This is a genomic window from Aeromonas veronii bv. veronii (assembly GCF_000820225.1).
Lineage (GTDB): Bacteria > Pseudomonadota > Gammaproteobacteria > Enterobacterales > Aeromonadaceae > Aeromonas > Aeromonas veronii.
Window position 1 is genome coordinate 1 of sequence record NZ_CDDK01000046.1, and the last position, 57,471, is coordinate 57,471.

At 56.0% G+C, this 57,471-nt stretch carries 54 protein-coding genes and 1 tRNA gene (1 of these 55 only partly in view); 34 read left to right on the plus strand and 21 right to left on the minus strand.

The annotated features are described in order from the left end of the window. The 3 genes from BN1139_RS19475 to BN1139_RS19485 all read left to right on the plus strand — a co-directional run. Nucleotides 1-703: O-antigen ligase family protein (locus BN1139_RS19475; protein WP_041980873.1), on the plus strand; the 703-nt coding region annotated here is incomplete at its 5' end. Next, entirely contained in the window at nt 700-1,971 is a 1,272-nt protein-coding gene (locus BN1139_RS19480; protein ID WP_005351443.1) for a glycosyltransferase family 4 protein, read from the plus strand. The genes BN1139_RS19475 and BN1139_RS19480, both read left to right, overlap by 4 nt. Before the next feature lie 12 nt (nt 1,972-1,983). Further along, nucleotides 1,984-3,120, plus strand: coding sequence for a glycosyltransferase family 4 protein (locus tag BN1139_RS19485; protein ID WP_005351446.1), 1,137 nt, complete (start codon nt 1,984-1,986; stop codon nt 3,118-3,120). 44 nt (nt 3,121-3,164) lie between these two features. Here the strand turns inward: BN1139_RS19485 and BN1139_RS19490 are convergent, their stop codons facing one another. After that, nucleotides 3,165-4,211: a GGDEF domain-containing protein gene (locus BN1139_RS19490; RefSeq protein ID WP_005351448.1), complete on the minus strand. Its 1,047-nt coding sequence runs from the start codon at nt 4,209-4,211 to the stop codon at nt 3,165-3,167. Between the two features lie 1,263 nt (nt 4,212-5,474). Between BN1139_RS19490 and hybO the strand changes: the two genes are divergently transcribed. The 11 genes from hybO (at nt 5,475) to BN1139_RS19545 (ending at nt 16,565) form a co-directional block, all read left to right on the plus strand. Continuing rightward, nucleotides 5,475-6,608, plus strand: coding sequence for a hydrogenase 2 small subunit (hybO, locus tag BN1139_RS19495; RefSeq protein WP_005351450.1), 1,134 nt, complete (start codon nt 5,475-5,477; stop codon nt 6,606-6,608). 2 nt (nt 6,609-6,610) lie between these two features. Next, the gene (gene hybA / locus BN1139_RS19500; protein WP_005351456.1) at nt 6,611-7,657 is read left to right on the plus strand and encodes a hydrogenase 2 operon protein HybA; all 1,047 of its coding nucleotides are present in this window, start codon (nt 6,611-6,613) and stop codon (nt 7,655-7,657) included. Then, nucleotides 7,650-8,837 carry a Ni/Fe-hydrogenase cytochrome b subunit gene (hybB, locus tag BN1139_RS19505; protein ID WP_005351459.1) on the plus strand — a complete coding sequence of 396 codons (1,188 nt, stop codon included), beginning with the start codon at nt 7,650-7,652 and terminating at the stop codon, nt 8,835-8,837. Before hybA ends, hybB begins: the two co-directional genes overlap by 8 nt. Then, nucleotides 8,834-10,537: a hydrogenase 2 large subunit gene (gene hybC / locus BN1139_RS19510; RefSeq protein ID WP_005351461.1), complete on the plus strand. Its 1,704-nt coding sequence runs from the start codon at nt 8,834-8,836 to the stop codon at nt 10,535-10,537. Before hybB ends, hybC begins: the two co-directional genes overlap by 4 nt. Beyond that, nucleotides 10,537-11,067, plus strand: coding sequence for a HyaD/HybD family hydrogenase maturation endopeptidase (locus tag BN1139_RS19515; protein WP_005351464.1), 531 nt, complete (start codon nt 10,537-10,539; stop codon nt 11,065-11,067). The genes hybC and BN1139_RS19515 overlap by 1 nt, the downstream gene beginning before the upstream one ends. Further along, the gene (gene hybE / locus BN1139_RS19520; RefSeq protein ID WP_005351468.1) at nt 11,049-11,588 is read left to right on the plus strand and encodes a hydrogenase-2 assembly chaperone; all 540 of its coding nucleotides are present in this window, start codon (nt 11,049-11,051) and stop codon (nt 11,586-11,588) included. The genes BN1139_RS19515 and hybE overlap by 19 nt, the downstream gene beginning before the upstream one ends. A gap of 131 nt (nt 11,589-11,719) precedes the next feature. Beyond that, entirely contained in the window at nt 11,720-13,342 is a 1,623-nt protein-coding gene (locus BN1139_RS19525) for an ABC transporter substrate-binding protein (protein WP_005351471.1), read from the plus strand. Then, nucleotides 13,327-14,337, plus strand: a complete 1,011-nt coding sequence (locus BN1139_RS19530; RefSeq protein ID WP_005351475.1) for an ABC transporter permease — start codon at nt 13,327-13,329, stop codon at nt 14,335-14,337. The genes BN1139_RS19525 and BN1139_RS19530 overlap by 16 nt, the downstream gene beginning before the upstream one ends. Then, nucleotides 14,327-15,142, plus strand: coding sequence for an ABC transporter permease (locus BN1139_RS19535; protein WP_005351479.1), 816 nt, complete (start codon nt 14,327-14,329; stop codon nt 15,140-15,142). Before BN1139_RS19530 ends, BN1139_RS19535 begins: the two co-directional genes overlap by 11 nt. Continuing rightward, on the plus strand, nt 15,136-15,924 hold the full coding sequence (locus tag BN1139_RS19540) for an ATP-binding cassette domain-containing protein (protein ID WP_005351482.1): 789 nt from the start codon (nt 15,136-15,138) through the stop codon (nt 15,922-15,924). Before BN1139_RS19535 ends, BN1139_RS19540 begins: the two co-directional genes overlap by 7 nt. Then, nucleotides 15,924-16,565 (plus strand): ATP-binding cassette domain-containing protein, encoded by a 642-nt coding sequence (locus BN1139_RS19545; RefSeq protein ID WP_005351486.1) that lies wholly within the window; start codon nt 15,924-15,926, stop codon nt 16,563-16,565. The genes BN1139_RS19540 and BN1139_RS19545 overlap by 1 nt, the downstream gene beginning before the upstream one ends. 351 nt (nt 16,566-16,916) lie before the next feature. On the opposite strand, the gene hypB is transcribed toward BN1139_RS19545, so the two are convergent. Beyond that, nucleotides 16,917-17,747: a hydrogenase nickel incorporation protein HypB gene (gene hypB / locus BN1139_RS19550; protein ID WP_198283670.1), complete on the minus strand. Its 831-nt coding sequence runs from the start codon at nt 17,745-17,747 to the stop codon at nt 16,917-16,919. Between hypB and BN1139_RS21830 the strand changes: the two genes are divergently transcribed. Then, nucleotides 17,628-18,008: a hypothetical protein gene (locus BN1139_RS21830; RefSeq protein ID WP_232297608.1), complete on the plus strand. Its 381-nt coding sequence runs from the start codon at nt 17,628-17,630 to the stop codon at nt 18,006-18,008. The genes hypB and BN1139_RS21830 overlap by 120 nt on opposite strands. Here BN1139_RS21830 and hypA read toward each other — a convergent pair. From hypA to BN1139_RS19625, 16 genes are all read right to left on the minus strand, one after another. Then, on the minus strand, nt 17,986-18,327 hold the full coding sequence (gene hypA, locus BN1139_RS19555; RefSeq protein ID WP_005351492.1) for a hydrogenase maturation nickel metallochaperone HypA: 342 nt from the start codon (nt 18,325-18,327) through the stop codon (nt 17,986-17,988). The two genes, BN1139_RS21830 and hypA, sit on opposite strands and share 23 nt — an antisense overlap. 69 nt (nt 18,328-18,396) lie before the next feature. Continuing rightward, nucleotides 18,397-19,401, minus strand: coding sequence for a hydrogenase expression/formation protein HypE (hypE, locus tag BN1139_RS19560; RefSeq protein WP_005351494.1), 1,005 nt, complete (start codon nt 19,399-19,401; stop codon nt 18,397-18,399). Beyond that, a complete protein-coding gene (gene hypD / locus BN1139_RS19565) occupies nt 19,398-20,516 on the minus strand; it encodes a hydrogenase formation protein HypD (protein ID WP_005351495.1) in 1,119 nt (372 codons plus the stop codon). Before hypD ends, hypE begins: the two co-directional genes overlap by 4 nt. Beyond that, nucleotides 20,510-20,761, minus strand: coding sequence for a HypC/HybG/HupF family hydrogenase formation chaperone (locus BN1139_RS19570; protein WP_005351497.1), 252 nt, complete (start codon nt 20,759-20,761; stop codon nt 20,510-20,512). The genes hypD and BN1139_RS19570 overlap by 7 nt, the downstream gene beginning before the upstream one ends. A gap of 5 nt (nt 20,762-20,766) precedes the next feature. After that, entirely contained in the window at nt 20,767-23,193 is a 2,427-nt protein-coding gene (hypF, locus tag BN1139_RS19575) for a carbamoyltransferase HypF (RefSeq protein WP_005351501.1), read from the minus strand. Next, nucleotides 23,190-25,073 carry a selenocysteine-specific translation elongation factor gene (gene selB, locus BN1139_RS19580; RefSeq protein WP_005351503.1) on the minus strand — a complete coding sequence of 628 codons (1,884 nt, stop codon included), beginning with the start codon at nt 25,071-25,073 and terminating at the stop codon, nt 23,190-23,192. The genes hypF and selB overlap by 4 nt, the downstream gene beginning before the upstream one ends. A 4-nt stretch (nt 25,074-25,077) precedes the next feature. Then, nucleotides 25,078-26,556, minus strand: a complete 1,479-nt coding sequence (gene selA / locus BN1139_RS19585; protein WP_005351506.1) for an L-seryl-tRNA(Sec) selenium transferase — start codon at nt 26,554-26,556, stop codon at nt 25,078-25,080. Between the two features lie 314 nt (nt 26,557-26,870). Then, a tRNA-Sec gene (locus BN1139_RS21505) sits at nt 26,871-26,962 on the minus strand. A gap of 213 nt (nt 26,963-27,175) precedes the next feature. Beyond that, the gene (gene hycI, locus BN1139_RS19590) at nt 27,176-27,667 is read right to left on the minus strand and encodes a hydrogenase maturation peptidase HycI (RefSeq protein WP_005351508.1); all 492 of its coding nucleotides are present in this window, start codon (nt 27,665-27,667) and stop codon (nt 27,176-27,178) included. Then, nucleotides 27,667-28,080 (minus strand): formate hydrogenlyase maturation HycH family protein, encoded by a 414-nt coding sequence (locus BN1139_RS19595; RefSeq protein WP_005351509.1) that lies wholly within the window; start codon nt 28,078-28,080, stop codon nt 27,667-27,669. The genes hycI and BN1139_RS19595 overlap by 1 nt, the downstream gene beginning before the upstream one ends. After that, a complete protein-coding gene (locus BN1139_RS19600; RefSeq protein ID WP_005351511.1) occupies nt 28,073-28,888 on the minus strand; it encodes an NADH-quinone oxidoreductase subunit B family protein in 816 nt (271 codons plus the stop codon). Before BN1139_RS19600 ends, BN1139_RS19595 begins: the two co-directional genes overlap by 8 nt. Beyond that, nucleotides 28,888-29,445 (minus strand): formate hydrogenlyase complex iron-sulfur subunit, encoded by a 558-nt coding sequence (locus tag BN1139_RS19605; RefSeq protein WP_005351513.1) that lies wholly within the window; start codon nt 29,443-29,445, stop codon nt 28,888-28,890. Before BN1139_RS19605 ends, BN1139_RS19600 begins: the two co-directional genes overlap by 1 nt. A gap of 9 nt (nt 29,446-29,454) precedes the next feature. Next, entirely contained in the window at nt 29,455-31,173 is a 1,719-nt protein-coding gene (locus tag BN1139_RS19610; RefSeq protein WP_005351516.1) for a hydrogenase large subunit, read from the minus strand. An 80-nt stretch (nt 31,174-31,253) separates the two neighbouring features. After that, the gene (locus BN1139_RS19615) at nt 31,254-32,207 is read right to left on the minus strand and encodes a respiratory chain complex I subunit 1 family protein (protein ID WP_005351519.1); all 954 of its coding nucleotides are present in this window, start codon (nt 32,205-32,207) and stop codon (nt 31,254-31,256) included. A 1-nt stretch (nt 32,208) separates the two neighbouring features. Continuing rightward, complete coding sequence (gene hyfB / locus BN1139_RS19620; RefSeq protein WP_005351523.1) at nt 32,209-34,080, minus strand: hydrogenase 4 subunit B; 1,872 nt, start codon at nt 34,078-34,080, stop codon at nt 32,209-32,211. Then, a complete protein-coding gene (locus tag BN1139_RS19625) occupies nt 34,080-34,745 on the minus strand; it encodes a 4Fe-4S dicluster domain-containing protein (RefSeq protein ID WP_005351526.1) in 666 nt (221 codons plus the stop codon). Before BN1139_RS19625 ends, hyfB begins: the two co-directional genes overlap by 1 nt. A gap of 579 nt (nt 34,746-35,324) precedes the next feature. Here BN1139_RS19625 and BN1139_RS19630 point away from each other — a divergent pair. The 15 genes from BN1139_RS19630 (at nt 35,325) to BN1139_RS21200 (ending at nt 47,892) form a co-directional block, all read left to right on the plus strand. Then, a complete protein-coding gene (locus BN1139_RS19630) occupies nt 35,325-36,071 on the plus strand; it encodes a GntR family transcriptional regulator (RefSeq protein WP_005351529.1) in 747 nt (248 codons plus the stop codon). Continuing rightward, nucleotides 36,046-36,480, plus strand: coding sequence for a PTS sugar transporter subunit IIA (locus BN1139_RS21185; RefSeq protein ID WP_074045201.1), 435 nt, complete (start codon nt 36,046-36,048; stop codon nt 36,478-36,480). Before BN1139_RS19630 ends, BN1139_RS21185 begins: the two co-directional genes overlap by 26 nt. Nucleotide 36,481: 1 nt before the next feature. Beyond that, nucleotides 36,482-37,267 carry a PTS mannose/fructose/sorbose/N-acetylgalactosamine transporter subunit IIC gene (locus tag BN1139_RS19635; RefSeq protein ID WP_005351531.1) on the plus strand — a complete coding sequence of 262 codons (786 nt, stop codon included), beginning with the start codon at nt 36,482-36,484 and terminating at the stop codon, nt 37,265-37,267. Continuing rightward, complete coding sequence (locus tag BN1139_RS19640; protein WP_005345236.1) at nt 37,260-38,036, plus strand: PTS system mannose/fructose/sorbose family transporter subunit IID; 777 nt, start codon at nt 37,260-37,262, stop codon at nt 38,034-38,036. Before BN1139_RS19635 ends, BN1139_RS19640 begins: the two co-directional genes overlap by 8 nt. Nucleotides 38,037-38,054: 18 nt before the next feature. Beyond that, nucleotides 38,055-38,552 (plus strand): PTS sugar transporter subunit IIB, encoded by a 498-nt coding sequence (locus BN1139_RS19645; protein ID WP_005351534.1) that lies wholly within the window; start codon nt 38,055-38,057, stop codon nt 38,550-38,552. After that, nucleotides 38,549-39,265, plus strand: coding sequence for a sugar isomerase domain-containing protein (locus BN1139_RS19650; protein ID WP_005351536.1), 717 nt, complete (start codon nt 38,549-38,551; stop codon nt 39,263-39,265). The genes BN1139_RS19645 and BN1139_RS19650 overlap by 4 nt, the downstream gene beginning before the upstream one ends. 11 nt (nt 39,266-39,276) lie before the next feature. Continuing rightward, nucleotides 39,277-40,434 carry a glycoside hydrolase family 88 protein gene (locus BN1139_RS19655; protein WP_005351538.1) on the plus strand — a complete coding sequence of 386 codons (1,158 nt, stop codon included), beginning with the start codon at nt 39,277-39,279 and terminating at the stop codon, nt 40,432-40,434. Continuing rightward, a complete protein-coding gene (locus BN1139_RS21190; RefSeq protein WP_005351540.1) occupies nt 40,434-41,180 on the plus strand; it encodes an SIS domain-containing protein in 747 nt (248 codons plus the stop codon). The genes BN1139_RS19655 and BN1139_RS21190 overlap by 1 nt, the downstream gene beginning before the upstream one ends. A 24-nt stretch (nt 41,181-41,204) precedes the next feature. Beyond that, nucleotides 41,205-42,599, plus strand: coding sequence for an OprD family outer membrane porin (locus tag BN1139_RS19660; RefSeq protein ID WP_005351544.1), 1,395 nt, complete (start codon nt 41,205-41,207; stop codon nt 42,597-42,599). A gap of 120 nt (nt 42,600-42,719) precedes the next feature. After that, nucleotides 42,720-43,556 (plus strand): 5-dehydro-4-deoxy-D-glucuronate isomerase, encoded by an 837-nt coding sequence (gene kduI / locus BN1139_RS19665; protein WP_005351546.1) that lies wholly within the window; start codon nt 42,720-42,722, stop codon nt 43,554-43,556. 91 nt (nt 43,557-43,647) lie between these two features. Further along, the gene (gene kduD / locus BN1139_RS19670; RefSeq protein ID WP_005351548.1) at nt 43,648-44,409 is read left to right on the plus strand and encodes a 2-dehydro-3-deoxy-D-gluconate 5-dehydrogenase KduD; all 762 of its coding nucleotides are present in this window, start codon (nt 43,648-43,650) and stop codon (nt 44,407-44,409) included. A gap of 52 nt (nt 44,410-44,461) precedes the next feature. Then, complete coding sequence (locus tag BN1139_RS21195) at nt 44,462-44,989, plus strand: YgjV family protein (RefSeq protein WP_013723795.1); 528 nt, start codon at nt 44,462-44,464, stop codon at nt 44,987-44,989. Next, nucleotides 44,979-45,944 carry a sugar kinase gene (locus tag BN1139_RS19680; RefSeq protein ID WP_005351550.1) on the plus strand — a complete coding sequence of 322 codons (966 nt, stop codon included), beginning with the start codon at nt 44,979-44,981 and terminating at the stop codon, nt 45,942-45,944. The genes BN1139_RS21195 and BN1139_RS19680 overlap by 11 nt, the downstream gene beginning before the upstream one ends. A 14-nt stretch (nt 45,945-45,958) precedes the next feature. After that, a complete protein-coding gene (locus BN1139_RS19685; RefSeq protein ID WP_005351553.1) occupies nt 45,959-46,588 on the plus strand; it encodes a bifunctional 4-hydroxy-2-oxoglutarate aldolase/2-dehydro-3-deoxy-phosphogluconate aldolase in 630 nt (209 codons plus the stop codon). A 110-nt stretch (nt 46,589-46,698) separates the two neighbouring features. Continuing rightward, nucleotides 46,699-47,892, plus strand: a complete 1,194-nt coding sequence (locus BN1139_RS21200) for an alginate lyase family protein (RefSeq protein ID WP_005351564.1) — start codon at nt 46,699-46,701, stop codon at nt 47,890-47,892. Between the two features lie 223 nt (nt 47,893-48,115). Here the strand turns inward: BN1139_RS21200 and kup are convergent, their stop codons facing one another. The 3 genes from kup to BN1139_RS21205 all read right to left on the minus strand — a co-directional run bounded on the left by kup (nt 48,116) and on the right by BN1139_RS21205 (nt 52,269). Continuing rightward, the gene (kup, locus tag BN1139_RS19690) at nt 48,116-49,984 is read right to left on the minus strand and encodes a low affinity potassium transporter Kup (protein WP_013723794.1); all 1,869 of its coding nucleotides are present in this window, start codon (nt 49,982-49,984) and stop codon (nt 48,116-48,118) included. A gap of 530 nt (nt 49,985-50,514) precedes the next feature. Next, nucleotides 50,515-50,937, minus strand: a complete 423-nt coding sequence (locus BN1139_RS19695; RefSeq protein WP_005351569.1) for a GNAT family N-acetyltransferase — start codon at nt 50,935-50,937, stop codon at nt 50,515-50,517. 117 nt (nt 50,938-51,054) lie between these two features. Continuing rightward, nucleotides 51,055-52,269, minus strand: coding sequence for a hypothetical protein (locus BN1139_RS21205; protein ID WP_005351571.1), 1,215 nt, complete (start codon nt 52,267-52,269; stop codon nt 51,055-51,057). Nucleotides 52,270-52,950: 681 nt separating this feature from the next. On the opposite strand from BN1139_RS21205, the gene BN1139_RS19700 reads away from it, so the two are divergent. The 4 genes from BN1139_RS19700 to BN1139_RS19720 form a co-directional block, all read left to right on the plus strand. Further along, nucleotides 52,951-53,550, plus strand: a complete 600-nt coding sequence (locus tag BN1139_RS19700; RefSeq protein WP_005351580.1) for a 4Fe-4S dicluster domain-containing protein — start codon at nt 52,951-52,953, stop codon at nt 53,548-53,550. Between the two features lie 46 nt (nt 53,551-53,596). Further along, entirely contained in the window at nt 53,597-55,741 is a 2,145-nt protein-coding gene (fdhF, locus tag BN1139_RS19710; protein ID WP_080559467.1) for a formate dehydrogenase subunit alpha, read from the plus strand. Between the two features lie 96 nt (nt 55,742-55,837). Continuing rightward, nucleotides 55,838-56,236 (plus strand): hypothetical protein, encoded by a 399-nt coding sequence (locus tag BN1139_RS19715; protein ID WP_005351584.1) that lies wholly within the window; start codon nt 55,838-55,840, stop codon nt 56,234-56,236. Between the two features lie 428 nt (nt 56,237-56,664). Beyond that, a protein-coding gene (locus BN1139_RS19720; protein ID WP_005351586.1) for a sigma 54-interacting transcriptional regulator crosses the window boundary here: on the plus strand, nt 56,665-57,471 show its beginning. It continues 1,326 nt past the right edge of the window; the window shows 807 of its 2,133 coding nt (coding positions 1-807); its start codon is at nt 56,665-56,667; its stop codon lies off the right edge, out of view.

The following is a 57,471-nucleotide window of genomic DNA, read 5'->3' on the forward strand; positions in this document are numbered from 1 at the left end:
CGGCTTTGCGCTGACTGCCGCCGCCATTATCGCCACTCAGAGCCGCGGCGGCTTGCTTGGCGTGTGTGCGGTCAGCGGCCTGTTTGCCTGGCAGCGGGTGAAGTCGAAAACCCTGTTGATTTCGCTGGGGATGGTCGCGCTGGTGGTGCTGTTTGCAGCCGCCGGGATCAGCGACCGGGCATCTGGCGGCGCCGCCGAGAGCGGGGTCGATGCCTCGGCCATGGGGCGGATCTACGCCTGGCAAGCGGCCTGGGGCATGGCGTTGGGCCATCCGCTGGTGGGGGTGGGCTTGTCCAATTTCTATTACAACTACTTCTTCTACAGCCCCCATTGGGATGGACTGAATCATGCGGTGCACTCCACCTGGTTCGGGGTGCTGGCTGAAACCGGCTTTGTCGGGCTGGCGCTGTTTATCGGCATGGTTGCGGTGACCCTGCGCAGTTGCTGGCGTTGCCAGCTTGCTGGCATGCCTCCTGCAGTGATCACGGCGATGCAGGGGGTGATGGCCAGCATGGTTGGGTTTGTGATTTCGGGATCCTTCCTGACCCAGGGCTTTACCTGGCCCATCTATCTGGAATTGGCGCTGGCCGTCGCCGCCATCAAGTACGTGCAGCAGGCGGCCACAGAGGTGAAGGCCACCGCTGAGGATCATCAGGAGGCAACCCGGTTGCCGGCAGTGCCACCCAAGGGAGCAAGAGGATGAACGCAACCCCTGTTTTGCTGGTTCACTACGGAGAGGACTGGATCCGCGGCAGCGAACGCTGCCTGCTGGATCTGCTGGCCCACCTCGATCGCAGCCGGTTTACGCCGTTGCTCTGGTGCAATAGCCCGACGCTGGCGGCAGAGGCGACCACCCTCGGGGTCGAAACCATGGTCGAGCCGTTCAGCCTGCTGCTGGGATGGCAGGCGCCCCGCTTTGATCTTGCTGCCCATCGGCGCCTCTCCCGGCGAGCCAGAGAGCTCATCACCGAACGGCAGATTGGGCTGGTACATGCCAACAGCGCGGCCCCTTGTCAGTGGCTGGTGGGGGTCTGTCGGGCGTTGCAGGTACCGCTGGTGTGCCACCTCCATGCCCGTTATCAGCCCAGAGACAGATTCAGCCTGCGGGTCCATCAGGCAAACGTGCTGATCGGGGTGAGCGAGCCGGTGTTGACCGGTTGGCGCCAGGATGGCTGCACGGCCGATCGGTTGATCCGGGTTCCCAACGGGGTGGATGCCGCTCGTCTGAATGCGGGGGCTCACTGGCCGGTCGTCGGCATGCTGGGCTTGCCCCCGGGGGATATGATCATCGCCACCGTCGGCTCCCTGATCAAACGCAAGGGGATTGATCTGCTGATCCGCTCGCTGGCTGCCCTGATGGCATCGGGGGAGGAGGCTCAGTTGCTGATCATTGGCAGCGGCCCGGAGCGGGAAGCATTGATGGCGTTGGCTGTCGAACTCGGGGTGGCCGAGCGCGTCCACTTTTTGGGCGAGCGGCCGGACAGTGCCGCGATCTTGCGGGGCGGGGTGGATCTGCTGGTCTCTGGAGCCCGTGAGGAGGTGTTTGGTCTGACGTTGGCGGAGGCGGGCATGTTGGGGCTCCCGGTCAGTGCCTATCGGGTGGGCGGCATCCCTGAAGTAGTGGAGGAGGGGGTGACCGGTTTGCTGGCAACCCCGGGGGATTGGGCCGAGATGGCTGATCACTGGCGGCAATTGAGCAATCCGCAGCGCCGATGTGAAATGGGGCGGGCCGCTCAGTTGCGTGCCGCACAGTTGTTCACGGTGGCGCGCTATGTCGACGGGGTCACGGCGGTGTGGGACGCCGCGCGGGCTGGTCGTTGGCACTCAACGGCCCCCGCGCCCTATCGCACACTCATTCATTGGGCGGGGCAACGACTCCTTGCCAGAGGGTGCAATATGCTGGCGAGTGGGATGGCTAAAGTGGCGCAAAAAGTGCAACTGGGGTTTGGCCGCCGCAAGGTGCCAGAGTAAGGGAGCAGCAAGATGAGCATGCAAACTGAGCCGGTGTTTGGAAAGATCATCGTCGTGGATCCCATCCCGTTTCGCGGTGGCTCCAAGATTGCGACCGAAGTGCTGCTCGATGAGTTGGCCAAGCGGATGCCCGGGCTCACATGCCATGTGCTGACCCAGGATCCCGACTCCTGGTCCCGTTGCCAGCATCATCCTCTTTGGCTGCCCCACATATTGAAGGGGCGGGAGTCCGGCATCGGTTATCTGCTCAAACAGGGGTGGCAGACCCTGCTGATCCTCTGGCTGATGTTGCGTTTGGGGGAGGTGAAGTGCCTGGTGGCGGCGTCCGGGCCGGGGGTGGATCTCTGCTGTTACTGGGCGGCCCGCTGGTTGCGGTGCCGGGTGGTTCAGCTGATCCATGGCCCTGTGGGGTGCTCGGGGCTCTCTGCCAGAGCCTTGCAACGGGCGAGTTTTGTGTTTTATCTCGAATCAACCCGCAGCTCCCTGGGGGCGTTGCTGGCCCGGCTTGGCGAGACCGAGTTCCCGTCACACTGGCAGCCATTTACCAACGGTTTGAGCGAGATTGATTGGCCCAAAGCGACCCTGGGGGGGCCTCGTATTTTGTGGGCGGCTTCGTTGCTGCGCTGGAAGGGGCTGGAGACCATGCTGGCCGCCCATCAGATGATCCCTGATGCTCGCCCCGAGCTGATGGTGTGCTATCTGCAACCCAAGGGCACGCTGCAGCCCTGCAGCCAGCCTCAGCCACAGTTGCCAGACACGCACTGGTATGCCAACCCCGCCAATCTTGACGAGATCCGATCTCGATGCGGCATTTTTGTCTCCACCAGTCACCAGGAGCCGTTTGGTCTCTCCATTCTGGAGGCCATGGCGGCAGGATTATGCGTAGTGATCCCGGCCGATGGCGCCTGGTGGGATCGACATCTCACCGATGACGTGAATTGCCGCAAATATCAGCCAAACGATCCCGGCGATCTGGCGCGGGTGCTGGCCAGCCTCAATGCCATGCCCGACGTGGTCAAGCGACTTGGCCATCATGCCCGCCTGCATGCCATGGTCCATTACAACGCGGCAGATACCTATCAAAGCACACTGGATCAGTGGGAAGGTATGTTGCGATGGGATGCGTTGAGCCTTGCCGTGCATGGTTAGCGCGCAGTGGTTCCCCACGGGGAGGATGGTCACGCATGAGGGACTTATGGGCAGACTGGTTGCGGGAGGCTGGGTGACTCTGCCAGTCTGATGCAGTTACGGCCGGATGATTTGGCGGTGTAGAGCGCAGCATCAGCCAGTTTTACCAGTTCAGACGGCTGCCAGTGACTCGATGGTCTGAGGCAGGCAACACCCATGCTAACTGTCAACAGACCGGTGGCATTTTGTGCGTGTGGCTGCGCGAGTGCAAAAATCAGCCGCTGGATATGTTGGGCAATTTCATAGGCGGATTGACGCTCGACATGTGGCAACAGGATGACAAATTCCTCTCCGCCGTAGCGGGCCACCAACTCCCCCGAGCGGCGCCCGGATTGCGCCAGGGTATGGGCCAGCAATCGAAGGCACTCGTCACCGGCAACGTGGCCATAGAGGTCGTTGAACTGCTTGAAATGATCGATGTCGAGCATGATGAGCGCAATCGGCATCTCTGTCTGAATGCAGCGCTCCCAGGCCTGGTTCAATGAGTTGTCGAACAGACGACGGTTGCCGATATTGGTTAGCCCGTCGGTATTGCTGAGCGCTTCCAGTTTCCGGTTCGCTTCCGCCAGCTCCTTGGTTCTGAGCTCGATAATGAGTTCCAGCTCATGTTGGCGCTCCTCCAGACTGGTCATCGGGTAAATTTCGCTTTCCCGAGCCGCACTGTAAGGGATGGAGATACTGCTGTGAGCAATTTTCCACGCCATGGCTTCGTGTCGAAAAATCAGCACCAGTCTGGCGGTTCTGCGGGAGAGGATAGGTTCTGATTTCGGTAGATGGATATGGAAGAAGGCGGTGACCGCCACCACATCGGCGGCCAGATCTTGCAGGGTCACGGCGAGTATTTCCAGGCGGATCCTGCCCGGGATCTGGGCAAAATCGCGGCGGGTTATCCGGATCCACTCATCTTTATCGGTAACCAGAACATCACTGCTGCCGGCAAAACCACTGAAATTGTCGCTAAACCGCGTGGTGAGCCGATCATCCCGTGATGAATACATCTCGATGTACTCATCAAACAGTGAGCGGATCAACTGTTCCCGTTCAGTGGTCATTGCACTGGGTCCATGTGAAGTGGTCATGTTTTTCAAACGTTCGATTGAACTATAGTCAATTATGTCATTTTAATTGGCTATCTATCTTGATTTTTCTCGTTTTTTTGTTCAATTCCCGCACTTGGCAAGTGTCCCTAGGGCCAGCCAGAAACAAGGCTCCATGGCGTGGTTATCAGAGGCAGTCAGGGGGGGAGGCTTCTCTCTGAAACTGCAGCCGCTTCGGGCTGCATTTCACGAGCTGAGCTGGGCTGTCAACGAGTTCGAGTTCGATCAGGCAAGGTAGTTGCTGGAGCCAGTGCTCGACTGATGATTAACACACATATCGTTTGTCATGTTTATCGTCATCCCAACTCATTTTTTGGGGTTGCCATTGAACAAGAATAATTATCATCCTTATCGATGGGGATGGATATTTACGCTCTAGTTAATTAAGCAGGGTGACGTGAAGGTAAATAGTGTGAAGGTGGGCGGTAACATCTGTAACTGGATGAGAGAATGCATCGCGAGTTAAATATGATGTCTATGTTGCAGACAGTCTTCCACCTTGCCTTTTCTCTTACCATTAATTTGAATGCAGATTCACGATGATGCGTAAACATATCCGTGAGTGCGATATTTTATCCACCAGCATCCAAGACAATAAAGAGTGGGGGGGAGCGTATTGATATGCATGCCTCGGCGGCATCTTTTCATTAAACGGTGTTAAACGGCAGGGAGGCTAAGCGGGGTTGTGCTGTGTGGGCTCGCAGTAGAACGTGTCGCACTGAAGCGCAGGTAAAATGCAAACTGAAACCAAGCGACATGCAGGTAAATCGTGCCGTGCAGGCCGTGCTTGCTACCGGTGGCAGCTGGCCGTTAGACCGTTCTGGTGTGGAGAGGCAAGTCAGGAGGTTGTCCCGTGGATGACTGTATGGAATATGCAATGGAATGAGTAAAGATATATTCAATGGATCATTTATTGGTGGGCATCAGTATTGTGAAATGAGCGGTATAGCCAAGATTTCAATCATGTTAATTTGGCTCACAGTGAAAGAGAGGATATGCGGTGATTAATTATTTAATATCCAATTAAGTTCATAAAATTTACGGGGATGCTAAATATCTCTTTGGGGGTAATTAATTTCATTTGTGATGTGGCTCGCTATGAAAATAGGGGTAAGCCGGTCGAAATTGATAGAGATCAATACTGCAGGGTGGGTGAGTCCTTAGCATTTCCGCTATTAAGCATTTATCAAACAAGTGCTCACTACGGGAATAAGTAGAATGGTCGAGGATAATTTTTTATCGGCTCATGGGATTAATCGCCGTGATTTTATGAAATTGTGTGCCGGGATGGCCGCAACCCTGGGATTAAGTCAGCATGCCGTCGCCAAGATGGCCACCGCGCTCACCAGCCCCGAGCGGCCGCCGGTGATCTGGATTGGGGCGCAGGAGTGCACCGGCTGTACCGAGTCACTGCTGCGGGCCACGCACCCCACCATCGAGAACCTGATCCTCAATACCATTTCGCTGGAGTACCACGAGGTACTCTCGGCTGCCTTTGGTCATCAGGCGGAAGAGAACAAGCACAACGCCATCAAGCGCTATAAAGGCAAGTATGTGCTGGTGGTGGATGGCTCCATTCCGCTCAAAGATGGTGGAGTCTACTGCATGGTGGCCGGTGAGCCCATCGTCGACCATATTCGCCGTGCTGCCGCCGATGCGGCTGCGGTCATCGCCATCGGCTCCTGCGCTGCCTGGGGCGGTGTGCCTGCCAGCGGCGGCAACCCGACCGGTGCCGTTAGTCTGGAAGAGGCCCTCGGCAATATCAGCACACCCATCATCAATATCCCGGGCTGCCCGCCCAATCCCCACAACTTCCTCACCACGGTTGCCTACTACATCACCTACGGCAAGCTGCCGGCGCTGGATAGCAAGAAGCGTCCGTTGTTTGCCTATGAGCGGCTGATCCACGAGAACTGCGAGCGTCGTCCGCACTTCGACGCAGGGCGTTTTGCCAAGGAGTTTGGTGATGAGGGTCACCGTCAGGGTTGGTGTCTTTACCATCTGGGCTGCAAGGGGCCGGAGACCTACGGCAACTGTTCAACTCTGGAGTTCTGCGATGTGGGCGGCGGCATCTGGCCGGTCGGTATCGGTCACCCCTGTTATGGCTGCAACGAGCAGGGGGTCGGTTTTAGCAAGGGGATCTTCCAGCTCGCCAAGGTCGAGAACCCGACCCCGCGGGTGGATAAACCCGATGTGAAAATTCAGGAGGGGGGCTATACCTCGCCCACCGCGACCGGCCTTATCGGTGGCGCCCTCGGGGTGCTGGTTGGGGTGAGTCTGATGACGGTGCGTGAACTCGGTCGCCAGCAGAAGCGCCACGAAGCCGGGCAGCACCCATCACGGGAGGAGTAACCGTGAACAGACGCAACTTCCTCAAATTCGCCTCCGTCGGTGCGCTGGCGGCGGGCACAGCCGTACCCGGCACCGCACTGGCGGCGGCCAAGAACAAGCCGCCTATTCCCGGCGCGCTCGGCATGCTCTACGACTCTACCCTCTGCGTCGGCTGTCAGGCCTGTGTGGCGGAGTGTCAGCGCCTCAACGGCAACCCGGCCAATCCAGCCGGGGCGCAAACCTGGTCCAACAACGACAAGCTGACCCCCTACACCAACAACATCATTCAGGTGTGGAAGAGCGGCACTGGCGAGCACAAGGATCAGTTGGTGGATGGCTACGCCTACATCAAGAAGCAGTGCATGCACTGTGTCGATCCCAACTGCGTCTCTGTCTGTCCGGTGCAGGCTCTTAAAAAAGATCCCAAGACCGGCATCGTTCACTACGACCCGAGCGTCTGCACCGGCTGTCGCTACTGCATGGTGGGCTGCCCGTTCGATGTGCCCAAATATGACTATGACAACCCGCTGGGGGCGATCCACAAGTGCGAGCTCTGCAACCAGAAGGGGCTTGAGCGGATCGATCAGGGCAAGTTGCCCGGCTGTGTCGAGGTGTGCCCCACCGGCGCCGTGATTTTCGGTACCCGCGAGGAGCTGATGGCCGAGGCCAAGCGCCGCCTGCTGGCGACTCCGGGCAGCGAATATGCCTATCCGCGCCAGACCCTCTCTGCCAACGACCCTTACCTGCACGAGGTGCCCAACTACCAGCCTTACGTCTATGGCGAGAAGGAGGGGGGCGGCACCCAGGTGCTGGTACTGGCCGGGGTGCCCTATACCAAGCTCGACATGCCCGATCTGCCGGAGCTCTCCTCCGGTGCCCGCTCCGAGCATATCCAGCACACCCTCTACAAGGGGATGGTGCTGCCCATGGTGGTGCTGACCGGCCTTTCGGTGCTCATTCGCCGCAACACCAAGAATGGTCACGATCACCATCACGATGATGGCCATGATCAGGGGAGTGTGCAGATCAAGGATCAGGGCACCACAAAGGGAGGCAAGGATCATGAGTAATCACAAGGCACATCCCCTCGGCGGCAAGCTGGTCAGCTGGCCTGTGCTGGTGCTGGCCCCCTTTGCCGTGTTGTGCGGCATGTTGATTTTAAAACGCCTCGTCTTCGGGCTGGGCTCGGTCACCGATCTGAATGGCGGTTATCCCTGGGGACTCTGGATCTCGTTCGATCTATTGATCGGTACCGGTTTCGCCTGTGGCGGCTGGGCGCTGGCCTGGGCTGTCTATGTGTTCAACCGGGGCGAGTATCATCCGCTGGTGCGACCGGCTCTTTTGGCGAGCCTGTTTGGCTACTCGCTGGGCGGCCTCTCCATCACCATCGACGTGGGCCGTTACTGGAACCTGCCGTACTTCTACCTGCCCGGTCACTTCAACACCTCCTCGGTGCTGTTCGAGACGGCGGTCTGCATGACCATCTATATCGGGGTGATGGCGCTGGAGTTCGCTCCCGTGCTGCTGGAGAAGTTCGGCTGGAAGGCGTCGCTCATTCGCCTCAACAAGATCATGTTCTTCGTGCTGGCGCTGGGGGCTCTGCTGCCCACCATGCACCAATCCTCCATGGGCTCGTTGATGATCGTCGCGGGGGAGAAGATCCATCCGCTCTGGCAAAGCTACGAGTTGCTGCCGGTCTTTTCGCTGCTGACCGCCTTCATCATGGGCTTCTCCATCGTGGTATTTGAGGGCTCTCTGGTGCAGGCAGGACTGGCGGGGCGGGGCCCCAATGAGAAGTCGCTCTTCTACAAGCTGACCCAGGTGATCGACATCTTCCTGATCCTGTTTGTGGCGCTGCGCTTTGCCGAGATCGTCATCCACGACAAGTCGGAGTATCTCTCCGAGTTCAATCGCTTCTCCATCATGTTCTGGAGCGAGATTGCGCTGATGATCTTCCCGCTGCTGGTGTTCCACTGGGACAAGAGCCGCCGGGATTCGCGCATGTTGTTCCTGGGGGCCCTCAGCATGCTGCTGGGCGCCGCCCTCTGGCGACTGGATTACTCCCTGCTCGCCTTCAACCCCGGCAATGGCTACCACTACTTCCCCTCTGCGGAGGAGGTGCTGATCTCTCTGGGCTTTGTTGCCATCGAGGTGTGTGCCTATTTGCTGTTGATCCGGCTATTGCCGGTACTGCCATCACTTGAACGTGTTCACCAAGATTATCAGGCCCGAGGGAAAGCCAACGTATGAGCCAACGTATCACCATAGACCCCATCACCCGCATTGAGGGGCACCTGCGTATCGACTGCGAAATCGAAGGCGGAAAAGTGACCAAGGCCTGGTCGTCCGGCACCATGTGGCGCGGGATGGAGGAGATCGTCAAGGGCAACGACCCGCGCGATGCCTGGATGATAGTGCAGCGCATCTGCGGGGTATGTACCTCCATTCACGCCATCGCTTCGGTGCGGGCGGTGGAGAATGCCATCGGTGCCAAGGTGCCGGTCAATGCCCAGTTCATCCGCAACCTCATCATCGCGGCCCACAACATCCACGATCACATTGTTCACTTCTACCAGCTCTCCGCGTTGGACTGGGTGGACATCACTGCGGCGCTGCAGGCCAATCCACAAAAGGCGGCGGATATCCTCAAGGGGGTATCGACCTGGTCCCTCAATAGTGCCGACGAGCTGACCAAGGTGCAGGACAAGATCCGCGCCCTGGTAGCGAGCGGCCAGCTTGGCATCTTTGCCAACGGCTACTGGGGTCACAAGGAGATGAAGCTGAGCCCGGAGGTGAACCTCATCGCCGTGGCCCACTACCTGCAGGCGCTGGAGTGCCAGCGCGATGCCAACCGCATCGTCGCCATCCTCGGTGGCAAGAGCCCGCACATCCAGAATCTGGCGGTGGGCGGCGTGGCCAACCCCATCAATCTGGATGCACCGAGCGTGCTCAACCTGGAGCGGCTGCTCTATGTGAAGAGCTTTATCGATCGGCTCGGCGAGTTTATCGAGCAGGTCTACAAGGTGGATGCCGCCATCATCGCCGCCCACTACCCCGAGTGGCTGAGCCTGGGGCAGGGGGCCAAGCACTACCTGAGCGTGCCGGAGCTGCCCACCGACGCCAATGGCGGCAGCTTCCTGATGCCCGGTGGCTATATCGAGAATGGCAATCTGGCGGGTTATCGCCCCATCGAGAGCCATCAGGATGGCTGGCTGATGGATGGCATCGCCGAGAGCAACAAGCACGCCTGGTACAAGGATGACGAGCCTCTCAAACCCTGGGAGGGCAAGACCGAGCCCAACTACACCGGCTGGCAGGATGACGGCAAGTACTCCTGGGTCAAATCCCCCACCTTCTACGGCAAGGTGGTAGAGGTGGGGCCGCTCGCAGACCTCTTGGTGAAACTGGCCGCCAAACATCCGGAGACGGTTGTTCACTTTGATCAGCTGAACGGTCTCTACAAGGCGCTGACCGGCTCCGCCATCAAGACTGAACAGCTGCACTCCACCATGGGCCGCATCATTGGCCGGGCGGTGCGTTGCTGCGTGCTGAAAGATACCCTGGCGCATCAGTGGAAGGCGCTGGTGGACAACATCGGCAAGGGGGATACCACCGCCTATATCAAGGCCGAGATCCCGGCGGATAAAGAGTTTCGCGGAGTGGGCTTTGAAGAGGCACCACGCGGCATGCTCTCCCACTGGATCGTCATCAAGGGCGGCAAGATCGAGAACTATCAGGCGGTGGTGCCATCGACCTGGAACTCGGGCCCGCGCAACTTCAATGATGAGCCCGGCCCCTACGAGCAGGCGCTAGTGGGCACCCCGGTGGCGGATCCCGCCAAACCGCTGGAGGTGGTGCGCACCATCCACTCGTTCGACCCCTGTATGTCCTGTGCGGTGCATGTGGTGGATACCCAGAATGGCGAAACGACTCAGGTGAAGGTGCTGTGATGAACACCTTGATCCTGGGCGTGGGCAACCTGCTCTTGAGTGACGAGGCCGTCGGCGTGCGCATCGTTGAGGCGCTGGGGCGCGAATACCGTTTCGCCCCCGGTATCGAGCTGCTCGATGGCGGCACCGCCGGTATGGAGTTGCTCGAAGCGATGGCCAGTCGCGATCACATCATTCTGGTGGATGCGGTGCGCAGCGGTAATCCGCCGGGCACCGTCGTGACCCTGAAGGATGAGGAGATCCCGACCCTGTTTGGTCGCAAGATATCCCCGCACCAACTGGGGCTGGCGGATGTGCTCTCGGCGCTGCACATGACGGGGGAGTCGCCCAAGCGGCTCACCCTGATCGGCGTCGAGCCCGAATCCCTCGAACCCCGTATCGGCCTCACCCCTGTGGTGGCGGCTGCCATGGGGGAGGCGACGGATCGGATTTTGACCCTGCTGGCCGCCGTTGGCGCGCCCGCCATTGTGCTCTCTGAGCAGGAGAAAGCTGAACAAGCACGGGAGGGCCTATGGCGCAGTCCCATTTAAGCGAGGCTGAGAGAGTGCTGGAGATAGTACCGGAGACAGCGCAGGAGTTTGCCGGTTTTGCAAGCGACCCCGCGCCCCTGCTGGTAGCCCAGTATGAGCGGATCGCCCGGGAGGAGATGCAGGCGTTGCCTTTCTATCACGCCAGCATGCCTATAGTGGCGGAGTGCACGTTGTTTGAAGGTCAGTGGCTCGGCTGTGTGCTCACCCCCTGGATGTTGAGCGTGGTGGTGCTGCCGGGGCCGGATCAGCTTTGGCCGGTGCGCAGCAGCAGTGAGCGAATCGCTCTGCAGCTCCCCTGCGGCAACATGACCTTTATGGTGGGTGATCTGCCCGAAAGTGGTCAGCTGTTGTCCTGCTCCCTGATGTCGCCGCTCGATCCCCATCTCGGGGCCGGGGAGGGGCGAGCACTGGTGAGCAGCACCCTCAAGATGTTGCTCTCCTTGCCGGTGCAGCAAGGGGCTGGCGGTGTGGATCTGGGCCGCAGACGGCTATTCGGTGCCCGGCGCGGTCAACCGGCATAGTCGCTAGGTTTCACGCGAAATCAAGTTTAGAATAGGGGGCCATTTTGGCCCCTCACTCCCATGTTCAGACACGCATTCCGCCTCTTTTTTGAGTGATGATCCGTGAGTGGTACAAAACAAGAAGGATCCCCATGACTGTTCCACGCAATTCTCTTCGCTATTACTGTGGCACCACTGCTGCCGCCCTGTTGACTCTGCTGCTTGGCTCCGCCTCTCACGCGGCGCTGGCCGCGGCCCAACCTGTGCCTGCCGAGCTTAAGCTCGCCATCGGTGCCGAACCCACAGAAGGGTTTGACCCTCTGCTTGGCTGGAGCCACGGCAGCTACCTGCTGCTGCACAGCCCGCTGCTCAAACAGATTGCTGGCGATAGTGCCGATCTCAGCTGGCAGAATGTGCTCACCCAAGCGGTGACCCCGAGCAAGGATGGCAAGGGGTGGATCATTACCCTCAAGCCTGACCTGAAATTCTCCAACGGTGCACCGCTCACCGCCGAGGATGTGGCCTTTACCTACAACAGCGCAGCCCAAGGCGGCGGCAAGATCGACATGGGCAACTTTGTCTCGGCCAAGGTGCTCTCGCCCACCGAGGTTGCCATCACCCTGAGTGCCCCCCAGAGCACCTTCGTCAACGTGCTGGGATCTTTGGGGATAGTGTCGAAGCGGGATTACGACGCAAAAGCATATGCCCAAAAGCCGGTCGGTGCCGGCCCTTACCGGCTGGTGAGCTTCCTGCCCGGCCAACAGCTGGTGGTAGAGGCGAACCCCTATTACGCCGGCGGCAACAATGACTTCAAACGGTTGGTGTTTGTCTTTATCGACGAAGAGAGCGCCTATGCCGCGGCCCAGAGCAGCCAGCTCGATGTGGTGCGCATCGCCCCGTCACTGGCGCCCACCGTGCCTGCCTCCCTCAAGCTGTGGGTGCGGCCGAGCGTGGAGAACCGTGGCATCGTCTTCCCTATTCCGCCAGCGGGTGGCAAGGATGCCAAGGGTTATCCCATCGGCAACGACGTGACCTCGGATGTGGCGGTGCGCCGTGCCATCAACTACGCCATCGACCGCAAGTTGCTGGCCGACCAGCTGCTGGAAGGGCACGCCATCCCCGCTTACAGCGCGGTAGAAGGGTTGCCATGGCTAAACAAAGCCACCGCCTTCAAGGATGGAGATGTCGGCCACGCCAACGCCCTGCTCGACGAGGCCGGTTGGAAGATGGGCAGTGACGGCATTCGCCACAAGGGCGACCTGCGCGCCGCCTTTACCCTCTGGTACACCAGCGGTGACAGCACCCGCCGGGATCTGGCGGAAGCGGTGCGCGCCATGCTCAAACCCATTGGCCTTGAGGTGAGCCTCAAGTCCGGCAGTTGGGAGCAGGTGGAACGGGAGATGCACGCCAACCCAGTGCTGATGGGGTGGGGGAGTCTGGATCCCATGGAGCTCTATCACCACTACCAGAGCGGCTCCGGCGGCGTGGAGTTCTACAACCCGGGCTACTACAGCAACCCTGTGGTGGATGGCCACCTCAAGCAGGCGCTGGATGCTCCGAACTGGCAGGCGGCCGTGCCGTTCTGGCAGCAGGTGGAGTGGGATGGCAAGACCGGCGCCGGAGTGCAGGGGGATGCCGCCTGGGCCTGGCTGCTCAATGTGCAGCACACCTATCTCGCCAACCGTTGCATCGATCTTGGCAAGGGGGCGCCGGAAATCCACGGTAGCTGGTCCCTGCTCAACAACCTGCAGGATTGGCGGTGGACGTGCCGGTAAGTTCGCCCTTGAGTCATTCAGGTTATCTGTTGCTAAAAGCCCTGCTGCGTCTGGCAGGGCTGCTCTGTCTGGTCTCGGTCGCCACCTTTGTGCTGCTGAGTTACTCCCCCATCGACCCCATCAAGGCCTATATCGGCAACGATCTGCTCCATGTGCCGCCGGAGCAGTACGCCCGCATCGCCGCTCGCTGGGGGCTGGATCAACCGCTCTGGCTGCGCTACTGGCACTGGTTTAGCCAGGTGCTACGGGGGGATCTCGGTTACTCCATGCTCTACAACGCGCCTGTGGGTGAGGTAATAGGCCAGCGCTTTGCCGCCTCCTTCCTGCTGCTGGCGGGTGCCTGGCTGCTCTCCGGCTGTTTCGGCATTCTGCTGGGCCTCTGCGCCGGTCGCTATCTCAATCACTGGCCCGATCGCCTGATTTGCCGCTTCGCCTACCTGCTCGCCTCCCTGCCCACCTTCTGGGTCGGCCTGTTGCTGCTCGCCCTGTTTGCGGTGCACTGGCCGCTACTGCCGGTCTGCTGCGCCTGGACGCCAGGCCTCTCCGCCGATGAGGCAGATTGGGCTATGCGAGCGCGCCATCTGTTGCTGCCGGTGACCGCGCTCGCCCTGCTCGGGGTGGGCAATATTGCCCTGCATACCCGGGGGCGGGTGGCCGAGGTGCTGGCGAGCGACTTTATACGCTACGCCCGCGCTCAGGGGGATGGCGGCTGGCCCATGCTGCGTTTTCATGTGCTGCGCCACGCCCTGACCCCGGCGCTCTGCCTGCAGTTTGCCTCCCTTGGCGAGCTGATTGGCGGGTCGCTGTTAGCGGAGAAAGTTTTCTCTTATCCGGGACTCGGGCAGGCCACCGTGGATGCGGGGCTGCGGGGGGATATCCCCCTGCTGATGGGGATCGTCCTCTTCTGCACCCTGCTGGTCTTTATTGGCAACACGGTGGCCAGTGTGCTGTTGGCCCGCATCAATCGGGGCTGGGAGGGTGAGCATGCTGTTTAATCCGCTTCCCTCCATAGTGCGCCTCGCTGTAGCCCTGCTTGGATTGGCGCTGCTGGCTGCTTACGGCTGGAGCCTCTCTCATCAGGATGTGCCGATGGATCTGCTGGCGCGCCAGCAGCCCCCCTCGCTGGCCCACTGGTTCGGCACCGATCAGATGGGGCGGGATCTCTGGTTGCGAGCCTTTCAGGGCACCCTCACCAGTCTGGAGCTCGGCATCAGCACGGCGCTCTGCAGTGGCCTGCTGGCCATGGTGGCGGCAAGCGTGTCGCTCATCCATCCCAGATGCGATGCAACTGTGCGAATGGTGATCGACGCCATGTTGGCGCTGCCCCATATGCTGCTGCTGATCCTTATCTGCTTTACCGTAGGGGGCGGCATGCACGGGGTGATCCTGGCGGTGGCGCTCACCCACTGGCCCAAGTTGGCACTCATTCTTTGCGCAGAAGCGCGGCAGATCGCCTGCAGCGACTACGTGGTGCTGGCCCGCTGTCAGGGGATGGGTGCGCTGCGTCGCTGGCGCATCCACCTGCTGCCGGGGCTGTTGCCCCAGTGGTTTATCGGCACCTTGCTGATGTTTCCCCATGCGGTACTACACAGCGCGGCCTTGAGCTTTCTCGGCTTTGGTCTGGCGGCCCACGAGGCCTCGCTGGGCCTGCTGCTGGCCGATGCCCTGCGTTATCTGGCCGGTGGCGGTTGGTGGCTGGCCCTCTTCCCGGGACTGATGTTGCTGCTGCTGGTACTGCTGTTTGATCAGGCCACTCGCGCCTTGCAACAGCTGTTGTGGCACAGGAGTGAACCATGCTGAGTTTTGATCAGGTGACCATAGAGGCGGCCCACTACTCCTGGCTGGGACGGCGCAGCTGGCAGCCTTTGCTGACCGATATCAGCCTGCAACTGGCGACTGGGGAGATAGTGGCGCTGGTGGGGGGGAGCGGCGAGGGCAAGAGCCTGCTGCTGCAAAGCGCCCTGACCCTGCTGCCGGACAATCTGCGCATGCGCGGCACCATCTCCCTCGATGGCACGCCACTGTGCGATGCCAGTCGGGCCCGTCTGCGCGGCCACACCCTCTGCTATGTGCCGCAGGGGGTAAGCGCCCTCAATCCGCTGCTGACGGTGGAGCGCCAGCTTGGCCGCGCGGCGCGCCTCTGCGGTCAGAGCGGTTCTCGCGAGCGGCTCGGCGAGCAGTTGCTGCGCTACCAGCTGCCCGCGACCACCCTGGACAGATTCCCGCGCCAGCTCTCCGGTGGCATGGCCAAGCGCATTCTGGCCTGCACTGCGGCCCTTGGTGGTGCCCGCTACATTCTGGCGGACGAGATCACCGCCTGGCTCGACGAGGGGCTGGCCTGCCAGCTGCTCAGCCAGTTGCGTGAATTGGCCAATCAGGGCAGCGGCATCCTCTGGGTGACCCACGATCTGGCGCTGGCGGCCCGCTTTGCCGATCGCATAGTCGCGCTCCATAAGGGCCAAGTGAGCGATACCTTGAGCAGCCACCATCTGCGGCAAGGGCAGGGGAGCGAGATGCTCCGTGCCCACTGGCAGGCGCTGCCGGAATTCAACGCGCTCTTCTCTGTGCCGGAGGTTTCCTGATGTTGGAAGTACGAAATCTCACTATCGCCCAGGGGGAACGTCCCCTCTGGCAGGGGTTATCGCTGACGGTGAAAGCGGGCGAGCGGCTCGGCATCTCCGCACCGAGCGGCCATGGCAAGACCACGCTGGGGCGGGTATTGGCCGGTTGGCAACCGGTTGGGGCTGGCGGGCAGATCCTGCTGGATGGGCAGCCAGTACCTGAACAGGTAAAAGGTTATAACCCCATCCAGCTGGTGCCCCAGCACCCGGAGCTCACCTTCAATCCCTATCGCACCACCGGGCAGGCGCTCTGGGATGTATGGCGCCCCGATGACGCCATGCTGGCCCGCTTTATGGTCAAACCTGAGTGGCTTGGTCGCAAACCCGGTCAGCTATCCGGTGGCGAGCTGGCCCGCATCGCGCTGCTGCGCGCCCTCGATCCCCGCACCCGATTGCTGATTGCCGACGAGGTGACCGCCCAGCTGGATCCGCAAATCCAGCGTCAGCTCTGGCAGGAGCTGATGCGCGAGTGCGAGCAGCGCGGGCTTGGCATGCTGATCTTCAGTCACCAGCAGGCGCTGCTGCGCCAGATCTGCCATCGGGTACTGCGCTTTGGTGAGCCGCCTGCGGAGCAGGAGGCGATGGCCCGTAGCGTGGCCTGAGGATTGGCTTCCCCCTCATCCCCAGCCCTTCTCCCGCAAGGGGAGAAGGGGGCAGACGGTGCCATCTCACCCGCCCGGGGTTAGGGTTTGGAAAATCTCGGGGTTTAAGAATATGGCTGGTTGTTATGCTCGAAGCCCCCTGAGGGGTTTGAGGGCGTCGTATAGCCGCGGCATCCACAAACCGGTTCCCTCTCCCTGGGGAGAGGGCTAGGGTGAGGGGAAGCGAGTGTGGGATGCTGGCCATTTTGGACGGATAGCATGACCGACAAGGTCTACAGATAAAAGAGAGGGAGGCATCAGCCTCCCTCTCTTGCTATCCGCCGTTGGTAACGGCATTTAACCGGTTCTGGTTCAGGCCGTAGCCAGCCAGTTAAGCCAGGCATCCATCCCTTCTCCCGTGGTGGCACTGACCTGGATCACCTGGATATAGGGGTTGACCCGTTTGGCGTTCTCGATGCAGCGGGCCACGTCAAAGCTGACGTAGGGCAGCAGATCGATCTTGTTGATCACCATCAGCTGGGCGGCGGCAAACATATCCGGGTATTTCAGCGGCTTCTCTTCCCCCTCGGTGACGGAGAGGATCGCCACCTTGTACTTCTCGCCGAGATCGAAGCTGGCGGGGCAGACCAGATTGCCAACGTTCTCGATAAAGAGGATGCCCCCTTCATTGGCGGGCAGCTGGTGGCAGGCGTCGTGAACCATTTTGGCATCCAGATGGCAGCCCTTGCCGGTGTTGATCTGCACGGCAGGAACGCCGGTGGCACGGATGCGATCCGCATCGGCGCTGGTCTGCTGATCCCCTTCGATTACCGCGCAGGGGCGTTTGTCGGCCAGTTGGCGCAAGGTTTCGCACAGCAAGGTGGTCTTGCCTGAACCCGGGCTCGACACCAGGTTAAGCACCAACTGGGCCGCCTCGTCGAAGTGCTCGCGGTTATGGGCCGCCAAGGCATTGTTCTTGGCCAGCACATCCATCTCGATGGCGATCAGCTGACGCTGCCCCATGCCGGGGACCGATAATCCCGCTTCCCCTTTGCCGTAGTGCAGATCACCCTGCTGATGGTCATGGTCATGGTCATGGTCATGGTCACGCCCGTGATCATGAGAGTGGGGATGATCATGATGATGGTCGTGGGGGTGATCATGGTGGTGCTCATGGGGCTGATCATGGCCCTCGTGGCTCATGGGTGCCCGCACCCCGTGGTAGTGATGATGAACATCACCCTGATGGTGGTAGTGGTGGTGAATGATCAGGGTGCGCGGCGCACCCTGCTCGTGGTCATGATGATGATGGGCGTCATGAGCATGATGATGGCCGTGCTCATGACCATGTTCATGGTGATGTTCATGTTCGTGATGATGCTCATGATCGTGCTCATGGCCGGCAATCCGCGCCTGACCGCATCCGCATACGCTACACATATCAACTTACCTCGATGTCGGTGATGCGCAGGCTATCACCCTGCGCGACTCGTAATTTGTATCCGCCACACCCGGGGCAGGCCTGCCCGCGCTCGGTGAGGGAGACCGTCTGGTTGCAGTCGTAACACCAGGCCTCTGCCGCCTGGTGCTGAAAGTGAAGCTGGGCCCCTTCGACGGCGGTGCCCTTGGCGGCAGCCTCGAAACAGAAGGCAATGGTGTCCGGGTCGACGCAGGAGAAGCTGCCAACCTCGAGCCAGAGGGCGGTCACCTTGGTAAAGCCCCGCTGGGTGGCCTGTTCGGCTGCCAGATCGATGGCGGCCATGGCCAGAGACATTTCGTGCATGGTGGCTCCTTAACCGATATGGGGAGGAGCAGTGACTCCTCCCTGTAATTGACGGAACGGCATGGCCGCTCAACAGATCCGCGGCAGCAGCTCCCCTTGCGGCAGCTCCAGATAGCGGCGGCTGCCCCAGGGGTTGTTGAGGATCACCTTGTGGCGATCGCTCGCCTGCACCACGCCGATCTGACTGGCTGCGGGGTTGAATTGCCGCAAGATGCCCAGCGCGTCCTGCGCCTGTTCGGCTGGCAGGGCCAGCACCATGGTCCCCTCGTTGGCGAGATCATGGGGCTCGAAACCGTAGAGCTCGCACAGGCCGCGCACCGGATCGCAGACCGGAATGGCGGACTCCTCCAGCTCGATGGCCACCTGGGAGGCAGTGCTCCATTCATTGAGCACTGCGGCGAGGCCACCGCGGGTGGCATCGCGCAGGGCGTGGGGGGTGATCCCCGCTTGCAGCAGCGCTTCTACTTGCGGCCAGAGGGTGGTGCAGTCGCTTTTCAGATCAGATCCCAGTTGCAGGGCATCGCGGGCCATCAGGATGCAGGCGCCGTGGCTGCCGATATCCCGCGACACCAGAATGGCGTCACCGGCTTTGAGGTTGCGTACCGAGATGCCCCGGCTCTGCTCAGGCAGCGGGAAGGTACCGACCCCGCTGGTGTTGATAAAGATCTTGTCGGCCGCCCCCTTGGGCACCACCTTGGTGTCGCCGCAGACGATGCGGGCGCCGCTTTTGGCAAGCTCTGCCGCCATCGACTCGACGATGCGGGCGAGATCGGCGTAGGGGAAGCCCTCCTCGATAATAAAGCTGCAGCTCAGATACTCGGGTTTGGCCCCCATCATGGCGAGATCGTTGACCGTGCCGGCGATAGCCAGCTTGCCGATATCACCCCCCTCGAAGAAGAGCGGCGAGACGGTAAAGCTGTCGGTGGTGAAGGCGACGGGGCCCTCAACCGGCAGCAGGGCTGCATCTTCACCGCGCAGCAGGATCTCGTTGCCAAAGTGGCGAAAGAAGAGCTGGTTGAGCAGCTGGTTCATCTCGACACCACCGCCGCCGTGGCTAAGTTGGATTTCTCTCATTGTTCCTGGATCCCCATATATCGGTAGTAGGCATTGCAGGCCCCTTCGGAGCTGACCATGCAGCTGCCCATGGGCTGGGTCGGGGTGCAGCCCCGGCCAAAGACTTTGCACTGGTTCGGTTTGGCCAGGCCGCGCAGGATATCGGCGCACTGGCACGCCTTATGGTCATCGATGGGAGTCTGATTGAGCGCGAAGTGGCGCTCCGCATCGCGCTTGGCAAACGCATCGCGCAGGCGCAGGGCGGAGGCGTTGATATCGCCGAGGCCTCGCCAGCGAAAGTGCTCGCGGGTCTCGAAAAAGCGCTCGACCAGCCGCTGGGCGGCTTTATTGCCGCTGGCGGTGACGGCGCGGCTGTACTGCACCTCCAGCGCGTAGCGACCCTCCACCTTCTGGCGCACCATCATCAAGAGCGCCTCCATCACATCCACCGGTTCGAAGCCGCTCACCACCACCGGCACCTGATAGCGATCGACGATGGGCAGGTAGATATCGGCGCCGGTAATGACACTGACGTGGGAGGGGCCGATAAAGGCGTTCACCTTGGCCACCCCGTCGGCCATCACCGCATGAATGGCGGGGGGCACCAGCACATGGTTGATATGAAACAGCAGGTTCAGGGCCCCTTCTTCTTCAGCGGCAGCCAGCAAGGCGGCGGTCATCGGGGTAGAGGTCTCGAAACCGATGGCGAAGAAGACCACGGTTTTCTCAGGGTTCTCACGGGCGATACGCAGGGCGTCGAGGGGGTCATAGATCGGACGGATATCGCTCCCCTTGGCGCGCTGCTGGGCCAGCGTGCCCTTGGAGCCCGGCACCCGGATCATGTCCCCCAGGGTGACCAGAATGACGTTGGGCTGGCGGGCCAGCTCGATGGCCTGATCGATGCGCTCTTTTGGCATGATGCAGACTGGGCAGCCGGGGCCGTGAACGAACTCGATGTTGGCTGGCAGCAGCTGGTGCAGGCCGTACTTCATGATGGTGTGGGTATGACCGCCGCACACCTCCATCACCCGCAGTGGTCCGGGGAGTAATTTGGCCAGTTCGGTGATCTGGGCGGCGAGGGCGCGGATCACCTCGGGCTGGCGAAAGCCCTGAAAGAGATCATTGAGGGTCAGCATGGCAAGATATCCTGTTTGGGCATCAGGGCCACCATCTGGCGGAAGCTCTCGAGGCTGGCCTGTGCCTCCTCCTGGTCAATCTTGCTCATCACAAAGCCGATATGGAGCAGCACATAGTCGCCCACCTGGAGAGGCTCTTCGAGCAGCATGCAGCTGACGCGTCGCTGCACTCCCAGGGTGTCGACGGTGACGCAGTTATCTTCGGGGTGCAGTTGCACCACCTGAGAGGGGATGGATAGACACATGAATTTCAGGACTCCGACAAGGTGGCACCGCCGGTGGTGACAGGCTGGTGCGTGGCAATATGGTGGATGGCAAACCAGAGCTGACCGGCGGCGATGCCACCGTCATTGAGCGGCAGGGTTTCGCTGGTCAATACCTGCCGACCGGCCGCTTCGAGTGCGGGCACCAGCTGGTCCATCAGCACCCGGTTTTGAACGACGCCGCCCCCGAGCGCCACCGGATAGCCGGGGAAGCGTTCGGCAAGGGCGATGACCAGATTGCTGATGGCGCGGATAAAACCGGCGGCCAGGCTGGCGGTGGAGGTGCCTTTGTGCCGCTCGCTGACAAGGGTATTGATGAGCTCGGCCCACTGGATCTGCAGTGGTCCCTCTGTTGATTGGCTGAGATCAAAGGCGAGGGGGAAGGGCAATTCATCGGGGGCCAGCTGCAAGGCGGCTGCCTCCAGCAGGAGTCCCGCTTCGCCCTCGTAATCCGGGGTATCGATCACTCCCAAGAGCGCCGCCACCGCATCGAACAGCCGACCGATGGAGCTGGTGTAGGGGGCGTTGCGACCGAGATGCCAGAGCTGGTGCAGGTTGCTGATCCGCTTAAGGGGCACTTGCTTGATCAACGGAATATCGAGGGCGCTGATCTGCTCAGGGCTATGCGATTCAAACAGCAGCCCCAGCAGCTGGCGCACCGGCTCGCGGATGGCCGCCTCGCCGCCGATCAGCTTGAAAAGCCTGAGATGGGCAACGCGCTCAAATCCCTGAACGTCTGCGATCAGCAGCTCACCGCCCCAGAGGGTGCCGTCATCCCCAAGGCCGGTGCCGTCAAAGGCAACCCCCAGCACCGGGCCTATGATGTTGTGCTCGGCCATCACCCCCAGCAGGTGAGCGTGATGGTGCTGCACCTCGAGATGGGTTGCACCTTGATCCTGGCAATAGCTTTTGGCCCACTGGTGGCTGAGGTAGCCGGGGTGGCGATCCGAGACCAGCAGTTCTGGCTTGAGATCGTAGAGTTCGCGAAAGGTGGCCAGGGTCTGCTCGAAGTGCTCCTGCATCGGCAGGCTGTGCAGATCGCCGATATAGGGGCTGTAGATGCGCTGGCGGCTGAAGGCGAGCGCCAGCTGGTTCTTCTGCTGCGCCCCGACCGCCAGCAGCGGTACCTTGACCGCCTGTTGCAGGCTGGGGGTGCAGGGGGCATAGCCCCGGGCGAGGCGCAACGTCTGGCGCCGCCCGCCTGCCCACTGCACCAGACTGTCGTCGCAAGGGTGCAGGATGGGGCGGTTGTGATCCAGGATGCCGTCAATCTCGCTGCCGAGCTCCCTGACCACCGCCTCGCACTCGATAAGGATTGGGCTGCCGCGACCATTGGCGCTGGTGGCCACCAACGGCATGGCGCAGGCATCCAGCAGCAGCTGATGGAGCGGGGTATAGGGGAGCATAACTCCAAGGTAGGGGATGCCGGGGGCTATCCCCTCGGCCAGCGGCGCGGCTGAGGGTCCAGATTCTGAGTGCCGATCATCATTTTTGCTCTTGTGCAGCAATGTGATGGGTCTGGCCTGAGAGGCGAGCAGCTTCCACTCGTCTTCGCTGCCGGTGACATGCAATTTGGCCTCGGCAAGGGAGCCCATCATCACCGCCAGTGGCTTGCGCGCGCGCCGCTTGAGCGTTCGCAATCTGGCAACACTCTGTTCATTGCGGGCATCACACATCAGGTGATAACCCCCCATCCCCTTGACCGCAATCAGCGACCCCGCTTGCAGGGCGCTTGCAGCTGCTTGCTGCGCATCCTCGCGCTCGGCCAGCGCATCGCCGTTGCCGCTGCGCCAGGTCAGATGCGGCCCGCACTCGGGGCAGCTCACCGGCTGGGCATGGTAGCGTCTGTCCAGCGGGTTTTCATAAGCCGCCGCACAGCGCGGGCACATGGCAAAGTCGGCCATGGCGGTGTGGGGGCGGTCGTAGGGGAGGCGGCGGATAATGGTGTAGCGCGGGCCGCAGTGGGTGCAGTTGGTAAAGGGGTAGTGGTGGTGGCGATCTTTGGGGTTGGCCACATCGTTGGCGCACGCCTCGCACATCCCCTGATCCGGCGAGATGGCGACCGTAGCGGCGCTCTGCTGCTGGCTGGCCTTGATATGAAAGGCGCCGTTGTAGTCGGGATCCGGATCTTGGGGCAGTTCCCGCTCGTTGAAATGATCGATTCGGCTCAGTGACGGCGCCAATTCCCGCAGTTCGCGGGCAAAGGCGGCCAGCTGCTCGGGGGAGCCTTCAGCGCCTATGGTGACGCCGTTGGCATCGTTCAGCACATAGCCGGTAAGGCCATGGCGTAGCGCCAGCCCATAGACGAAGGGGCGAAAGCCGACCCCCTGCACTATGCCGTCGATATGAAATTCGCGGCGCAGCCGGTTGGCCACAGGATTGGGAGAGCTAGAGGGGGCGATGGTGGCGCTCATGCCGGCTCCATCTCATCTTGAGTCTGCGGCAAGCGCAGCACCCGGCGCTCGTTCTCCTCGCGCCGCACCCAGCCATCCATCTCCATGCGCAGGCAGAACGGAATGGCGTATTTGCGCGACAAACCGGTGATCTCCTTGAGGGATGCCATGTCGATCAGAGCTCCCACCTGCTGGCCCGCCAGCACGGCGGCGACCATCTGGTTGTAAAGCACGGCGTCGTAGTAGATGGGGCCATCGAGCTGCACCAGATACTTGAGTCGCGCCAGGTTGCGCAGCTGCTTTTGCAACGCGCCTTTTTGCTGCAAGCCCTGCTGCAGGGCGACGGGCAGCTTGCGGGTGATAAAGGGATCCAGCTCCACGCCGCCGGGGCCCAGTTTACCGGGCTCGTAACCCTCCTTGCCTTGATCTCGCACCACCTTGAGTACCAGCTGCGCCTCTTCTCCCAGATCGTCTTCCGACTCGCCGCTGCCCGGCTGCCACTTGTCATGGTGCAGGCGAATGTGCTGCTCGCTCTTGAGCTGCTGGAGTAGGGCCTGAGTGACCGGCAGGGCGATGCCAAAGCGGGTTGCAAGCTCTGCAGCGCTGAGCGGTTCGCTGGCCAGCGTAGCCAGCAGTTGGTCGCGACTTTGGGCCAGCCAGCAGCTATCCAGCAGCCATTCACCGAGGGGTGTGGCCTGCTCTGGCTGCTGGTCAAAGCGGCTGGCCAGCACATAGCCGTTGAGCCCCAGCTGCAAGGCTGCGGGGTTGTAGCCCTCCAAGTCATCAGGCAGCTCGCCCAGCAGAGTGTGCAGTGCCTTGCGTCTGGCGGGGTGGATGTCGCCGCACCAGACGATGCGGGCGCCGTGCAGCAGTTCGCTGCTGCCGTGGCGAATGATGGCGAGCGGCTGGCCGAAGAAGCAGGGGATGGGACTGGTAAAGATCAGTCGCGCCAGTTGGGTATCCTTGATGGGGACGAAACGGGCTCGGCCATGCCAGCTGCCAAGGGCCACTTCGACCTCGCGGTTGCGCTGTTCCCGGATGCTGCCGCCGACCTCGCAGAGCCGCACGATAAGGTGGGTTGCCGCCTCGCACTGGCCAGCGGCGTTGGTAAGGCAGTGACCGCGGGCCACCTCCTTGTGGGGCACTTTTTTCAGGCCCACTGCCACCCGGCAGACAGCGCCGATCTCGTCGACGCTCTGGTGATAGGCCTGCAGGGAGCGCACCTGCACCTCCCGATCGGCGGGGTAGAGGCGCAGCTTGTCCCCCACCTTGAGGCGGCCCTGTTGCAATGTGCCGGTCAGCACGGTACCGGTGCCATTGGCGGTAAAGACCCTGTCTACATACAGTCGCGGGGCGCTCTGCTCGCGGGCAGCGTGTGAGGTAGGTAGCTCGGCAAGCTGGCGCACGATGGCGGTGTGCAGGGCAGCCATATTCTCGCCGGTTTTGGCGCTGACGCTGACGATATCGGGCACCATGCCGCTCTCGTCCATCACCCGCTCCAGCAGGCTCTCCTCCAACAGCAAAAGCTCGTCAGGGGAGACCAGATCGCACTTGTTGATGCAGACCAAGAGGCGCGGTACCCCCATCGCCTTGAGCAGGCGCAGGTGATCGCCGGTCATCGGCATCCACCCCTCGTCGGCGGCAATCACCAGCAGCACCAGATCCAGACTCCAGAGCCCCGCCACCATGTTGCGGATATAGCGCTCGTGGCCGGGCACGTCGATGACGCCTATGGTGTTGCCCTGACCGTCGTCAAAGTGGGCAAAGCCGAGATCCTGGGTCATGCCGATGGCCTGCTCATGGGCGCGGGCGGTGGTGATGCCGGTAAGGGCCTTGATCAGCAGGGTCTTGCCGTGATCCACGTGGCCGGCAAGACCGATAACGGCGCGATAGGGGGTCATGGGATCAGGGCTCCTCGGTCGCATTTGTTGCATTGAACGGGGCGGGCAGTAGCAACTCCCTGAGTTGGGCGATCAGCAGTTCCATCTCGGTCGGCAGCAGGGTGGCCATATTGAGCAGCACCTTCTGCTGGCGCACGGTGGCGATGACCGGCACCGGCAGTTCGCGCAGCGCATCGAGCAGCTGCTGGGCCGGGCGCGGGTCGGTGCACTCCAGCGCAGGCGCGGGGTAGAACTCGTCCGGCAAGGTGCCGCCGCCCACCACCAGCTGGGCGGGGACGGGTACAAAACAACTGGGCAGGGCGGCCATCAGCTGGGAGGCTCTCGCCTGCATGGCGGCGGGGTTGCTCAAGGTGCGTTGGGCAATGCCCTCACCGATGGGAGATTTGTTGAGCTTGTGGATGAGCAGACGTTCGAGCAGGGAGTAGACGATGCGGCTCGGGCGGAAGGTACGCATCATGGGGTGTTTTTCCAGCCGCTTGATAAGGTCGCTGCGGCCACTGATGATGCCCGATTGCGGGCCCCCCAAGAGCTTGTCGCCTGAGTAGCAGACCAGATCCGCCCCCGCCTTGATGTACTGCCGTACCGAGGTTTCGTCCGGCGCAAACTCTTCGGTGGTCAAGCCGGAGCCCTGATCCACCGCCAGCACCACGTGCTCGGGCAGGGCGCGGGCCACCTCGCCGATATCGGGGGATTCGGTAAAGCCGCGAATGGCGAAATTGGATCTGTGCACCATCAGTACCAGCGCGGTCTGATCGGTGATGGCATCGAGGTAATCTTTGGCGGTAGTGATATTGGTGGTGCCCACCTCCACCAGTTTGGCGCCGGAGAGGGCCAGAATGTCGGGGATGCGAAAGCCGCCGCCAATCTGGATCTGCTCGCCGCGCGAGACGATCACCTCGCGCCCCTTGGCCACCTCCTGCAGCAACAGGAAGAGGGAAGCTGCGTTGTTGTTGACCACCAGCGAATCCTCGGCCTGGGTGAGGCAACGGAGCAGGGGGGCGATCAGCCCCTTGCGCCCGCCGCGCTTGCCGGTGGCGAGATCCAGCTCCAGATTGTTGTAGCCGGTGTTGAGGTCGCGCACCTCGTCCCACAGATCGGCACTTAGCGGTGAGCGTCCCAGATTGGTATGCACCAGGGTGCCGGTGGCGTTGATCACCCGGGTTTGACGCTGGCGCAACTGCTGTTGGCAGCGTTTGGCAATCAGCGCCTCGATCTGCCCGGGGGCGACGTCGTGCTGGCGAAAATCTTCGCTCTGGCGCAGCTCGCTCAGGGTGTCGCGCACCGCCTGAGTCACCAGCGGGCGGCTCAGCGCCTCGATAAAACCGGCGAGAAAGGGTTGCTGCAGCAGCTGTTCCACTTGTGGCAAACGGCGTGTTTGTTGCTGGTTGGGCTGTTGCTGTGAATCTGGCAGTGAATCGTCGGCAGCCGTACCTGATGCGGGCTGGCGGTGGGGGATGGCTGGCGCGTGAGACGAGTTCGGCATGGGATTACCAGTGCAGTGCGTGGGTTCGGGATGCGCACCGGTTTGCCGATAGAGAGGCCGAGCTGACGGGTTATGGCACTGCTGGCGATTTGCGGATGACTGCAAATTGGGTGCATTAATGAGCGGGTATAAATTAATGCTGCATTGATGCTGATAAATTAATTTTTGGCCAGCGAGATAACCTGAGTTCGGATTATATTGGCAAGCGGCAAGCACCTTTTTTAAGGTATTCTTTCAAACATATTGAACAAACAATGGAAATAACATCCAGGCCAAAAAATTCAGCGGGAGAGTATTTGTTCAATAGATAAATTTGGCGGAAGAGGCAGGAATCGAACCTGCCAAAGCCTTCTCGGCTCACATCGGTTTTGAAGACCGAGGAGGCCACCAGACCCCATCAACTTCCGTAACGGTCGCCATTTTGTGGCAAATTTATGTGACTGGCAACGCTTTTTTTGTCATAAAAAAGCGAGAGTTAGCGATTTTTTGAAAAAATCAAAGAACCTTGTTTTATATCAAGTTCAGCACAGTTAGCCCGATGTTTTTAATTTAACATCGGGCCTCGATCACATTGCCGGAACCGTTGGTCAATAACGGTCGTTAACAATTCGATAAATAATCACCGCTTGGCGTTGGCAATATTCCACTGCTCCAGTTTCTCTATTAACAAGTCGGTATCTTTGGCTGCATCAAGATGCTGATAAAGATAATCCATCGCCTCACTCACCATCTCGGTCATCGGGAAAGAGAACGCCACTATGGCCGGTTGTACCCCGACAAAGATCACCTCGGGGACAAAGGTCTTGAGCTCGTCGATCAGGAAATTGAGCGGCATATTGTGGGTCGAGAAGATAAACATCTCGGCGATTGTCTCGGGGGGGATCACCTGCAGGGTACCCGCCTTTTCGCCGATCTCGGCGGCATCCACCAGCACCACCCGCTCAGGTTGCAGCTCCCGCACCTTGTAGACCACATTTTCCGGCGCGATGCCGCCGTCGATATGGATCCAGCCGGGCAGGGGGGTGGCCTGCAGCTTGTCGGCGAGATAGGGGCCGGCACCGTCGTCCCCCATCATGGCATTGCCCACGGTCAACACGAGATTGCAGCCCATCAGCGGCTCCTTACCATCAGGTACATATGGGGGTCGTTAAAGAGGGCGGTCAGCTGATCCATAAAGGTGTTGGTCCAGCCCAGCTCCTGCTCATCGAGTAGATTGTCGGCTTTGCGCAGTCGGTCGAAGGCGCAGGCCAGCATATGGCAGTGCTCGCGATAGATGGTGATCTCGCCAAAGGTGAGAAATCCCTCCATCTTGCGGCGCGCTTCACTCCCCTCTGGCAGCTTGGCTACCCAGTCGCGATAACCGGTCAGCGAGCAGACCAGGTCTGCTCGCAGGCAATCGACGATGCCGAGGTGGTGGCCGATGGCGAGGCTGTAGTACATCACCTCCCTGGCCTCTTCCGGCACGTCGAACTGCTCGTCGACGAACTTGCGCGAGAGGCGATAGAAGAAAACCTCGTCAGCCATGTACCGCCTCTCCCTTGCCGGCCGCCCGGTTGAGGCAGGCGTTTGCGAGGTTGTTGACGATCTCCGAGAGGCGCGGATCGTCGTGCTGATCGAGGTAGCTCTGGATGCGCAGATCCACATCCTGCTGGGTCGCCCCTTCGAGCAGGGCCATGAATTCGTCGGCAATGATCCGCCCCTGACGATAACCGGCCATGCGGCGCGCTTCGCGCTCGATCATCACCCGGATTTCATTGGGGATGCCGGTGTGGCGCAGCTCGACCCGCTCACCCGGTTGCACCTCGTGGCTGGTGGCTTTGAGTTTCTGCTCAAGCAGACCGAGCGCCACGGCAAAGCCGTAGATGGTAGCCGCCGGTGTCGGAGGGCAGCCGGGGATATAGACATCCACCGGCACGATCTTGTCGGTGCCGCCCCAGACGCAGTAGAGGTCGTGGAAGATGCCACCGTCACAGCCGCAGGCGCCGTAGGCAATGCAGATCTTGGGATCGGGTGCCGCCTCGTAGGCGCGCAGGGCCGGTACCCGCATCGCCCGGGTCACCGCGCCGGTAAAGAGCAGGATGTCGGCGTGGCGGGGGGAGGCGACCACCTTGATGCCGAAACGCTCGGCATCAAACAGCGGGGTGATGGTGGCGAAGATCTCGATCTCGCAGGCGTTGCAGCCGCCGCAATCGACCCGGTAGACATAGGCCGAGCGGCGAATGTCTTTCAGCAGGGTCTTCTTGAGTTTGGTGATCTCGGGATCTTGTGCCAGCGGCACGGCGCGGGTATGGGCATGGCCGACAACCGGTTCTATGCCTTGGATCTTGCTCATCACATCCACTCCTTTTGTGCGGCCATCGGTGTGGCTATCGGTGTGATCAGGGCCGAGTCAGGCTGGCTCAGCATGCTCTGTTTTCGTTTGCAGTCGGGGCAGTGGTGCAGTCGCTCCGGGGTAGCCAGCGGGGTGCCCGCCTGCTTGAGAGTGTCCTCCACCAGCGCCACCAGCTTGCTCGGGGCAAAGTAGGTGCCGCACAGGGTGCAGGGGGCCAACGCGAAGCGGGCTTCCTCATAGAGATCCGCCTTGTTGGTCACCGCCAGCTCGAATTCGGGGGAGAGGGCGATGGCGCGGGTCGGGCAGACCTCCTCGCAGCGGCCGCAGAAGATGCAGCGCGCCATGGAGATCTCCCAGCGCCGTTCGCCGGTCTCCATGTCCACTTCCATCACCAGCGCATTGGCCGGGCAGGCCTTGGTGCAGGCGGCGCAGGCGATGCACTGATCCGCCTGATATTTCGGTTTGCCGCGAAAATCCCGGTTCACATCAATAGGAGCGAAGGGGTACTTGGCGGTCGGGGTGCCAGCCTTGAGGATGGTCTTGAACAGCTTGATCATGATGACCCCTTATTTCAGCGGAGAGTTTTTGCGATCGATGCCGTAGCGCTCGATCTCCTTGTAGGAGACCACGGTGGATTTGCCCTTCTTGGGGTCGACCAGGGTGACCCGGTCGGTACAGGAGTAGCAGGGATCCAGACTACCGATGATGAGCGGTGCATCCGCCACGGTATTGCCGCGCAGCATGTAGCGCAGAGCGGGCCAGTTGGCGTAGGTGGCGGCGCGGCAGCGCCAGCGGAACAGCTTCTGGTTATCTCCGGTCATGCTCCAGTGGACGTTCTCGCCGCGGGGCGCTTCGGTAAAGCCCAGTGCAAACTTGCCCGGCTGGTAGGTGAACCCTTCGGTCAACAGCGGCCCCTCCGGCAGATGCTCAAGACCAAACTCAATCATGTCGAGGGAGTCGTAGAGCTCGTGGATGCGCACCAGCACCCGGGATTGCACATCGCAACCCGCCTTGGTCTGGATCTCCATCGGCAGCTCGCGGTAGCCGGCAAAGTCGTGAACCCGACGCACGTCGCGCTTGAAGCCGCTCGCCCGCATCATGGGGCCGACGCAGCTGAAATCGCGGGCAATTTGCGGCTCGAGCTTGCCGATACCGATGAGGCGGGAGGAGATGTTGGCGGTATCCAGCAGCATGGCCACCAGCGGTTTCAACTCATCACGGAGCTCGCGCACCAGCTGGGCACCCTTGATGCGATCTTCCTTGAAGATGTCGCGGCGTACCCCGCCAATCAGGTTGAGACCGTAGGTCTTGCGCGCGCCGGTCAGCAGCTCGGCCAGGGTCATGGATTTTTCCCGTACCCGGAAGAACTGCATGAAGCCGGTGTCGAAACCGGTGAAGTGGCTCGACAGGCCGATGTTGAGGATATGGCTGTGCAGGCGCTCCACCTCCAGCAGCACGGCGCGGATCATCTTGGCCCGCTCCGGCACCGGAATACCCATGGCGTTCTCCACCGAGGTGGTGTAGGCGACGCTGTGGGTAAAGCCGCAGATGCCGCAGACCCGGTCGGTCAGAAACGCCACTTCGTTGTAGCCCATCCGGGTTTCTGCCAGTTTTTCCATGCCGCGATGGACATAGAAGAGGCGGTAGTCGGCATCGATGATGTCTTCCCCATCGACGAACAGACGAAAGTGGCCCGGTTCGTCCGAGGTGATGTGCAGCGGGCCGACCGGCACGATGCGGTTGGCATCACTGCCCAGCTCGTTGACGAAGGGGTAGGTCTCGGTGTCGGTGGTGGGCATCGGGCGCTGGCGATAATCCATGGCGTCCTTGCGCAGGGGGTGGATATCCTCCGGCCAGTCGTCCGGCAGTACCAGACGGCGTTCGTCCGGCAGGCCGATGGCGCGCAGGCCGTACATGTCGCGGATCTCCCGCTCGCCCCATACCGCCGCCGGAATGGTCGGGGTGATGGAAGGGTACTCCTGGGTATCGGCATCCACCAGCACCTTGACGGTGATCCAGCATTTGGTGTCGCCCTCCATGGAGAAGACGTGGTAGACGGCGAAGTGGCCGTTGAGGCTGCGCTCGTCATTGGCAAAGGAGAGCGGAAGCCAGCCCCCCAGCTGATGGAAGATCAGGCTGGCGGTCTCGACCAGACTGGTGGGCTTGACGGTAATGGTGGCCTGATCGGCGGTTTGCCACTCCTCGTCGACGATGGCGTGGGGCAGTTGTGCTCGCACCTGCTGGATGTAGTCGCAGCCGATGCGATCCGAAATGGCGATGGTCATGCAGTTCTCACTTTAATGTTCGGGAATGAGCATTCGGTAAAGGTGAAATCGGAAAAAGTTGCTGTGCTGGCGGGCATGGCTCAGACCCCGACCAGATAGGCGAGCAGCGCCAGCAGGGCCAGCCCCAAGCCGTAGCGGGTGAGCTTGTGGGTGCGCACGAACTGGGTACGGGCCATGGCGTTTTCGATGATGCCGGCCAGCAAAAAGGCCACCAGCAGCTTGCAGGCGAGGATCAGCGCCGCGCCGATGAGCGCAGGCAGGCTCCAGTTGGCCGCCTTGCCGAAGGGCAGGAAAATCACCAGAAAGAGCTGCACCACCACCAGCTGCTTGAGGCCGATGGAGAGCTTGAGCAGGGCGAGACCCGCACCGGAATACTCGGTGAGCGGCCCCTCCTGCAGCTCCTGCTCGGCTTCGGCGCAGTCAAAGGGCAGCTTGCCCATCTCGACAAACACCGCGAAGGCGCAGGCGGCACCCGCCAAGAGGGTAGCGATGGGAGCGGCCAGTGGCTGGGTCGCTACATAGCTGCTGATGTTGCCCAGATCCGAGCTGCCCACCATCATCGCCATGATGAAGCAGGCGAGCACCAGAATGGGCTCCACCATAATGCCGAGGGTCAGCTCGCGGCGGGCACCGATCCCTGCAAACATGCTGCCGCTGTCGAGCCCCGCCAGCGAAAAGAAGAAGCGGAAGATGGCGAACAGATAGATATCGGTGATGAGATCCCCGGCGATGGGGAAGGGAGACTCGTGAGTCAGGGTTGGCAGCGCCATCCCTACCAGCAAGAGGGCGGCGATGAGCAGCGCAGGCATCAGGTTGAAGATGATGCCGGCAGGCTCCGGGGTCACCTCCTGACGGCGCAGGAGCTTGGCGATATCCCGGTAATCCTGCAGCAGGCCCGGCCCCTGACGGGAGTGCATCTTGGCCCGCAGCACCCGGTTGAAACCGGTGGCGAGCGGTGCCAGCGCCAGCATGGCGATGGCCTGGGTCAGGGCGAGGGCAACCATGCCCCAGCTCGGCATTTCAAGAACAGGCATATCAGACTCCTACAGCCATCAGGATAAAGAGCGCCAGCACAACACCATGCAGCAACCAGCTGGTTGTCCCGCTGGTATCGCCCACCCCGTGCAGGGCGCTGGCCAGATCGAGCTGCGGCTGCTTGCGATAGAGCGGCGCGCAGAGTTGGCGCAAGGTGTGGGTGACACCGCCAGAGGTGAGGCTCATGCGCTCCTCATAGGCGTAACCACAAGCCCACGGGGTGCCAGCGTGACGACGACCCAGCTTGGGGCCCTTGAAGATGGCCAGTACCAGCAACGGGATGAGGAACAGACCCAGCAGGGTGATGGCGATAACGGGCGGGGAGAGGATCGCCTGGCTGCTATCGAGTGGCAGCAGGGTGGCGCCGGTGGCCACGTTCATTTGGCCGCTTACCAAGGCTTGGCCATAGCTGGCGATATGGGGGGCAATCCAGGGGGCGCCCAGACCCAGCACCAGACAGACCGCGGCCAGCAGCAGGGTGCCTGCCACCATGGCGCCCGGCACTTCGCGGGCGTGGCTCGCGTGTTCGCTGCGCGGGGCGCCGCAGAAGCAGATGCCATACACCTTGACGAAACACATCACCGCCATGGCGCCGGTCACTGCCAGCATCACTACCGCGAGCGGCGCGACGACGGAGGTGCCGAGCTTGGTCATGGAAAGGAGCGACTGATAGATAAACCACTCGCTGACAAAGCCGTTGAGCGGCGGCAGCGCCGAGATGGCCATTGCACCGATGAGGAACGCCAGCGCGGTCCAGGGCATCAGCTTGGCCAGCCCCCCCATCTTGTCCATGTCGCGGGTGTGCAGGCGGAACATCACGGAGCCGGTGCCCATAAAGAGCAGGCTCTTGAAGATGGCGTGGTTGAGCAGGTGATAGAGGGCACCGAGCAGCCCCAGCACCACCAGTGCCGGTTGCTGGTTGGCGATGCCGATCATGCCGATACCCATCCCCATCAGGATGATGCCGATGTTCTCCACCGTGTGGTAGGCGAGCAGCCGCTTGAGATCGTGTTCGGCCAGCGCAAACAGCACCCCGAGCACTGCCGAGCAGGCACCGAAGATCAGCACCACATAGCCCCACCAGAGCTGACTGGCGCCGAGAAAATCGATGCTGACCCGCAAAATACCAAAGAGACCCAGCTTCACCATGACGCCGGACATCAGCGCCGAGATATGGGAAGGGGCGACGGGTTCGGCCACCGGCAGCCAGCCGTGCAGCGGCACGAAACCGGCGCGCAGGCCAAAGCCGCAGAAGCTGAGCAGGAACACCAGGGAGGCCAATGCGCCCGCCAGATGGTGCTCGCGCAGCGCAGCGAACTCCAGCGAGCCGCTTTCACGGCAGAGCAGCCAGAAGGCTATCAGCACCAGCGCCATGCCGATATGGTTCATCACTAGGTAGAGACGGCTCTGTTTGGCGGCCTCGGGGTTAGTCTTGACCAGCCAGTAGGTGGTGAGGGTCACCAGCTCGTAGCAGAGCAAGAAACCGAGCGCGTTGTCGGCCAGCACCATGCCCACCATGGCAAAGAGGAAGAGGTTCATCAGCGCGCCGATGGCCACATCCCCCTTGCCCTGATATTCGCGGATATAGGCAAAGGAGTAGAGAGCGACGGCGACGCCGACGGTGCTAATCACCAACAGCATTAGCGCGGAGAGCATATCGAGGTGCACCGAGCCAAGCAGCCAGAGCTGGCCGTCGACGGGGGCGCCTTGAGCAAAGATCTGGATGGCGGCGACCAGACCCGCTAGTGACCCCAGCAGGGCAAGGCCGCTATTGAGACGGTTGGCCAGTGCGGGCAGCTTTTGCAGGAGCAAACCGGCGGCAGCGCCCAGCAAAAAGAGCAGGAGCGTGGCCATTACAAGGGGGGACAACATCAGCGAACTCCCTCTGTGGTGGATAAATCGGATGCAGGGAGCGCCGTGGCGGGCGCCGAGAAGGCAGAGGCCCCTTGCGGGTTGGTGTCGGCCGCTTGCTGGCGACGGATACGGGCGGCGCGTTCGGTGTCGCCGTCATTGACCAGCTTCAGTGCCTGGGAGGGGCAGGCACCGACACAGGCCGGGCCATCGGCGCGAAATTCACAGAGGTCGCACTTGACGGCGATGCTGCGCACGCCCGGCTCCCAGCTCAGCAGATCCTCGCCAAAGCAGCGCAGGCCGGCGGAGGTGGAGGGGTTGCTGGAGCGGATGGAGCAGGGGATATAAGTGTCGTAACTGGTGGCCACGGCCACCGGACGGCTGCCGCCGCTCTGGATGGCGCCAAACGGGCAGGCCACGGCGCAGAGATTGCAGCCGATGCAGAGCGACTCGTTGAGTTGCACGCAATCGCCGGTCTGGCGAATTGCCTCGACCGGGCACACCTTGATGCAGGGGGCATCGTCACAGTGACGGCACTGAACCGGCATGGTCGCCTGCTCGTGTCGCATAACGGTTAAACGGGGGGCTTGCTGCAAACCTTGCGCCTTGTGTACCTCGCTGCAGGCCGCCATACAGGTGCCACAGCCGATACAAAGCTTGGGGTCAGCGATAACGAAGCGGTTCATAGCCTACCTTGTCGTGTCGCGAACGGAGAAAGTAGGGGCAGGTTGGCAAGATACGGGCCAGATTGTTCGCTGGCGTGAAATTGATTTTAACTTGCTGTTTTTAAATGATTTTAAATTCTTTGTCGCGAGGTGGTACCGAGATTGTGCGGTGTCGAAGTGTGACGTTCGTCACTTGTGACGAACCATGACACTGATGCCACGAATAGTGATGTGCAATGAGAGGCGGGATTGGCAGCATTCTCAGACCATTAGTGATTTTTATATTAACTTTTTGGTTTGTAAGGAATTTTTAGAAAAATGCAGAGCTTCATCACAAACTGAGTCGATCAGATATTAACTTAACCGGTTAACCTGTTAAGCTGTGTTCATAGTGAAGAGACAGACTGACAGCATGACGATATGGCACCGATAGTTTTACCCAATTTAGCGCTGAGGTTGTGAGCTAAATAGCATTTATGGTGTTTTGCGTATCCAGCGGATGTTTTGAGCGCAGCACGTAGGGTATCGAGACTTTTCTTTGCCTAACCAGATAGTTTAATATTATTAAATATGAGAAGTCACTTTGTATGAGGTCAGTAAATGTCTAGCAGTGTAAAGTATTTGACTATCAAGAATGACTTGATACAAGAAATAAATGAAGGGAAATATACTCCCGGACAAAAATTTTATAGCGAAGCAGAATTAAAATTAAAATATAGTGTCAGTTCAGCAACAGTGATAAAAGCCATCCATGAACTGGTCAATGAGGGTTTTTTATTTAGACAGCAAGGAAAAGGTACTTTTATTTCCAAGTCTAAAAGAAACAAGCATGTGTTGGTTTCAGAGAGTGATCTGAGTGTCAAGTTGAACAAATCACAAGTAACATTGATTGATGTTGCGAAAGAGGCGTCTGAGTCGATTAACAAAATATTGAATAGAGCATTCGATTCTTATTTTTATAAGATTGTAAGATTGAAGTCAGATAATGATATTCCCTATGCAGTGCAGACCTCGTACATACCAGAAAACTATTTAGACCCAAAGAAACTGGCTGAAAAAAGTGGGTATTTATCATTGTACGAGCATCTGGCAGAGTTTAATAAAATTGAGATGTACTCGATGCCATTCACTGAAGAGGTAACGGTAGTTAGTAACGTTGATGTTTATATAGCTAAAGCTCTGTCCATCCCAGAGGGAAGTGCCGTAGTTAAAATATTAAGAACTACCTATAAAACATCTGGTGAAATTATCGAGTATATCGAGACATTTAAAAGAGTTGAGTCATTCTATTTAAAATTTGAATCGGTAAGAGGAGCAGGAAGTGGAAATACTGTTGATATCTCATGATGGTATCGCGAGTGGAGCAAAAAAGTCAGCTGAACTCATTTTAGGTCCGCAAGAAAATCTACATGTTATTGAGTTAACCGCAGTTGGTGGTGTTGGTGGATTTGCTACTGAACTAATTCAATACCTCTCTAGCAAAACAAAAGAAAGTCAGAACGTAATTATCATTTCAGATTTGAAAAATGGGTCGCCATACAATACTGCTGTATCATATATCATTAATAATGATCTGGCTGATAAAGTCTCATTGCTCACAGGTATGAATCTAAATATGGTATTGGAAACCATTATGCTGGATGGTGATAGCGTGACTGGTATTGAACTGAATACCGTTATTGGTACGGCCATAGATGGAATTTCTATGATGCAACCAAGCGATTATAATACAGCAATCTCTACAGGTGATGAATAACATGCTTGAACATATAGAAATGTGGCAAATATTGCTATTGACTGCATATTCTGCCCTGGCTATTTATGATGGTAATAACACAACCTTTGGTCTTGTTAAACCGACCATGGCTGGATTTTTTGCCGGCGTCATTATGGGCGATATTCAAACAGGTTTGATGGTAGGTGGTACATTGAACCTGCTGGTACTGGGTGTCGGTAACTTTGGTGGAGCATCAATACCTGATTATATGACTGGCGCACTGCTTGGCACCGCATTCGCTGTGATGAGCGGTAAAGGCGCTGAGTTTGGTGCCACTATTGCAATCCCGATCGGCCTGCTAATGGTGCAATTAGATGTTTTGGCTCGCTTTACCAATACCTTTATTCAGAATAAAGCCGAGCGACTTATTGCAAATGGCGAGCCATGTAAAGCGGCGAAAATGAACTTGCTAGGGATCATTCCCACCTCGCTGTCCCGTATGATTCCTGTTTTCTTGGCTTTGTCGTTAGGATCTGTGTTTGTTAATGATATCGTCTCCTACATCCCTGAGGCGATTATGAATGGCCTGAAAGTAGCCGGTGGAATGTTGCCTGCGTTGGGTATTGCCATTCTGTTAAGATATTTGCCAATTAAAAAGAACATGTCTTTTTTGATCATTGGTTTCTTTTTGTCTGCCTATTTGTCTGTACCTGTGTTAGGGGTTGCATTAGTTGGTGTGGCTATCGCCATAGCATATTTCAACAGCAATGATGATGTTATTCAAGCAACCACTAATGTACAAAATGAGGTTATGGGTGATGAATAAAATAATAAATAAAGTGTTTTGGCGCTGGTTCTTTTTTGGTCAGGCTGGTTGGAACTATAAAACAATGCAAGGCTTGGGGTACCTCTATAGCATTATCCCATTTCTAAAACATAAGTATAAATCCGAAAAAGAACTGGTTTCTGCTGCTGATAATCATGTCCAGTTTTTTAATTGTAATAACACGATGGCAGCATCAATTTTGGGTGTTAATATCGCGCTGGAAAATGATATTGGCACTGAAGGAAAAGATGCAATTACATCGACCAAGATGGGTTTGATGGGACCGTTGGCCGGGATTGGAGATACCCTCTTTTTTGTTATCCCGACGACAATTTGTGGTTCCATTGCATCATATCTGGCACTACAAGGTAATCCTCTGGGATTGTTGCTGTGGCCAGCCTTTGGTTTGATTCGTTTAATGTTCATGCGCTATAGCCTCAAAGTCGGTTATAACGAAGGGGTTAAACTGGTAGGGCAACTTAGCACCAAACTAAATAAAATCACAAAATCAGCAAATATATTGGGATTAACTGTCGTTGGTGCTCTTATTCCGACGGTGGTGAAAGCCAAGTTGAGCTTTGAGTTTAGTTATGGCGATGTTTCACTGAAACTGCAAAATATTGCTGATCAACTGATGCCCGGCTTGATGCCCTTGTTTGTGGTACTGCTGACCTATTGGCTATTAGGCCTGAAAGGCATGAACTCAACCAAAGTGATTTTCATTCTGATGTTCTTTGGTATCGTTACTTATAATCTTGGCATTTTTTAATCTCAAACAGGTAATAATATGAAAGGCATCGCACATATCCGCATTGATGATAGATTGATTCATGGTCAAGTCGCTACACGCTGGGTCAGCTATTATTCTGCCAACAGAATCATGGTGATCGATGATCAAGTAACAAGCAATGATGTTGAAAAGAACATATTAAGAATGGCCGCACCTGCTGGGGTTAATACATCCATCATTTCTACCCAGACAGCCATAGAGAATATCTCTGCAGGTAAATATGCTGGTCAGCAAGTGTTGGTATTGGTAAAGCATCCAGGCGTAATAAAAAAACTAGTAGATGCAGGCCTTGACATTAAAGAGTTCAATATCGGGAACATGTCCAACCGTCTCGAGACCACGCAAGTGAAGCGTTCCATTAGTGTCACCCATGCTGAAAAACTCGACATACTGGATTTGATTAATCGAGGTATCAAGATCACTGCCAGAATGGTTCCTGATGATGGTGAAGAACTTATTACATCATTTACTAGTAATTTCTGGACTGCATCATGAGCCATCTTGTTGAGTTTAAGAATAATATTTTTAGCATCATTGACAAGATTAGTGAGACCCAAACTGAGCAAATTGAATGTGCTGCTGAAATTTTCAAAAACACGGTCAAGAATAAAGGCATTATTTATGCTATCGGTAGCGGCCACTCATTTGCAGGTGCTATAGAGTTTGCTGGTCGAGCTGGGGGATTTGTAAATACCAGGGCATTGGATAACTTTTATGGCCATAGTGGCTGGTTTGAAAATGTTGAGGGGATTGGAGATGTTTTTGCCTCTCTCCTTGATCTTCAACAACACGATGCCTTTGTCATAATTTCTAACTCTGGCAATAAAGCATTGCAGGTTGAATTGGCACAAAAACTAAAAAGCGCAGGCATCAAGATAATTGCCATTGTTAACAGGAAAGATGCTGATAAGTCCATTGCAAAGCACTCAAGTGGTCTAAAGCTTGCTGATCTTGCAGATGTAGTTATCGACAACTGCTGTTTTAAAGGTGATTGCTCAATTGAAATTCCGGAATCTGAATTAAAAATTGGGCCTACTTCATCGCTCGCTGTCGCATATATAGCAAACTGCATATCAATTCGAGCTACAGAATTGGTTTGTGCAGCTGGTATTTCTGTTCCAATCTTACGGTCTATTAATCAACCTGGTGGCAAAGAGTATAATTTAGAACTATTGAGTGAATACAGAAGTCGAGTGTTTACTATCTAGAGACTTTCAAAATGAAAAAGCTAAATAGTGCTCTGTTTGATGCCTTGACTCCAATTACTGATGTGGAAGTCAAAGATGAGTTGAGATGGGCTTGTCATAAGATTAAAACCCTTGCAATAAAGATGGGTGACAAGTTTCCTTCAGCTTGTGCTGTTAATAACAGGTATTTGCTAAAAGAGAACAACGATTGGACCAATGGATTTTGGACTGGCATGTTGCTCATCGCATATGAGTTTACTGGCGATGTGTTTTTTAAAAACAAGTTGCAAGAAATAATCGATAGCTTTGTGTCCAGATTGACGAATCATGTTGTATTGGATCACCATGATATCGGCTTTCTTTACAGCCTGTCATTGCTTGCTGCCAAGCAGGTCTTTAATACTGAAGAGTTCGACTCCGCCATTGTATTGGCAGCCGACAAGTTGCTTGCCAGATATCACTCTGATGCTAAATTTATTCAAGCTTGGGGGGATATGGATAATGATCAAGAATATCGACTCATCATCGATTCATTGATTAACTTGCCACTGTTATATCGGGCTCACGAAATATCAGGTGATGATAATTACGCTAGCGTAGCAGTGAATCACTTCAAGCGAGTGACTGAAAATATCTTCAGAGAAGATAATTCAAGTTATCATACCTATTTTTTTGACCGAGTCAGTAAGTTGCCGCTGAAAGGTGAAACATTTCAGGGCTATAGTGACTCATCATGCTGGGCCCGTGGTCAGGCATGGGCTCTGCTAGGGTTGCCATTAACTTATAAGTATCATCCAGAACTGGTTGATAGTGAAAAATATACGGCAGTATGTGAGTACTTTTTCTCACATTTGCCTGAAGATGGCATTCCATATTGGGATCTCCATTTTAAGGCTGAGAATAATCAACCCAGAGACAGCTCAGCATTGTCAATTGCCATCTGTGGGCTGCTTGAAGCGAGCAAGTTATTTGAGCATGCAGATTACCAGCATATCTCTCGTAAATTACTGAAATGCCTCAGTGACCACATGGCATCGAGAGATGATGAGGATTGTGACGGGTTATTGAAACATGGTGTCTATGCCTTTGCGCTAGGCAAAGGCATAGATGAATGCAACGTATGGGGGGACTACTATTATATGGAAGCCCTGTATCGAGTTTATTCAAATCAATGGCGAACTTATTGGTAATGAAAATGCAAGATACATTTTTTAATTTCGTAATGAAGAGCTTGTCAACCATTCATGAATCACAGCGTCAGATTATTGCTGATATTGCTAGAAAACTGTCAGATAAAGTTTGTGATAATGGCATAATTTATATCTTTGGCTGTGGCCATTCACATATCTTTGCTGAGGATGTTTTTTATCGGGCTGGCGGGATTGCCTGTGTGCGGCCAATTTTTATTGAGCCGTTGATGTTGCATGAAGGTGCCGCAAGATCGTCATACTTGGAGAAGCAAGAAGGGTATATCACAGAGCAATTATCGGCATATAATATTACTGATAAAGATGCGCTGATTGTTATATCTACTTCTGGTATTAATCCTGCTCCAGTGGAAGCGATTAGCTGGGCAAAATCGTATGGTGCATTGACGATAGGAATTACTAGCTATCAGTATTGTGATACGCAATCATCTCGACACTCTTCCGGGAAAAACCTAAGAGATGTGGCTTGCATCACGATTGATAATAATGTTCCTATTGGTGATGCAATTTTGAATCACGGTGATTGTACATCGTTCACACCAATATCATCGATTAATGGTATATATATCATTCAGTCATTGTTTTCTGAATTAATAAAAGAGATGGCTGATGCTGGTATAAATCCTCCAGTATTTAAAAGTGGCAACATTTCAGGTTCGTCCGAGCATAATAAATTACTTCTGAAACGGTATAAAGACAAAGTTCCAGAGTTAACCGCTAATAATTAAAATATCCTCTAAAGGTGACAAGCTATGAAAGGAAAGGTTTTTACTCCAACCTTGATTATGTTGGGGCTGATGTCCGTATATGGAAATGCTAACGCCAGTGCTGTCAGCGATGATTTTCAAAAGGCATTTATTAATGACTCAAGGCTAAGTCTCAATAGTGCTTTGTATTTTAGACATCGTGATGTTAAGGATGCTAATACAGGTTCATATTCAGCTGATGGCTCTCAGGGCGGCATTAAGAACCAGACTGCCAATATCGCGCTTGACTTTAATGGTGGCTATTATAAAGACATTATTGGTTTGGACTTTATGGCTGCCAGCAATATCAAGCTGGGATCGTCGGTAGGTCAGTCTGAAATCCTGCTTTATGATTACGATTGCAAAGGTGATGGTACATTAAATCCTTGTGAGAGCAGTTATGCTGCTATCCCCATTGCTGCGTTAAAGGCAAAGTATGGTGATGACAATGTTTTGTTTAAAATGTCAGGCGGATATACAACGATAAACTCAGGTACTATCAAGAATAGCTGGGGCTTAAACCCTCATGCCTATCGTGGTATTGATAGCTCACTGGCATTGTATAACTGGAAGTTGACATATGCGTGGGCAGATCAATTCAGAAATGATTGGACAGATTCTTTCCATGATATGACGAATACCTGGCACCAGAATGAAGCATCAAATCTTAGTGGTGTTAAACCAGGACAGATTATTGACTATATTCATTCGGCGGGCATTTCATATAATACCGGTGAGACCTTGTATGACCTGGCATATGGTGAAGGTGAAGGTTATCGGAAGAACTGGCATCTGTTGGTGACAGATAATCATAAGTTTGATAATGGTGCGGTTCTGACTTCCACTGGCTATTACCAGGGCGGTAAATATCTTGAGGAAAAATCCAACGTTAAAGATCCATCACAGGAGTACTATGTTGGTGCTGGCATCACACTTGCCAAAGATAACGTGACATATTTTACTGGATATAGCCAAAATAAATCAGAATCAACTAAGGATTACAATTTTAGATTGACACCATGGGCTAACTCTGACAAACGAGATTTCCAGCAAACATTATCCTCATTAGAAGATTATAATGTGGCAGGAGCGAAAGCTGTTAAGGTTGGCATCAAATATAACATGCTCGATTTTGGCCTCCCGAATCTAACACTTGGTACGTCCGCAAACTATGCATGGCATGTGGTATCTGATGTGTCGAAAGTAAAAGAGCAGAGAACTTATGATGGCACCATGCAGTCATTGGATTTTTTGATCACCTATAAATTTAATGCGGGTGCAGTGAAGGATATCAATATGACGGTACTGCCGGCACTGTTCAGGTCTAAAGACACCAACGCCAAGCAAGACAGAAATGATATCAGAGTTATTTTTACTCACTCTTTGAGCTTGTTGAACTAATGCATTCTATATGAGAGTTGATAGCTGATGGCGCTACATGATGAATGTACACCTATATGACTGATAGCCCATCGACTATATCATCACTCTTTACTATCTACCTGATACAAGAGATAAATCATGGATATTCGTGAAAGTATTCATAGCGAACATGCAAAGCAACTTGATACCGACGGCTTGCGTAACGAATTTTTAGTTGAGGATATTTTTGCGGCCGATCTAGTCAGTATGACCTATAGCCATATTGATCGTATCGTTTTTGGCGGAATAATGCCTGTTACATCAGAGTTGGGTTTTGCCAATGATCTTGGCAAGGCATTTGGTGTGACCTATTTTTTGGAGCGTCGTGAGCTGGGACTTATTAATATCGGTGGCCCGGGGATTGTTATGGTTGATGGTGCTACCTACGAAATTGGTAGTGCCGAGGCATTATATGTTGGCAAGGGTGCCCGTGAATTGAGTTTTGCCAGTGTTAGCAGCGATAAACCTGCAAAATTCTATTACAATAGCGCCCCAGCACATACTGCTTTCCCGACTCGAAAGATCACTCAGGATGAAGCTGCACCGACAACCTTGGGTGATGCTGCTACCAGCAACCGCCGTACTATTTACAAGTATCTGGTTCCTGATGTATTGCCAACCTGTCAGCTGCTGATGGGGATGACCCAACTTGAGGATGGTAGTTTGTGGAACACTATGCCGTGCCATACTCATGAGCGCCGCATGGAAGTCTATTTCTATTTCAATATGCAGGACGATGCTGCCGTATTCCATATGATGGGTAAGCCAGCTGAAACTCGCCATATTGTTGTGCAAAATGAGCAAGCAGTCATTTCTCCCAGTTGGTCTATCCATTCTGGTGTGGGTACACAGGCGTATACGTTCATCTGGGGTATGGTAGGTGAAAACCAGGTATTTGGTGACATGGATCATGTTGCTATCAAGGACCTGCGCTAAAACATCGTATATCCATATTGCCGGTCGATTCGTTTCGACCGGCATCTTACTTTAAATCTGGTGCACGTAATCTCGTGCCATAGGAAATAGCATGATTCTTAACGCATTCGATCTGAAAGGTAAAGTCGCCGTCGTAACCGGTTGTGATACAGGCCTTGGACAAGGAATGGCATTGGGCTTGGCACAAGCTGGTTGTGATATTGTTGGTATCAATATTGTTGAACCAACGGACACAATGATCAAAGTTGAAGCGATTGGCCAAAAGTTTTTGAGTCTCAAGGCTGATGTCAGTAAAGTTAGCGAGCTGCCACTGTTGATTGAGCAGGCCGTATCGCATTTTGGTCACATTGATGTATTGGTTAACAATGCCGGTATTATTCGCCGTGATGATGCGATCAATTTCAGTGAAAAAGACTGGGATGAGGTGATGGACATCAATATCAAGAGCCTCTTCTTTATGTCGCAAGCGGTTGCCAAGCAGTTTATGGCACAGGGAAATGGTGGAAAAATCATCAATATCGCATCCATGCTTTCATATCAAGGCGGGATCCGCGTTCCCTCTTATACGGCTTCAAAAAGTGGAGTAATGGGACTGACCCGTTTGCTGGCCAATGAATGGGCCAGTCATGGGATCAATGTGAATGCTATTGCTCCCGGTTATATGGCAACCAATAACACCGCTGCACTGCGTGCTGATGATGATCGTAATGCTGCCATCCTGGAGCGTATTCCTGCTGGTCGATGGGGGATTCCGGATGACATGATGGGGCCAGTGGTATTTTTAGCATCATCAGCTTCAGATTATATTAATGGCTATACCCTAGCCGTGGATGGTGGCTGGCTGGCTCGTTAATGCTCAAGCATTGCTGCATTACCACCTGATAGGCGTTTTTCTGGAATACTGTATGACTAATTATGTTGAGATGTTAGCGCAATTGATCGGATTGCTGGCTTGTATGATTGGTGCGTTGGCATTTATACAACGGCAAGATATGAAACTGCGATCACTGCTTTGCCTCAATGGTGCGCTTTTATCGATACATTTTTTAATGCTGGGCGCGGTAGCTGCTGCAATTAGTTGTCTGTTATGTGCGGTGAGAACGTGGGTGTCAGGTTATTACCGTACCCAAGCAGTCATGTTGATATTCATGATTGCATCATGTGGTCTTGTAATTCCATATCTGGAACATCCCATGCAGTTTCTGACGGTGTTGGGAACAACGCTCAGCACTTACGCTTTGTTTCGGCTGGATGGTGGGCCCCTGCGGTTATGTATGCTGGCCAGCACTGTCGTTTGGTTGATCCACAATATCTGGGCGGGATCATGGGGGGGAATTTTATTGGAAGGGGGTTTTTTCCTCATCAACAGTTATACGATTTTAACGGTTTATGGGATCCGGATAAACAAGGAGAAAATCGATTATGTTGAGTAAGATTGCCCTGCTCGGGGAGTGCATGATTGAACTCAATGGCACGCCTTTTGGCGACATGCAGCAGGCATTTGGGGGCGATACCCTCAATACCGCCATCTATCTCGCGCGTGCCTCCCAACCCACCGATATTCAGGTGAGCTACCTGACCGCCATGGGCCAAGACCCTCTCAGCCAGCAAATCATCGCGCGCTGGCAACAGGCCGGGATCGACACCAGCGCGGTGCTCATCGATCAACAGCGCCATCCAGGTCTCTACCTTATCCAGCTTGATGAGCACGGCGAGCGCACCTTCCTCTACTGGCGCAATGATTCGGCTGCCCGTTATCTGATGCAGCACCCGCAGTTGCCGCAGCTCAAGCAGGCCGTCAGCGACGTGGATGCGCTCTATCTCAGCGGCATTTCGCTGGCGATCCTGCCCGCCGCAGATCGGCAGGCGCTGCTGCAGTGGCTGGCTGAGCTGCACCGGGCGGGCGTAGCGATCATCTTTGACAGCAACTATCGCCCCGCCCTGTGGCAGAGTCCGGCCGACACCCGGGCCTGTTACCAGCAACTGCTGGCCATCACTACGCTGGCCCTGGTCACCGACGACGATGAGCAGGCCTTGTGGGGGGACGAGAATATGACCCAGACCCTGCAGCGCCTCAAGGCGGCTGGGGTGCAGCAGGCGGTGGTCAAACAGGGGGCTGCTGGCTGTTGTTACCAGGCCCTGCAAACCGGGGAACCCACCATCACTATTCCTACCCAAGCGGTCAGCAAGGTGGTGGATACCACCTCGGCCGGTGACTCCTTCAATGCCGGTTTTCTGGCTGGCTACCTGCAAGGACAGGCGATCGACGAGTGCGCCCGCATGGGCCACCGACTGGCGGGGATCGTCATTCAGCACAAGGGGGCAATTATTCCGGAAAGTGCCACCCGCAGTGTCACCGACAGCTTCATCAAACCGGCATCACACTAAACGAGGTCAACCGAATGTCATCCATTACTGAACAACTGCAAGCCCTGAAAGTGATCCCGGTGATCGCCATCGAGCAGGCTGAAGACATCATTCCACTGGGGGCGGCGCTGGCCAATAACGGCCTGCCGGTTGCCGAGATCACCTTCCGCTCCGCTGCCGCGGCCGAGGCGATCCGGCTGCTGCGCCAGAGCCAACCTGAGATGCTGATTGGCGCAGGCACCGTGCTCAACCGTGAGCAGGTGATCGCCGCCAAAGAGGCGGGCGCCACCTTTATCGTCTCCCCCGGTTTTAACCCCAATACGGTCAAGGCCTGTCAGGAGCTCGACATCCCGATCATCCCGGGGGTCAATAACCCCAGCACCATTGAAGCGGCGCTAGAGATGGGGCTGACGACCCTGAAGTTCTTCCCTGCCGAAGCATCGGGTGGTAGCGCGATGATCAAGGCGCTGCTGGCACCTTATACCCAGATCACGCTGATGCCCACCGGTGGGATCTCGCCTCACAATATCAATGAATACTTGGCGATCCCGCGGGTCATCGCGTGTGGTGGATCCTGGATGGTCGACAAGAAACTGATCGCAGAGAAACAGTGGGAAGAGATTGGGCGACTCACTCGTGAAGCGGTGGCATTTCTGTCCCAGTGATTTATAGGGCTGACTAAGCAATGGTGGGTCACATGGTGACGAGGATGAATTTGTGGCCCATTTACTGTAATTGATGAAGGATTTGTCGCGATAAAGACATTGGAGACGTTATGAAAGTAAAAAAGCTTGTTTTTGTTTTTTCATTACTCTGTGCTGCACATAATGTATTCGCTTTTGAACATCCCGGCGTATTACTTAATAAAACAGACATAGAATTTGTTAGACAAAAAGTTTCCAATGAGGTTGAACCATGGTTCTCATCATATAAAAATATGCTTGCCTCCCCATTAGCTAATCGAAGCTATTTGCCCACTGCCAAATGGGACAGCATGGCGTGTGGTGGTCCTGATGGCGAGGGAATTGCCCAACGCTGCAAAATAGAGAGAGAGGATGCTCGTGCTGCATATACCCAAGCTCTCGCCTGGTTATATAGCGGGGATAATGTGTATGCCGAAAACTCGATAAATATAATGAATGCTTGGTCTGAACAGTTTACAGGGCATCACACTGGGCAAAACCAAGCACTTCAGGCATCATGGGCTGCCGCAGTATGGGCCAGGGCTGCTGAGATAATCAAACATACATATATTATCGACGGCAGTTCAAAATGGAATTCAGATAAAATAAAGAAATTTGAGCATATGCTCAGAAGTCGTTATATTGACGATATAAATGGACAAAAAACAGATTGTCATTTTGGGAATTGGCAGGCCGTCATCACGGAAGCAAAATTAAATTCTGCAGTTTTCCTTGATGATCAAAAACTGTTCGATGAATCTTTAGAACGATTCCATAAGTATTTTCCAACATATGTTTACTTATATTCTGATGGTGGTTTGCCAAAACCAATAGCAGGCTGTTATTCCCATGATGAACTAGATAAATTCAACTCATATTGGAGTATCACTAATAAGACAACACCATTAAAACAAGGTCATGCACAAGAAACGTGTAGAGATTTGGAGCATCTGGCTTATGGAGTAGCTGGGTTTGTTAATACGGCACAAACTGCCTATGTGCAAGGTGTTGATCTATATAGTCAAGAAAAAGAGCGGTTTATCTCGGTTATGGAATTTAATGCTGCATTAGATATGGCCGGGAACCGTGATTTGCTAAACGAATGTGGCATGAATGTTCCTGTTTTAGGTGGATTGAAAGGAACTATGCACATTGCGTATAACCACATATCTAAAATAAATGGTGTCTATCTCCCCAATACTGAAAAATGGCTCCTTGAAAATGGTAGTCAACGGCCGCAAGGTTTCTTTCATTATTTATGGGAAGAGCTAACTCATACTAAATAACATAAACGTTATGCAGGTTAATAGATGCATAACAAGGAGATAGTACGGCCTGTAAATACAGGCCGTATTTTATTACGATCATGCTACTCAGGTATCAGTTCGGGCTTGTTCTATGACCATTACGGTCTCTTTCATCGACTTCACTACGATATTTAAAACCAGGCATGAAAAGCATAGGGAATTTTAGCTGATTGACATAAGCCACTGGTGTGGCTTGCATCGCTTAAATATCCACCTGGGATCCAAGTTCGATAACCCGGTTGGGCGGGATCTCGAATTGATCCGGGGCGCGCAGGGCGTTGCGCTGCAGCAGCATAAAGAGCTTGCCGCGCAGATAGAGATACCAGGGGCGGTCTTTCATGATGAGCGACTCGTGGGCCATAAAGAACGAGGTCTCCATCATCCGGCAGCTCAGCCCCTCGGCGTTGCAGCGGTGGAAGATCTCCTCCACGTTCGGGGTCTCGCGCCAGCCGTAGCTTGCCACTACCCGCCAGAAGGTGGGGGAGAGCTGCTCGATGCAGACCCGGCGCACATTGTGGACGTAGGGCACATCCTCCACCCGCAGGGTGAGCAGGATGATCCGCTCGTGCAGCACCTTGTTGTGCTTGAGGTTATGCAATAGCGCATGGGGGATCACATTGACCACCCGCGACATATAGACCGCAGTGCCGGCCACCCGGGTCGGCGGGGACTTTTCCAGCGAGGCGATCATCGGCTCAAGGGAGTTGCCGTGCTCGTTCAGGCGACGAATAAGCTGGAAACGCTCGCTCTTCCAGCTGGTCATCACGGTGAACATCACCGCGCCCAGGGTGAGCGGCAGCCAGCCGCCGGAGAATATCTTGGCGAGGTTGGCGGCAAACAGCGGCACGTCGATACAGAGCAGCGCGGCAAACAGGATGGCCACCAGATACTTGTTCCAGTGCCAGCTGTTCTTGGCTACCGAGCAGGAGAGGATCGAGGTAAGCACCATGGTGCCGGTCACCGCGATGCCGTAGGCCGCCGCCAGATTGCTGGAGTGCTCGAAGCTCATGATGACGATCACCACCGAGATATAGAGCATCCAGTTGATGACCGGAATATAGATCTGGCCAGACTCCTGCTCGGAGGTGTGAACGATGCGAATGGGGGAGAGATAACCGAGGCGCACCGCCTGCCGGGTCAGCGAAAAGACCCCGGAGATCACGGCCTGCGAGGCGATCACCGTCGCCATGGTTGCCAAGAGCAGCAGCGGCACCAGCGCCCATTTCGGCGCGAGCAGGAAGAAGGGGTTGGCAATGGCGGCGGGGTTGCTTAGCAGCAGCGCCCCCTGACCGAAGTAGTTGAGCACCAGCGAGGGCAGCACCACGATAAACCAGGCGAGGCGAATTGGATTTTTGCCAAAGTGGCCCATATCCGCGTAGAGCGCCTCCACCCCTGTGATGGCCAGCACCACGGCGCCGAGGGCAAAGAAGGAGGTGGTCTGGTACTGGACAAAGAAGCGCACCGCCCAGATGGGGTTGAGCGCACCCAGCACCTCGGGGTTGTGGATGATGCCGCGCAGCCCCAGCACCGCCAGCGTCATAAACCAGATCAGCATGATGGGGGCAAACAGCTTGCCCACCATGGCGGTGCCATGTTTCTGGATCGCAAACAGCAGGGTCAGCACCAGCACCGAAAGGGTGACGATATAGGGGTCGAGGGCGGGGGTGAGAATGCTCAGACCCTCGATGGCCGACATCACCGACATCGCCGGGGTGATCACCACCTCGCCATAGAAGAAGCTGCCGCCAATCAGGCCGAGGATGATCAGCAGCGGCGTCCAGCGGGTGGAGGCGTTGCGGGTCGCCAGCGACATCAGGGTGAGAATGCCACCCTCGCCGGCGTTGTCGGCCCGCATCACAAAGGAGAGGTACTTGACCGACACCACCAGGATCAGCAGCCAGAAGATCAGCGAGAGAAAGCCGAGAATGGAGGCCGGCTCGACGCCGAATCCGAATTGACCTGACAGGCACTCGCGCAAGGTATAGAGCGGGCTGGTGCCGATATCGCCATAGACTACGCCAATCGCCGCCAGCATAACGCCGGGAGTGGCTTGTTGTTTATCACAGTTCATGAGTTCATCTTGTCAGTTTGATGTTTACACGTTTGCCAACGCACAGCTGCCCGACCTACCAAGAGAGTCGTGATATTTAATCGGGAGAGAATTAATGGATTGCGATGGGAAAGGGCGCTAACGGAATAGTGATCTGCTTGTCATGGAACACAGTCTGTTCATCTGTCATTAAGCTTATAATGACACACACTTTGCGGGTCTATGCTCAGTTATAAATAATCAAAAGTTCAATTTGAGTAAGGGAATTAATTATCCGGCGATTGAAATATATGGCGGGGAATCGGGCAACTGTTTGTTTTATCTAGCGAAGTGGTTTGGCTAAAATCTTTTTCCAAAACGGATAATAAATAGACGATAAAGTAATCGCTAATTAATTGCTGGCAGGATGGCAAAGGGGAGGGCATTGGGTAGCAATGGAGTCTTCATTTGGTAGGGGAAAGCTAGGGTGCAATTAACGAAGTAAATTGCACCAAATATTGAATGAAGCAAGAGGTGCAATGCGCTGTGCTTATTGCACCCTACGGTAATTATTACTTTCCATGATAGTGCTTCAATAAAAAATAGCGGTCAGGACTATTTTTAACGCCGCTCACTTTACCGACTATTTCAAATCCCATTTTTTCATAAAATTTGGGAGCCTGAAATGAGAGGGTGTCGACTTGAGCAGCAATACATCCCCGTTTTTTTGCCTCGCGTTCAGCAATCTCCATTAATTGAATGCCGAGCCCCTGTCCTCTCTTGTCATTGTGTACCCAAAGTACTTCGATCAACAGTTGATGATAAATAGTACGTCCGGCAATGCCACCGACAACTTCGTCATTATCATCATGAATGGCAACAATTAAAGGTTGGGAGCGTTCCTCACCCATTTTATCAAAGTTAAATTGTCTAAGGTTATCAACAAGTACATTTAAGATGTCATCTTTATGTTCATTATGGATTTTTATATTCATCAAATCGTACTCCATTAAAATATAATTGTAGGGTGCAATGAACGAAGTGAATTGCACCGCTAATTAAAAATGCAAGAGGTAGAATGCAATGCGTTGTGTTTATTGCACTCTACGATATTAACCTCTTGCAATTAGCTTTACTTCCTGTTCTGTAAAATGTGTAAGAATAGATTCCCTTATATTCCCGACTTTTAATAGTTCAGCCATTTTGGCAGCTGGAATTGATCTTGATACAATTCTAGAATCTTTAGCGACAACATTTTTTGCGCTTTGAACAAGCTCAAAAAATTTGTCTGGCTCTGCAGACAATGGGTCTGCTGCAATAGAGTAAAGTTGTTGGATAGGTCTTATGAAATTAAATATGGATACAACTCTTCGCAATCGTAGCTCTGCGGTGGTAAGAAGTGATTCAGGGACGATAGCATCGAAGCTTTCATTAACTTTTTGTGTTTGAGAAATAATTTCAGCTTGTGGCATACATGTATCTATCATTTTGTTTAGACGATTTAACTCAGACCTTAACTGATTAAGTTCTTCACGAAGATCATTTAAAACCTCTGGGATCTTTTCACGCCATGGAGCTCTTGAAAGAACGATAGCCAGTAGAGGTGGTAACTTCAAATCTAGGTAGAGTGAGGGTACCGATTGAGCAAAGTCAAACCATGGACGGCGCACCCTATTATACATTTCGTCAATAAAGCCTGCCGCACTACCATGCATACTATCTAGAAGTTGTTGATTGGTAAAACATGTTGCTGCTCCTAGTTGATTTGGAAATGCATGAGCCAATTCACCAATCGTTTTTAGCATCGAAGGATATTGTTTACTAAATAGATCAATATCGGTATTAATTAGAGTGCTACGAGTATTGCTACTTTCAACAAATTTTCCATTGCTAACAGTTACCCATTCGGTTGCCAATAATCTGTCAAATGTATTTGAAACTTGGAAAGCAGTAAATGATGCTTCATTTCTTATTTTGTTATCTAGCCTGAGATATTGTGTATGCCCATCTGGGTATGATACCTTGACGCAAGGGACTAAGATCTCTGTATACTCATGTAAAAGAAGTGATCTTAATGCACTCTCTGCAAATTCGATATCAGATCCAGATATTATTGGGCCATCAATAATTCTTCCTAAAGCAGAGGCTGCCTCTAGGTCAGTAAAACACCATGATGCTGGTTTGTTCTCAATAGAGTGAATAGCGACTGTACGGTAAATATCAATTGCACTAGCAGGATGGCCGAGTGTAGGAACATATGTGCTTACTCCGGTTTTAGATATAGACTCATCTTGTCGTGTTACATAATATAGTATGTTAGGATGCATAATAAATTCCTTTAACGCTTAACCTATTTAACTTACAAATATGTTGGTCGCGATAGTAAATATGGGTGAATAGCAACTTATATAAACAATATGTTTACCTGAATAATATAAGCGTTGCTACTTGAACGTTTTTTTATAAAAGCACTCCTAACAAAACAGGTTGCCATCTGGCACATATTAACCGGAGGGATAGAAAACTGAAGGGGCAGGGGCCTAAAACCGGCTCTGGCTCAACAAATTAGTCAATAAGTGGCTCATTTTTGTTTGGTTTGACTTGGTGATGACTTGCCATCGCCCCAAGCGGCTTTGGCGTGCTGCACAGCCCATTTTTGGCCCTTGGTATGGTTTTTCTCCCCGGTTTCCCTTCCTTCGCTGGCCCGGTTTGGGGCGGCAGATCGTGGTTGCAAACTCCTCTGAACGTCTCCGCCACGCTGTTGGGGCAGCCGGTGTCGAGCTCGTCACTTTTGTCGTGTCGATCACACTTCCCACCCCGTCGTCACCCTCGTCAGTTGTAGCATTCAGTACGCATCTCTTTCTGATTACTCCTTTATTTTCAGATGGTTGTGAATTTTTATCGCACCCTTGGCCCGTTTTGGTCTGATAAATGCTTTATGGGGGCTGGCCGCCTCTTTGCCTGTCGGCGGGCGGCCCGGTGTAACGAACCATTTAGGATCCCTCTCTATGAACAGCTTCGTGATTGCAGATCCCAGTCTCTGTATTGGGTGTCGTACCTGTGAGGTGGCCTGCGCCGTTTCACACCAGTCAGGGTCTTGCAGCGGGACCCTTGAGCGGGAGGGCGGCCTGCATCTTGCCATCGAGGATGGACATCTGGTCTCCAGGGACAGCTACTTTCAGCCGCGCCTGAAGGTGATCGTGGGCAGCAAGGTGACCACGCCGGTGCTCTGCCGCCAGTGTGAAGACAAGCCATGCGCCATGGCCTGCCCGAACAATGCCATCGTCAGCGAGGATGGTTGCGTCAAGGTGTTGCAGGAGCGCTGCATCGGCTGCAAGTCCTGCGTGGTGGCCTGTCCTTACGGCGCCATGGCGGTGGTGCTCAAAGAGGTGCCCCCGGCTGCCGATTCGCTCTTCAAGCGTCCGCAGACCAAGGCGCAGGCGCTCAAGTGCGATCTTTGCCGTCACCGCGAGGCGGGCCCGGCCTGTGTCGAGGTGTGTCCGACCCAGGCGCTGCGGCTGGTCACGCCGGAGCATCTTGAAAACCTGAACCGGCAGAAGCAGCTGGCCAGTGCCGAGGCACTGCTGGCGATGCCGGCGCGGGTGTGAGCGGGCTTGCCGAGCCGTTTTTCGTTAACAAACAAGAGTGTGAGTCATGAAAAAAGTCATTACCGTGTGCCCCTACTGCGGCACCGGTTGCAAAATCAACCTGCTGGTTGAAAACGACAAGGTGGTGGGGGCCGAAGGCGCCAACGGCCGGACCAACGAGGGGCAGCTCTGCCTCAAAGGCTATTACGGTTGGGATTTCCTGAACGACACCAACCTGCTGACCCCCCGTCTCAAGAGCCCGATGATCCGCCGCGAGCGCGGTGGCAAGTTCGAGGCCGTCTCCTGGGACGAAGCGATCGAGTTCGCCAGCAGCCGTCTGGCTGCCATCAAGGCGAAATATGGCCCGGACGCCATCATGACCACCGGCTCTGCCCGTGGCCCGGGCAATGAAGCCAACTATGTGATGCAGAAATTTGCCCGTGCGGTGATTGGGACGAACAACGTCGACCACTGCGCGAGGGTGTGACACGCACCCTCAGTCTCCGGTCTGGAGACAACTGTAGGCAACGGCGCCATGAGCAACGCCATTCCCGAAATTCAAGAGACCAAGTGCCTGCTGGTGTTTGGTTACAACGCTGCTGACTCTCACCCCATCGTCGCTCGCCATATCCTCAAGGCGAAGGCAAACGGGGCCAAGGTGATTGTGTGTGATCCCCGCATGGTGGAGACCGCCCGTATCGCCGATCAGTGGCTGCCGCTCAAAAACGGTTCCAACATGGCGCTGGTTAACGCCTTCGCCAACGTGTTGATCAATGAAGGGCTCTACAACAAGGCATTCGTCGCCAACTACACCGAAGGGTTCGAGACCTTCAAGGCGACGGTGGCCAAGTACACCCCGGAATATGTCGAGGGGATCACTGGCCTCAAAGCCGCAGATATCCGCGCTGCCATTCGCACCTATGCCGAGTCGCCTGCTTCCATGATCCTGTGGGGCATGGGGGTGACCCAGTACGGTCAGGCGGTGGACGTGGTCAAGGGGCTGGCGGGTCTGGCGCTGCTGACCGGCAACTTCGGTCGCCGCGGTACCGGTTGCGGGCCGGTGCGCGGTCAGAACAACGTGCAGGGCACCTGTGACATGGGGATGCTGCCCCACCAGTTCCCGGGTTATCAGTCGGTGGCCGATCCCGAGATCAGCGCCAAGTTCGCCAAGGCGTGGGGCGTGGCGTCGCTCTCCCAAAAGCCCGGCTATCGCCTGACGGAGCTTGGCCACAAGGTGGAGGAGGGCAAGTGCAAGGCCTTCTATATCTTCGGTGAAGATCCGGCCCAGACCGAGGCTGACTTGGGTCAGTTCCGCCGCACTCTGGCGGGGATGGAGCTGGTGATCGTGCAGGATATCTTCATGACCCAGACCGCCGAGATGGCCGACGTCATTCTGCCCGCCACAAGCTGGGGCGAGCATGAAGGGGTCTACAGCTCGGCGGATCGCGGCTTCCAGCGCTTCTACAAGGCGGTGACGCCCCCTGAGAACGTGAAACCGGACTGGGCGATCTTCTCGCTGATGGCGACCGCCATGGGTTATCCCATGGAGTACCACAACACCGAAGAGATCTGGGACGAGATGCGTGCGCTCTGCCCGCTCTACGCCGGGGTCAGTTACGACAAGATGGCCGATCTCAAGAGCGTGCAGTGGCCCTGTCCGACCGAGGAGCACCCGGGCACCAGCACCTTGTTCGAGGGGAATGTGTTCACCACCCCGAGCGGCAAGGGTCAGCTGATTGCCTCCGAGTGGCGGCCGCCGCTAGAGCAGCCCTGTGCCGAGTACCCGCTGGTGCTCTCCACCGTGCGCGAGGTGGGTCACTACTCCTGCCGATCCATGACCGGCAACTGCTCGGCGCTGCAAACCCTGGCCGATGAGCCCGGCTATGTGCAGATCCACCCGAGCGATGCCAAAAAGCTCGGGGTGAAGGATCAGGCGCTGGTCTGGATCTCGTCGCGCCGTGGCAAGGTGATCACCCGGGCCAACTACAACGACCGGGTCAACGCCGGGGTGGTCTACATGACCTACCAGTGGTGGATCGGGGCCTGCAACGAGCTCACCATCGAGCACGTCGATCCCGTCTCCCACACGCCGGAGTACAAGTACTGTGCGGTGAAGATCGAGCGCATCGAGGATCAGCCAGCGGCGGAAGTGTACGTCCAGACTGAATACAGCGCGCTCAAGGCGAAATTGCGCAGCGCAGCCAAAGGCTGATCGCCCTAAAAAAGAGGTTCTGCACAAATAAGGGAACCCGACTCGGATTTATCGAGTCGGGCACCCTTTTATTACCCAAAGAAAGGGGAGTAAATGATGCAACATGAAATTGGTCGCTTATTCGGACTTTTCTATATTGGCACCTATCTGGCGGCGATATTGCTGGGAATAGGTTGCTATATTTGGCGCGACGAGATGATATTTCTGCTCGGCTTCGGTTTTTTCGGCTGTTTTATGGCGGCACGGCTTGCCATGAGCAGCGTGTTTTCTGCCTTGAGTATTTCCAGTGCCTGGCTGATCGGGTTTATCTCCACCACCTTGATCAACGGCCTGCTGCTGGGGGTGATCACTCTGCTGGTCTACCTCACGCACCAGAGCGTCACCGCCGAGCTTGCCGACAACGCCAGCTGGCTGCTGATGGCCTTCCAGAGCCTGTCGGCCCTCTTTATCTTCGGTGGCCTGAAGTGCTGCCACAGCCGGATCATCACCTCGTAAATTGCCGATGGATGGGCAGCAAACGCCATCTTGAAACCCGCAGCCAGTGAAGCAGCCAGCGAAGAGAAGAGGCAGATCTGACAGTTGACGGCGGCCCACTTTTCGGGCGCCTTAATTGAGATCAAGAACTGATGAAATAACCGGTTAAATATGGCCATCAGATATATTAAATCGGATTGTAATGAAATTTGAGCTCATCTATGATGAGTCGCCATTCCAATATATCCCCCGATAACGATGTTACTTTTTGTTGTCGTTCGTTAATAACAACTCTGGAATTGCAACATGCGACAATTTTCGTCACCGCTTTTCTTATTGGCAGCCACTTTTACGGGCTGTAGCTATTTATTTTGGTGACGGGAGCTTGTCGTGATGCGATGGCATGGACAGCCTGACTGGTGACTAAATCGATATAACGTGAGGCCGCAATGCTAAATGTGAGTGCCATCCCCCTGGACGAGATCTCTCCCATCTGGGACGACGGTTTCCTCCTGCTCTCCAAATCCCTCCTGTCGGCCGTGACGCTCGATGATTTTATCCACAAACTCAACAAGATAGATGCCGGCTTTGGCGGCGTGACCCGGGTCAACCTGATCCTCAACATGGGTGCGGACGAGGAGGCCATCTTCTACTTCATGGGACATTCCGGCCCAAAGCATCTGGTCTGCCCCAAGGCAGAGCTGCACCTCTCCCCCCGTCCTACCAAAGAGACCCCGGAACAGGCCATCATTCTCGCTGCCGCCCGCTTTGAGAATCGCTGCCCGGCGCTGGATCGCGAAGGGGTCTACGACGGGCTGCGCTCCTACTGCCAGCTCCCCATCACCACTGCCCGCAGCCACCTTGGCGGGGTCGAGTTTATCAACACCCAGCTCGACAGCTTCACCATGGAGACCCTTGCCAAACTGACCCAGCTTGCGGCCATTATCGCCATTGCGCTGGAGAACGTGCTCGACAAGGAGCGCACTCTGGAGCAGGCCAACTCCCTGCGTCTTGAGCGCGACAGCTGCAAAATTCTGGTGGATGTGACCAACGCGGTAATCAAACTGGTGCGCATCGCCGAGCTGCCCAAGAGCCTGTTTACCATCCTGCACCACCACTTTGGCATCAGCAGCTTGTGTCTGGCGGAGTACAACGCCACCTCCGACAGCTTCAAGAGCTATCTGGTCAATCAGCACCAGAGCGATCAGCCGGGCATCATCGATCACTCCTGTTTTGAAAAGAAGTGTCTGCAGGGG

Coding starts and splice junctions, on each gene's coding strand:
- BN1139_RS19535 (WP_005351479.1), top strand. CDS start 14,327: ATGCTGTTTAATCCGCTTCCCTCCATAGTGCGCCTCGCTGTAGCCCTG.
- BN1139_RS21205 (WP_005351571.1), bottom strand. CDS start 52,269: ATGCATCCTAACATACTATATTATGTAACACGACAAGATGAGTCTATA.
- BN1139_RS21830 (WP_232297608.1), top strand. CDS start 17,628: ATGGTCATGGTCATGGTCATGGTCACGCCCGTGATCATGAGAGTGGGG.
- BN1139_RS19515 (WP_005351464.1), top strand. CDS start 10,537: ATGAACACCTTGATCCTGGGCGTGGGCAACCTGCTCTTGAGTGACGAG.
- selB (WP_005351503.1), bottom strand. CDS start 25,073: ATGACCCCCTATCGCGCCGTTATCGGTCTTGCCGGCCACGTGGATCAC.
- BN1139_RS19525 (WP_005351471.1), top strand. CDS start 11,720: ATGACTGTTCCACGCAATTCTCTTCGCTATTACTGTGGCACCACTGCT.
- hycI (WP_005351508.1), bottom strand. CDS start 27,667: ATGGGCTGCAATCTCGTGTTGACCGTGGGCAATGCCATGATGGGGGAC.
- BN1139_RS19650 (WP_005351536.1), top strand. CDS start 38,549: ATGAGCCATCTTGTTGAGTTTAAGAATAATATTTTTAGCATCATTGAC.
- hybO (WP_005351450.1), top strand. CDS start 5,475: ATGGTCGAGGATAATTTTTTATCGGCTCATGGGATTAATCGCCGTGAT.
- BN1139_RS19570 (WP_005351497.1), bottom strand. CDS start 20,761: ATGTGTCTATCCATCCCCTCTCAGGTGGTGCAACTGCACCCCGAAGAT.
- BN1139_RS19545 (WP_005351486.1), top strand. CDS start 15,924: ATGTTGGAAGTACGAAATCTCACTATCGCCCAGGGGGAACGTCCCCTC.
- BN1139_RS19640 (WP_005345236.1), top strand. CDS start 37,260: ATGAATAAAATAATAAATAAAGTGTTTTGGCGCTGGTTCTTTTTTGGT.
- BN1139_RS19480 (WP_005351443.1), top strand. CDS start 700: ATGAACGCAACCCCTGTTTTGCTGGTTCACTACGGAGAGGACTGGATC.
- BN1139_RS19485 (WP_005351446.1), top strand. CDS start 1,984: ATGAGCATGCAAACTGAGCCGGTGTTTGGAAAGATCATCGTCGTGGAT.
- BN1139_RS19630 (WP_005351529.1), top strand. CDS start 35,325: ATGTCTAGCAGTGTAAAGTATTTGACTATCAAGAATGACTTGATACAA.
- BN1139_RS21195 (WP_013723795.1), top strand. CDS start 44,462: ATGACTAATTATGTTGAGATGTTAGCGCAATTGATCGGATTGCTGGCT.
- hypE (WP_005351494.1), bottom strand. CDS start 19,401: ATGAGAGAAATCCAACTTAGCCACGGCGGCGGTGGTGTCGAGATGAAC.
- BN1139_RS19605 (WP_005351513.1), bottom strand. CDS start 29,445: ATGATCAAGCTGTTCAAGACCATCCTCAAGGCTGGCACCCCGACCGCC.
- kup (WP_013723794.1), bottom strand. CDS start 49,984: ATGAACTGTGATAAACAACAAGCCACTCCCGGCGTTATGCTGGCGGCG.
- hypA (WP_005351492.1), bottom strand. CDS start 18,327: ATGCACGAAATGTCTCTGGCCATGGCCGCCATCGATCTGGCAGCCGAA.
- BN1139_RS19695 (WP_005351569.1), bottom strand. CDS start 50,937: ATGAATATAAAAATCCATAATGAACATAAAGATGACATCTTAAATGTA.
- hyfB (WP_005351523.1), bottom strand. CDS start 34,080: ATGTTGTCCCCCCTTGTAATGGCCACGCTCCTGCTCTTTTTGCTGGGC.
- BN1139_RS19600 (WP_005351511.1), bottom strand. CDS start 28,888: ATGAGCAAGATCCAAGGCATAGAACCGGTTGTCGGCCATGCCCATACC.
- hybB (WP_005351459.1), top strand. CDS start 7,650: ATGAGTAATCACAAGGCACATCCCCTCGGCGGCAAGCTGGTCAGCTGG.
- BN1139_RS19595 (WP_005351509.1), bottom strand. CDS start 28,080: ATGGCTGACGAGGTTTTCTTCTATCGCCTCTCGCGCAAGTTCGTCGAC.
- BN1139_RS21190 (WP_005351540.1), top strand. CDS start 40,434: ATGAAAATGCAAGATACATTTTTTAATTTCGTAATGAAGAGCTTGTCA.
- hybC (WP_005351461.1), top strand. CDS start 8,834: ATGAGCCAACGTATCACCATAGACCCCATCACCCGCATTGAGGGGCAC.
- BN1139_RS19700 (WP_005351580.1), top strand. CDS start 52,951: ATGAACAGCTTCGTGATTGCAGATCCCAGTCTCTGTATTGGGTGTCGT.
- BN1139_RS19715 (WP_005351584.1), top strand. CDS start 55,838: ATGCAACATGAAATTGGTCGCTTATTCGGACTTTTCTATATTGGCACC.
- hypD (WP_005351495.1), bottom strand. CDS start 20,516: ATGCTGACCCTCAATGATCTCTTTCAGGGCTTTCGCCAGCCCGAGGTG.
- hybE (WP_005351468.1), top strand. CDS start 11,049: ATGGCGCAGTCCCATTTAAGCGAGGCTGAGAGAGTGCTGGAGATAGTA.
- BN1139_RS19655 (WP_005351538.1), top strand. CDS start 39,277: ATGAAAAAGCTAAATAGTGCTCTGTTTGATGCCTTGACTCCAATTACT.
- BN1139_RS21200 (WP_005351564.1), top strand. CDS start 46,699: ATGAAAGTAAAAAAGCTTGTTTTTGTTTTTTCATTACTCTGTGCTGCA.
- hypF (WP_005351501.1), bottom strand. CDS start 23,193: ATGAGCGCCACCATCGCCCCCTCTAGCTCTCCCAATCCTGTGGCCAAC.
- kduI (WP_005351546.1), top strand. CDS start 42,720: ATGGATATTCGTGAAAGTATTCATAGCGAACATGCAAAGCAACTTGAT.
- kduD (WP_005351548.1), top strand. CDS start 43,648: ATGATTCTTAACGCATTCGATCTGAAAGGTAAAGTCGCCGTCGTAACC.
- BN1139_RS19635 (WP_005351531.1), top strand. CDS start 36,482: ATGCTTGAACATATAGAAATGTGGCAAATATTGCTATTGACTGCATAT.
- BN1139_RS19680 (WP_005351550.1), top strand. CDS start 44,979: ATGTTGAGTAAGATTGCCCTGCTCGGGGAGTGCATGATTGAACTCAAT.
- BN1139_RS19615 (WP_005351519.1), bottom strand. CDS start 32,207: ATGCCTGTTCTTGAAATGCCGAGCTGGGGCATGGTTGCCCTCGCCCTG.
- BN1139_RS19685 (WP_005351553.1), top strand. CDS start 45,959: ATGTCATCCATTACTGAACAACTGCAAGCCCTGAAAGTGATCCCGGTG.
- selA (WP_005351506.1), bottom strand. CDS start 26,556: ATGCCGAACTCGTCTCACGCGCCAGCCATCCCCCACCGCCAGCCCGCA.
- BN1139_RS19625 (WP_005351526.1), bottom strand. CDS start 34,745: ATGAACCGCTTCGTTATCGCTGACCCCAAGCTTTGTATCGGCTGTGGC.
- BN1139_RS19490 (WP_005351448.1), bottom strand. CDS start 4,211: ATGACCACTGAACGGGAACAGTTGATCCGCTCACTGTTTGATGAGTAC.
- BN1139_RS19645 (WP_005351534.1), top strand. CDS start 38,055: ATGAAAGGCATCGCACATATCCGCATTGATGATAGATTGATTCATGGT.
- BN1139_RS19610 (WP_005351516.1), bottom strand. CDS start 31,173: ATGACCATCGCCATTTCGGATCGCATCGGCTGCGACTACATCCAGCAG.
- BN1139_RS19660 (WP_005351544.1), top strand. CDS start 41,205: ATGAAAGGAAAGGTTTTTACTCCAACCTTGATTATGTTGGGGCTGATG.
- BN1139_RS19540 (WP_005351482.1), top strand. CDS start 15,136: ATGCTGAGTTTTGATCAGGTGACCATAGAGGCGGCCCACTACTCCTGG.
- hypB (WP_198283670.1), bottom strand. CDS start 17,747: ATGAGCCACGAGGGCCATGATCAGCCCCATGAGCACCACCATGATCAC.